Source organism: Mucilaginibacter sp. CAU 1740 (assembly GCF_039839285.1).
Taxonomy (GTDB): Bacteria; Bacteroidota; Bacteroidia; order Sphingobacteriales; family Sphingobacteriaceae; genus Mucilaginibacter.
In genome coordinates, this window is record NZ_JBDOQS010000005.1 from 346,029 (window position 1) to 402,704 (window position 56,676).

The 56,676-nt window shown below is 46.7% G+C and carries 64 protein-coding genes (2 of these 64 running past the window's edge); 34 read left to right on the plus strand and 30 right to left on the minus strand.

Going from position 1 to position 56,676, the window contains the following annotated elements; translation table 11 throughout:
- A protein-coding gene (locus AAFN85_RS13815; protein WP_347527984.1) for a hypothetical protein crosses the window boundary here: on the minus strand, positions 1-2,648 show its 5' portion. It extends 292 nt beyond the left edge of the window; only the first 2,648 of its 2,940 coding nucleotides appear in the window; the start codon lies at positions 2,646-2,648; the stop codon falls past the left edge of the window.
- A 401-nt stretch (positions 2,649-3,049) separates the two neighbouring features.
- Between AAFN85_RS13815 and AAFN85_RS13820 the strand changes: the two genes are divergently transcribed.
- The 23 genes from AAFN85_RS13820 to AAFN85_RS13930 all read left to right on the plus strand — a co-directional run bounded on the left by AAFN85_RS13820 (position 3,050) and on the right by AAFN85_RS13930 (position 27,226).
- Positions 3,050-6,610: a PKD domain-containing protein gene (locus AAFN85_RS13820; protein WP_347527986.1), complete on the plus strand. Its 3,561-nt coding sequence runs from the start codon at positions 3,050-3,052 to the stop codon at positions 6,608-6,610.
- Between the two features lie 324 nt (positions 6,611-6,934).
- Positions 6,935-7,501 carry a GNAT family N-acetyltransferase gene (locus AAFN85_RS13825; protein WP_347527987.1) on the plus strand — a complete coding sequence of 189 codons (567 nt, stop codon included), beginning with the start codon at positions 6,935-6,937 and terminating at the stop codon, positions 7,499-7,501.
- 37 nt (positions 7,502-7,538) lie between these two features.
- Positions 7,539-8,462, plus strand: coding sequence for a helix-turn-helix transcriptional regulator (locus AAFN85_RS13830; RefSeq protein WP_347527988.1), 924 nt, complete (start codon positions 7,539-7,541; stop codon positions 8,460-8,462).
- A gap of 364 nt (positions 8,463-8,826) precedes the next feature.
- Positions 8,827-9,486, plus strand: coding sequence for a hypothetical protein (locus AAFN85_RS13835; RefSeq protein ID WP_347527989.1), 660 nt, complete (start codon positions 8,827-8,829; stop codon positions 9,484-9,486).
- A 513-nt stretch (positions 9,487-9,999) separates the two neighbouring features.
- Positions 10,000-10,494 carry a hypothetical protein gene (locus AAFN85_RS13840; protein ID WP_347527990.1) on the plus strand — a complete coding sequence of 165 codons (495 nt, stop codon included), beginning with the start codon at positions 10,000-10,002 and terminating at the stop codon, positions 10,492-10,494.
- A 211-nt stretch (positions 10,495-10,705) separates the two neighbouring features.
- A complete protein-coding gene (locus AAFN85_RS13845) occupies positions 10,706-11,035 on the plus strand; it encodes a DUF4134 domain-containing protein (RefSeq protein ID WP_347527991.1) in 330 nt (109 codons plus the stop codon).
- Between the two features lie 10 nt (positions 11,036-11,045).
- Complete coding sequence (locus AAFN85_RS13850) at positions 11,046-11,492, plus strand: hypothetical protein (protein ID WP_347527993.1); 447 nt, start codon at positions 11,046-11,048, stop codon at positions 11,490-11,492.
- 6 nt (positions 11,493-11,498) lie between these two features.
- Complete coding sequence (locus AAFN85_RS13855) at positions 11,499-11,630, plus strand: hypothetical protein (protein WP_347527994.1); 132 nt, start codon at positions 11,499-11,501, stop codon at positions 11,628-11,630.
- 7 nt (positions 11,631-11,637) lie between these two features.
- Complete coding sequence (locus tag AAFN85_RS13860; RefSeq protein ID WP_347527995.1) at positions 11,638-11,973, plus strand: DUF4133 domain-containing protein; 336 nt, start codon at positions 11,638-11,640, stop codon at positions 11,971-11,973.
- Entirely contained in the window at positions 11,970-12,764 is a 795-nt protein-coding gene (locus tag AAFN85_RS13865; RefSeq protein WP_347527996.1) for a hypothetical protein, read from the plus strand. The genes AAFN85_RS13860 and AAFN85_RS13865 overlap by 4 nt, the downstream gene beginning before the upstream one ends.
- Positions 12,765-12,798: 34 nt before the next feature.
- Entirely contained in the window at positions 12,799-15,255 is a 2,457-nt protein-coding gene (locus tag AAFN85_RS13870; RefSeq protein ID WP_347527997.1) for a TraG family conjugative transposon ATPase, read from the plus strand.
- Positions 15,252-15,929 carry a conjugal transfer protein TraI gene (locus tag AAFN85_RS13875; RefSeq protein WP_347527998.1) on the plus strand — a complete coding sequence of 226 codons (678 nt, stop codon included), beginning with the start codon at positions 15,252-15,254 and terminating at the stop codon, positions 15,927-15,929. The genes AAFN85_RS13870 and AAFN85_RS13875 overlap by 4 nt, the downstream gene beginning before the upstream one ends.
- Positions 15,930-15,952: 23 nt before the next feature.
- Complete coding sequence (locus AAFN85_RS13880; protein ID WP_347527999.1) at positions 15,953-16,615, plus strand: hypothetical protein; 663 nt, start codon at positions 15,953-15,955, stop codon at positions 16,613-16,615.
- Positions 16,612-17,259, plus strand: coding sequence for a TerB family tellurite resistance protein (locus AAFN85_RS13885; protein ID WP_347528001.1), 648 nt, complete (start codon positions 16,612-16,614; stop codon positions 17,257-17,259). Before AAFN85_RS13880 ends, AAFN85_RS13885 begins: the two co-directional genes overlap by 4 nt.
- A gap of 2 nt (positions 17,260-17,261) precedes the next feature.
- Complete coding sequence (gene traJ / locus AAFN85_RS13890; protein WP_347528003.1) at positions 17,262-18,392, plus strand: conjugative transposon protein TraJ; 1,131 nt, start codon at positions 17,262-17,264, stop codon at positions 18,390-18,392.
- Positions 18,393-18,394: 2 nt separating this feature from the next.
- Positions 18,395-19,012, plus strand: a complete 618-nt coding sequence (gene traK / locus AAFN85_RS13895; RefSeq protein ID WP_347528005.1) for a conjugative transposon protein TraK — start codon at positions 18,395-18,397, stop codon at positions 19,010-19,012.
- 105 nt (positions 19,013-19,117) lie between these two features.
- The gene (locus AAFN85_RS13900) at positions 19,118-20,194 is read left to right on the plus strand and encodes a conjugative transposon protein TraM (protein WP_347528006.1); all 1,077 of its coding nucleotides are present in this window, start codon (positions 19,118-19,120) and stop codon (positions 20,192-20,194) included.
- Between the two features lie 10 nt (positions 20,195-20,204).
- Positions 20,205-21,989, plus strand: a complete 1,785-nt coding sequence (locus AAFN85_RS13905) for a hypothetical protein (RefSeq protein WP_347528007.1) — start codon at positions 20,205-20,207, stop codon at positions 21,987-21,989.
- A 385-nt stretch (positions 21,990-22,374) separates the two neighbouring features.
- Positions 22,375-22,512, plus strand: a complete 138-nt coding sequence (locus tag AAFN85_RS13910) for a LamG-like jellyroll fold domain-containing protein (RefSeq protein ID WP_347528082.1) — start codon at positions 22,375-22,377, stop codon at positions 22,510-22,512.
- An 827-nt stretch (positions 22,513-23,339) separates the two neighbouring features.
- Positions 23,340-24,065, plus strand: coding sequence for a hypothetical protein (locus AAFN85_RS13915; RefSeq protein ID WP_347528008.1), 726 nt, complete (start codon positions 23,340-23,342; stop codon positions 24,063-24,065).
- 333 nt (positions 24,066-24,398) lie between these two features.
- Entirely contained in the window at positions 24,399-25,436 is a 1,038-nt protein-coding gene (locus AAFN85_RS13920; protein WP_347528010.1) for an aldehyde reductase, read from the plus strand.
- Positions 25,437-25,485: 49 nt separating this feature from the next.
- The gene (locus AAFN85_RS13925; RefSeq protein ID WP_347528012.1) at positions 25,486-26,388 is read left to right on the plus strand and encodes an alpha/beta hydrolase; all 903 of its coding nucleotides are present in this window, start codon (positions 25,486-25,488) and stop codon (positions 26,386-26,388) included.
- Positions 26,389-26,407: 19 nt separating this feature from the next.
- Positions 26,408-27,226: an AraC family transcriptional regulator gene (locus AAFN85_RS13930; protein ID WP_347528013.1), complete on the plus strand. Its 819-nt coding sequence runs from the start codon at positions 26,408-26,410 to the stop codon at positions 27,224-27,226.
- Positions 27,227-27,759: 533 nt separating this feature from the next.
- Here the strand turns inward: AAFN85_RS13930 and AAFN85_RS13935 are convergent.
- Positions 27,760-28,314, minus strand: coding sequence for a hypothetical protein (locus AAFN85_RS13935; protein WP_347528014.1), 555 nt, complete (start codon positions 28,312-28,314; stop codon positions 27,760-27,762).
- 342 nt (positions 28,315-28,656) lie between these two features.
- On the opposite strand from AAFN85_RS13935, the gene AAFN85_RS13940 reads away from it, so the two are divergent.
- Positions 28,657-28,881: a TraR/DksA C4-type zinc finger protein gene (locus AAFN85_RS13940; protein ID WP_347528016.1), complete on the plus strand. Its 225-nt coding sequence runs from the start codon at positions 28,657-28,659 to the stop codon at positions 28,879-28,881.
- 758 nt (positions 28,882-29,639) lie between these two features.
- On the opposite strand, the gene AAFN85_RS13945 is transcribed toward AAFN85_RS13940, so the two are convergent.
- From AAFN85_RS13945 to AAFN85_RS13955, 3 genes are read right to left on the minus strand one after another with little or no spacing between them, the layout of a single operon-like run.
- A complete protein-coding gene (locus tag AAFN85_RS13945) occupies positions 29,640-29,927 on the minus strand; it encodes a hypothetical protein (protein ID WP_347528017.1) in 288 nt (95 codons plus the stop codon).
- Positions 29,924-30,067, minus strand: coding sequence for a DUF2256 domain-containing protein (locus tag AAFN85_RS13950; protein WP_347528019.1), 144 nt, complete (start codon positions 30,065-30,067; stop codon positions 29,924-29,926). The genes AAFN85_RS13945 and AAFN85_RS13950 overlap by 4 nt, the downstream gene beginning before the upstream one ends.
- Positions 30,054-30,533, minus strand: coding sequence for a DUF4385 domain-containing protein (locus AAFN85_RS13955; RefSeq protein WP_347528020.1), 480 nt, complete (start codon positions 30,531-30,533; stop codon positions 30,054-30,056). The genes AAFN85_RS13950 and AAFN85_RS13955 overlap by 14 nt, the downstream gene beginning before the upstream one ends.
- Before the next feature lie 235 nt (positions 30,534-30,768).
- On the opposite strand from AAFN85_RS13955, the gene AAFN85_RS13960 reads away from it, so the two are divergent.
- On the plus strand, positions 30,769-31,107 hold the full coding sequence (locus tag AAFN85_RS13960; RefSeq protein WP_347528021.1) for a helix-turn-helix transcriptional regulator: 339 nt from the start codon (positions 30,769-30,771) through the stop codon (positions 31,105-31,107).
- Positions 31,108-31,274: 167 nt separating this feature from the next.
- On the opposite strand, the gene AAFN85_RS13965 is transcribed toward AAFN85_RS13960, so the two are convergent.
- The 4 genes from AAFN85_RS13965 to AAFN85_RS13980 form a co-directional block, all read right to left on the minus strand.
- A complete protein-coding gene (locus AAFN85_RS13965; RefSeq protein WP_347528022.1) occupies positions 31,275-31,883 on the minus strand; it encodes an SOS response-associated peptidase family protein in 609 nt (202 codons plus the stop codon).
- 141 nt (positions 31,884-32,024) lie between these two features.
- Positions 32,025-32,459, minus strand: a complete 435-nt coding sequence (locus AAFN85_RS13970) for a hypothetical protein (protein WP_347528023.1) — start codon at positions 32,457-32,459, stop codon at positions 32,025-32,027.
- A 7-nt stretch (positions 32,460-32,466) separates the two neighbouring features.
- Positions 32,467-33,720, minus strand: coding sequence for a Y-family DNA polymerase (locus AAFN85_RS13975; RefSeq protein WP_347528024.1), 1,254 nt, complete (start codon positions 33,718-33,720; stop codon positions 32,467-32,469).
- Positions 33,704-34,138 (minus strand): S24 family peptidase, encoded by a 435-nt coding sequence (locus tag AAFN85_RS13980; RefSeq protein WP_347528026.1) that lies wholly within the window; start codon positions 34,136-34,138, stop codon positions 33,704-33,706. The genes AAFN85_RS13975 and AAFN85_RS13980 overlap by 17 nt, the downstream gene beginning before the upstream one ends.
- A 97-nt stretch (positions 34,139-34,235) precedes the next feature.
- Between AAFN85_RS13980 and AAFN85_RS13985 the strand changes: the two genes are divergently transcribed.
- From AAFN85_RS13985 to AAFN85_RS13995, 3 genes are read left to right on the plus strand one after another with little or no spacing between them, the layout of a single operon-like run.
- Positions 34,236-34,610 (plus strand): hypothetical protein, encoded by a 375-nt coding sequence (locus AAFN85_RS13985; RefSeq protein ID WP_347528027.1) that lies wholly within the window; start codon positions 34,236-34,238, stop codon positions 34,608-34,610.
- Complete coding sequence (locus AAFN85_RS13990) at positions 34,570-35,178, plus strand: alpha-ketoglutarate-dependent dioxygenase AlkB (RefSeq protein ID WP_347528028.1); 609 nt, start codon at positions 34,570-34,572, stop codon at positions 35,176-35,178. The genes AAFN85_RS13985 and AAFN85_RS13990 overlap by 41 nt, the downstream gene beginning before the upstream one ends.
- 10 nt (positions 35,179-35,188) lie before the next feature.
- A complete protein-coding gene (locus AAFN85_RS13995) occupies positions 35,189-35,440 on the plus strand; it encodes a hypothetical protein (protein WP_347528029.1) in 252 nt (83 codons plus the stop codon).
- Here AAFN85_RS13995 and AAFN85_RS14000 read toward each other — a convergent pair.
- Positions 35,430-35,663, minus strand: coding sequence for a hypothetical protein (locus tag AAFN85_RS14000; RefSeq protein WP_347528030.1), 234 nt, complete (start codon positions 35,661-35,663; stop codon positions 35,430-35,432). The genes AAFN85_RS13995 and AAFN85_RS14000 overlap by 11 nt on opposite strands.
- Before the next feature lie 222 nt (positions 35,664-35,885).
- Between AAFN85_RS14000 and AAFN85_RS14005 the strand changes: the two genes are divergently transcribed.
- Genes AAFN85_RS14005 through xth form a run of 5 tightly spaced genes read left to right on the plus strand, consistent with a single transcriptional unit; the run spans position 35,886 to position 38,419 of the window.
- Entirely contained in the window at positions 35,886-36,152 is a 267-nt protein-coding gene (locus AAFN85_RS14005) for a hypothetical protein (protein ID WP_347528032.1), read from the plus strand.
- 14 nt (positions 36,153-36,166) lie between these two features.
- Complete coding sequence (locus AAFN85_RS14010; RefSeq protein ID WP_347528034.1) at positions 36,167-36,439, plus strand: hypothetical protein; 273 nt, start codon at positions 36,167-36,169, stop codon at positions 36,437-36,439.
- A complete protein-coding gene (locus AAFN85_RS14015; protein WP_347528035.1) occupies positions 36,436-37,206 on the plus strand; it encodes a Ku protein in 771 nt (256 codons plus the stop codon). Before AAFN85_RS14010 ends, AAFN85_RS14015 begins: the two co-directional genes overlap by 4 nt.
- A 6-nt stretch (positions 37,207-37,212) precedes the next feature.
- Complete coding sequence (locus AAFN85_RS14020; RefSeq protein WP_347528036.1) at positions 37,213-37,638, plus strand: hypothetical protein; 426 nt, start codon at positions 37,213-37,215, stop codon at positions 37,636-37,638.
- 4 nt (positions 37,639-37,642) lie between these two features.
- Positions 37,643-38,419, plus strand: coding sequence for an exodeoxyribonuclease III (gene xth, locus AAFN85_RS14025; RefSeq protein ID WP_347528037.1), 777 nt, complete (start codon positions 37,643-37,645; stop codon positions 38,417-38,419).
- A gap of 16 nt (positions 38,420-38,435) precedes the next feature.
- Here xth and AAFN85_RS14030 read toward each other — a convergent pair whose 3' ends face one another.
- Positions 38,436-38,756, minus strand: coding sequence for a DUF1810 domain-containing protein (locus tag AAFN85_RS14030; protein ID WP_347528038.1), 321 nt, complete (start codon positions 38,754-38,756; stop codon positions 38,436-38,438).
- Positions 38,757-39,392: 636 nt separating this feature from the next.
- Here AAFN85_RS14030 and AAFN85_RS14035 point away from each other — a divergent pair.
- A complete protein-coding gene (locus tag AAFN85_RS14035) occupies positions 39,393-39,536 on the plus strand; it encodes a helix-turn-helix domain-containing protein (RefSeq protein ID WP_347528083.1) in 144 nt (47 codons plus the stop codon).
- Between the two features lie 449 nt (positions 39,537-39,985).
- On the opposite strand, the gene AAFN85_RS14040 is transcribed toward AAFN85_RS14035, so the two are convergent.
- From AAFN85_RS14040 to AAFN85_RS14130, 19 genes are all read right to left on the minus strand, one after another.
- Complete coding sequence (locus tag AAFN85_RS14040; RefSeq protein ID WP_347528039.1) at positions 39,986-41,035, minus strand: aldo/keto reductase; 1,050 nt, start codon at positions 41,033-41,035, stop codon at positions 39,986-39,988.
- 156 nt (positions 41,036-41,191) lie between these two features.
- Complete coding sequence (gene mgrA / locus AAFN85_RS14045) at positions 41,192-42,226, minus strand: L-glyceraldehyde 3-phosphate reductase (protein WP_347528041.1); 1,035 nt, start codon at positions 42,224-42,226, stop codon at positions 41,192-41,194.
- 72 nt (positions 42,227-42,298) lie between these two features.
- A complete protein-coding gene (locus AAFN85_RS14050; RefSeq protein ID WP_347528042.1) occupies positions 42,299-42,493 on the minus strand; it encodes a hypothetical protein in 195 nt (64 codons plus the stop codon).
- 22 nt (positions 42,494-42,515) lie between these two features.
- A complete protein-coding gene (locus AAFN85_RS14055) occupies positions 42,516-43,391 on the minus strand; it encodes an NAD(P)-dependent oxidoreductase (protein WP_347528043.1) in 876 nt (291 codons plus the stop codon).
- An 80-nt stretch (positions 43,392-43,471) separates the two neighbouring features.
- A complete protein-coding gene (locus AAFN85_RS14060) occupies positions 43,472-44,377 on the minus strand; it encodes a helix-turn-helix domain-containing protein (protein ID WP_347528044.1) in 906 nt (301 codons plus the stop codon).
- 58 nt (positions 44,378-44,435) lie between these two features.
- Complete coding sequence (locus AAFN85_RS14065) at positions 44,436-45,107, minus strand: NAD-dependent epimerase/dehydratase family protein (protein ID WP_347528045.1); 672 nt, start codon at positions 45,105-45,107, stop codon at positions 44,436-44,438.
- A 135-nt stretch (positions 45,108-45,242) separates the two neighbouring features.
- Positions 45,243-45,650: a nuclear transport factor 2 family protein gene (locus tag AAFN85_RS14070; protein WP_347528046.1), complete on the minus strand. Its 408-nt coding sequence runs from the start codon at positions 45,648-45,650 to the stop codon at positions 45,243-45,245.
- A gap of 91 nt (positions 45,651-45,741) precedes the next feature.
- The gene (locus tag AAFN85_RS14075) at positions 45,742-46,917 is read right to left on the minus strand and encodes an SMP-30/gluconolactonase/LRE family protein (protein ID WP_347528047.1); all 1,176 of its coding nucleotides are present in this window, start codon (positions 46,915-46,917) and stop codon (positions 45,742-45,744) included.
- A gap of 124 nt (positions 46,918-47,041) precedes the next feature.
- Entirely contained in the window at positions 47,042-47,620 is a 579-nt protein-coding gene (locus AAFN85_RS14080) for a PPC domain-containing DNA-binding protein (RefSeq protein WP_347528049.1), read from the minus strand.
- A 4-nt stretch (positions 47,621-47,624) separates the two neighbouring features.
- Complete coding sequence (locus AAFN85_RS14085) at positions 47,625-49,265, minus strand: dihydroxyacetone kinase subunit DhaK (protein WP_347528050.1); 1,641 nt, start codon at positions 49,263-49,265, stop codon at positions 47,625-47,627.
- Between the two features lie 11 nt (positions 49,266-49,276).
- Positions 49,277-49,864, minus strand: a complete 588-nt coding sequence (locus tag AAFN85_RS14090; protein ID WP_347528051.1) for a cupin domain-containing protein — start codon at positions 49,862-49,864, stop codon at positions 49,277-49,279.
- A 211-nt stretch (positions 49,865-50,075) separates the two neighbouring features.
- Complete coding sequence (locus AAFN85_RS14095; protein ID WP_347528052.1) at positions 50,076-50,246, minus strand: helix-turn-helix domain-containing protein; 171 nt, start codon at positions 50,244-50,246, stop codon at positions 50,076-50,078.
- Complete coding sequence (locus AAFN85_RS14100) at positions 50,225-50,944, minus strand: hypothetical protein (RefSeq protein ID WP_347528053.1); 720 nt, start codon at positions 50,942-50,944, stop codon at positions 50,225-50,227. The genes AAFN85_RS14095 and AAFN85_RS14100 overlap by 22 nt, the downstream gene beginning before the upstream one ends.
- Positions 50,945-50,949: 5 nt before the next feature.
- Positions 50,950-52,101, minus strand: coding sequence for a hypothetical protein (locus AAFN85_RS14105; protein WP_347528054.1), 1,152 nt, complete (start codon positions 52,099-52,101; stop codon positions 50,950-50,952).
- Positions 52,102-52,229: 128 nt separating this feature from the next.
- Positions 52,230-53,378, minus strand: coding sequence for an aldo/keto reductase (locus tag AAFN85_RS14110; protein WP_347528055.1), 1,149 nt, complete (start codon positions 53,376-53,378; stop codon positions 52,230-52,232).
- An 88-nt stretch (positions 53,379-53,466) separates the two neighbouring features.
- Positions 53,467-54,276, minus strand: coding sequence for an AraC family transcriptional regulator (locus tag AAFN85_RS14115; RefSeq protein ID WP_347528056.1), 810 nt, complete (start codon positions 54,274-54,276; stop codon positions 53,467-53,469).
- Between the two features lie 22 nt (positions 54,277-54,298).
- Positions 54,299-55,381 (minus strand): aldo/keto reductase, encoded by a 1,083-nt coding sequence (locus AAFN85_RS14120; protein WP_347528057.1) that lies wholly within the window; start codon positions 55,379-55,381, stop codon positions 54,299-54,301.
- Positions 55,382-55,417: 36 nt separating this feature from the next.
- The gene (locus AAFN85_RS14125) at positions 55,418-56,440 is read right to left on the minus strand and encodes an SDR family NAD(P)-dependent oxidoreductase (RefSeq protein WP_347528058.1); all 1,023 of its coding nucleotides are present in this window, start codon (positions 56,438-56,440) and stop codon (positions 55,418-55,420) included.
- Positions 56,441-56,541: 101 nt separating this feature from the next.
- Positions 56,542-56,676, minus strand: partial view of a helix-turn-helix transcriptional regulator gene (locus AAFN85_RS14130; RefSeq protein WP_347528059.1) — the 3' end only. The gene runs 789 nt beyond the window's last position; 135 of the gene's 924 nt are visible here — the last part of the coding sequence; its start codon lies off the right edge, out of view — the gene reads right to left on this strand; its stop codon occupies positions 56,542-56,544.

The window sequence follows — 56,676 nt, forward strand, 5'->3', positions numbered from 1 at the left end:
TAAAAAGCGGATGCTGTCAGCGTGTTCTTATGGAGCAAAAGTGTTTGCGTATAATTCAGCATCAACAGGTTGCCTGCTCCCTGCATAGCATTCATATTCGAGAAATCCTGTTTACCTATAGTGAAATGACTGACACTAAAATATTTACCGATCTTAAAAGATGCGTTGCCATCGATCTGTATTTTTTGGAAACCGTATACCGGAGAAATTACATTATCAATTTTCTTATCCGTACCGTTGGTAATGTATTTAAAACTGAGCTGGAATTTACGGCTGACCTGGTATCTCGAGTCCAGCTGGAACTGACGTGTCTCCCAACGATCGCCTGAGGTATAGCTGATCGGCATATTACTGAGGTCTGTCCGAAAAATAAAGGTAAGCTTCTTATCATAGAATGATTTTTTCAAGCTTCCGCCGAACTTCATACGCGCGCCACCGAAGCCATTGTTCGCCGGGTTTTGGTAGCCCATTCCCGCATAATTGAAATAAAAGTTATCCGAAGCATCCAGCTCCTTTACTGTAAGCTGGTGCCTGAAACCGAAAGAAAGCGCTGAGAAAAGATTGTTGGATAAATTACTGCTTAAACCAGACTTTTTATCAAGCACGGCCTCGTTACTGTGGTGCAGCTGATTATCATACAACGTCGTTGTTTTTGAAACGTCCAGGCCTACGTTTCCGAGATTACCCAGTTTCAGGCCCTTCGAAATGGTCAGGGCCACATTGTTTGATGATATGGACGGCGTCGCATAAAGACTATTATGAAAATCTTTATTGAAGGAGCTCACCAGAGAGATCTTCAAGTTACCCGCCCCGGGTTTCATCAAATCAGCTCCGATATAGGTTATGCTTCTCGCCTGATTATAAATCGAGTTCTGAAAACCGGCATCCTTGAATGAGCTGACATCGTTCACCGTTCCATAACCAAAGGTAAGCGGGGTTCTCCCCGCCCTGTAAGTAAGGTGGGTACCGCTGGTGAACAACTCACGGCTTTGAACACTCCCGGGAACCTTATTTCCATAGGATCCAAGTTTAAAATCATCCACTCTTGAAAACAGCGACTGAATGCCGTTGGATGGCTTATTTTCCATAAAACTGCCACCCAGTTCGGACGTATTGAAATTGCGGTCCTGCATCAACTGTTCAACCTTCAGCATTTGCCTGACGTCAACGCCATGATTTTCCAGTTCGTCCCTGATCGATATGATCGTTGAGGCGAGGCTATCGGCCTGTTTCGGGGTTATTTCGGGAAGGACTTTTTTCGGGTCAAAAGTACTACCCGGGCTGTAGGCAAGGGTCGATTCATTTAATGCCATTGACCGCGCGGCGACAACAGGGCGACTGGCTTGCTTATTGATAATATCCGCAAGATCGATCTTGTCCGTTTGTCTCGATGATAACAAGATCTCGCGGGCGGTGTGGTTGATCACACTTTTACCGATGGAATCACGGACTGTAAGTGATCGTCTGACAATCCCGTTGATATCTATGCTATCCACAGGAAGCAGCGCTTTAATATAGGACAGATCAGGATAAGCGCTAACATTTTCGGCTTCCGTATAGGAATTTATTTTGGCTGCGAGCTGCGCCTCATTCATGTTCTTAATTTGTCCGATATTAAGGGGGTCGGCAAAATAGTCAGTGATCTGCTTGTTCTCTGAGATGTTTTTAAGTGACGCTGTTTTCCATCTTGAACGATCGTTTAAAGTATTGCTCAGCATCTCTTTCCCCGAATCATCAGCTGCCTGACCGCTGATATCGGCAAGCTTGCCACGGATGCTGTCGCGTCTTCTGGAAACGTCATCCAGTAATTGCCGTCTGATCTTTTCCTTGTCCATAAGGAGCAACCTGCTCACCACAACCGGATCATCAAGATAGCGGGCTAAAGACACCTTCGCAGGAAGATTCTCATAGACGTTTCGGTTTACTATTTTTTCGGTCAGCGTTTTCCGGGTATACCCGGTCAGGTCAAGGCCTCCGAAAACATCCCTGCGCAGCTCTTTATATTTGAGCAGGTCGCTTCTCAACAAGTTCTTTAACTGCCCCTGATTAAAATCAAATTTAAACAGGCTATTCTGTCCATACCGCGACCCCATGGAAGATGCCTGATCAGTGGAATAATTGATATTCAATGGCAATCCCCAGGCATTCAACTGACCTGTGACGCTAAAAACATTCGCGTATTTCCTGTTCCCTGTTATTGCGGCAAGAAAGGGATTATTGTAAGCGGGGATGACCGGATGGTACCTGGAGGAGTTCTCAAAAGTTAGGTCACCTGTTATGGGCTTGATTTTTAATGAAGATAACCCTTTTTCGATGACGCTCACGCGTTGAAACCGGCTATTAGCAGCGCCTTTCAGGCTATTGCCCGCAGATTCAACTGAACCGGATGCCTCCTTGACCTTAGCGGCGATGCCCCGGCCGGCATCTGAAAATTTAAGTTTGGCAGCCGAGTCGACCCGGCCGCGTATTTTTAACGCCAGTACCGAAGAATCTGGTTTTAGGGTTTTCTCATTCACCACAGCGACTTGTTGCGCCATGGTCAAAAGTGGGAAAAGGCCAAAAAAGATTGAGAACACGACTCCGCGTGGCGAAAAGCGGGATACAGTTTGTTTTATGATGCACCGCATGGCGGTCAATACTGAGATCATATTCGTGATAAGGTTAAATTTCAATATGCCCTATCAACGAAAAATGATATGATTGTCGGTTTAGGGCAACATTATTCCGGATTTTCGACGATCATCATATTCTACGGTCGCAGCAACAGCGGAATATATCGTTTTCGTTCCGATAACATGTATTACGCAAATGTAATACTTATTGTTACAAAAAAGTTAAAAAAATAACTCCATATTCGAATATTTTTTAACTTATGAGGATTTGAATAATATTACACTGGTTTTCATATATTTGCAATACGTTAAGACCTGTAACCTTGCCTTAAAAAATGACGGAGCACTTTCTCTACGAAACACCTGGTAACCCTGCGCTTAACTTTAATCCTTTTTGCCCGAGAATCGAATAGTTTAAGATTACGTTAGCCCTTTTAATGAAAGTATCCTGTTTCGCCTCAGCTTTTTTATGTGTGACGCTTTGCCTTATAATAAGGCAGCGTGTGCATGCGCAGATAACCTCGAGTTCCGGCCGGGAATTTTGGGTAGCATTCCCTACCCATGTTCCGGATTTCGACGGCCAATTCAATACACTACCGGCCCAGTTAAGCCTTTTTATTACCGGAGAAGAAGACTCGAAAGGCCATGTTGCCGCTGGTGGATTTTCCACCGACTTTAGCGTGACGGCGCACCAGGTGACAGAAATCAAAGTCCCGAGGGGCAGTGTGTACATCAATGAAGAGGAAGCAGGTCAGGTTCTTCACAACCGTGCCGTACGGGTAACTGTCGAAGCGGGGTTACCTGGTGTGACCGTTTATGGGCATATCTTTGCCGGGCAGCGTTCAGCGGCGACACTGGTACTGCCGGTGGATGCACTCGGTGGCACTTACTACAGTATGAACTACCCGCAGCATGATACAGAGGGCAAAAATTATATCACTGTTGTCGCCACTGCACCAAATACGATGGTATATTTTAAAAGGGGAAACACAACCCTCGCGACCGCCGACCTGAAAGAGATTAATGATGTATATGAATACCTTTCAGACGAAGACCTCAGCGGCGTAACCGTATCCACAGACCAGGGCGACGGTGGTTGCCAGCGCTTTGCCGCCTTCAGCGGCAGCACCGGGGTTTACATCTCACCTCAGGGATGCACACCTCGCTCGCTTGATCCCCTTTACCAGCAATGCCTTCCGCCAGAAAGCTGGGGCAGAGAATATGGCTATGTTCCCTTCAGCACTTCAAGCCCGGACTTTACAGGCCCCGTACGCACCGCCGGGCAGTTGCTACGCATTATGGCAGGATCCTACTACACGGAAGTCAGCATTGACGGTCAAAAGGTTGCCTCGCTTAACCCGGGAGAGTACTATACCACACCACAACCGCTTACCAAGCCGGCGCATATCAGTTCGAATTACCCGGTGATGGTCGCGCAGTTCGCCCTGTCTCAATCCTGCAGCAATAGCAACGGCAGCAATAAGGGATATAGCGACCCGGATATGGTGCTGCTCAATCCGGTTTCCTTAAGTATTAAAGACATCGCGATCTATTCCTCCGCCAGGGAAAAGATCAGCGAACAATACGTCAATATATTGCTTCCAACTTCTGCAACAGGCAGCTTCAGGATCAACGGACAATCCCCTGCGGAACAATTCCAACCAATGTCCACGATGCCGGGATTTTCCTATCTGCAGCTATTATTGCCAAAGAATGCCGGCGGGACTTTCCGGCTGACCGCCGCAGCGGGCTTTAACGCAATCGCCTACGGATTCGGGAACGTCGAATCTTACGCTTACTCCGCCGGCACAAACCTGGGCGCACGCTACCAGCTACAGGCCTACCGCATATCTACCGGGGAAAAAATAGATACAGCCTGCGCAGATGATAATGATTACGAGTTTTGGCTCACTTTGCCATACGACTCCCCTGATATTTTATTTGAAACTGACGGATACACCCTGAGGTATCAGGGACACCCACCAATTTTAGGTGAGCGGGATGGGGTCACCACCTATTCTTATATTATGTGGAAACTCTTACCCTTTAACAACCCGGGCGAACACAAAATAACGGTAACCGCGGATTACCCCAATGGCCATCATAACTGCGGACTTGACAAGGATATTATAAATGGAACCTTCCAGGTGCTTGACGGACCGGCAGTTGCTTTCCGGTCGGAAAAAGATGACTGTGGTTTAAACGTCGGGTTCACCGATAAGACCCCGGGCTTAACGGCCGGAGCAAAATGGGAATGGGATTTCGGTGATCCGCAAAGTAAGGAAAAAAATCGTTCTTCTCTGCAAAACCCATTTCATCAATATCCTTCGCCCGGAAAGTTTGAAGTAACGCTTTCGGTGGTGAATGCTTTTGGCTGCCAGGCAATCAAAAAACAGATCGTAGAGATCGGACCGTCCGTGGAACCGGTATTCGCCTGGGCCTCTCCAGCCTGCGAAGGGAAACAGGTCACATTTTCAGACAAAACGCCCGCAGATATCGCATTCGTCATTAAAAACCGGACCTGGGATTTTGGTGATGGCACGACCCTTGTGTCCGATCAACCTGAGATAAAGCATTTGTACAACCGTGCAGGCAATTACACGGCCAAAATGACCCTGACCGGGCAATCAGGCTGCGTCAGCTCTCCGGTATCAGCAAATATTGCCGTTCAAAGTCGTCCCACCGTAAGTTTCGAATTACCGGACGCCTGCGCAAGTGAAGTTCCCGTTACCTTTCACGCCTCGCCGGCAGCCACTAACGGGGATAACGATGTTATATCCTATGCCTGGAATTTCTCAGACCCCTTCGCTGATCCGGCTAATCCAAATTCAGCGTTCTCGCCGGACGCATCACATATTTTTACGCGGGCCGGTAAATATCAAATATCTTTGACCGTGTCCCGGGCATCCGGCTGTGATACCACGATCAGCAGAGAACTTAGCGTCAGCAGCGGAGATCCCAATGCGCTGTTGGAGGCCAATGGTAGCGATAAGATCTGTAGCGGTACCCCATTGGTTGTCCGTAATTTGTCGGGCGTGTCAGGCCCCGGAAAAATAAGTCGGCTGGTAATCTTTTTTGATCAGGATACATCTCCTGGCGATTCCGTGGTCATTTCCAGCCCTGAATATGGTCAGCTTATTGAGCACAGCTATCCGGCCAACAAAACAGGGGAAACCTTACAGTATAATATCCGATATCTGGCCTACTCCGGAAAATCATGTTTTTCGTTAAATAGCCTTGAAATAAGCATACTCCCGGAACCCGAATTATATTTTGATGCGGTTAGTCCGCTGTGTTCAACTGCTTCCGCGGTCAGGATAACCGATGCTGGTGAAAGACATCATATGCCGGCAGTGTCTGTTTTTTTTACAGGTAAAGGAGTCAGCACCGATGGCCTGTTCGACCCGTTTTTAGCAGGGGAAGGCAGCCATACGATCACCTATCACTTTGTCGGTGAGAACGGATGTACCCAAACTATTGACCGGGATATCCTGGTCGAAAAACCGCCACGTGTGTCCGCTGCAGATATTACGGTTTTAGAAGGTCAATCGGCAACACTCGTACCACAATACTCAGGCACCAACCTGAGCTATGAGTGGAGCCCGGCTGCTTACCTGAATAAACCTGACATTGCATATCCTAAAATATATCCGGCAGCAAGCACGGAATACCGGATCCGGGTTTGCAACGGAACCTGCAGCGCGGAAACAACAATCCATGTTAAAGTGCTTTATCGCCCAAAGCCGGCAAACACTTTTACACCGAATGGCGACGGTTACAATGACCTTTGGCAGATCAGCAATATAGAAGATTACCCGAATGCACAAATCTCTATTTTTAACCGATACGGGATGCTGCTTTACGAATCGAAAGGAATCTATCGTCCCTGGGATGGCAGGTTCAATGGGACTGTCGTTCCCGCAGGCACCTATTATTACGTGATAAAAACAGATCACAGGATTAAGGACATCAGCGGATATCTTGTGTTGATCAAATAAGTTGGTAAACAGCCAATCTTTACCATATCACACCTGCAACGATAGGATAGCTACGGCCTTCAAGCTGCGTTAGCCGGTCCGCCCGCCTATCCCACCTTCAGCTTGTTAAAGTAAATTGCCAAGGTGAAGGGAGGGAATTATAGCTAATCCGAAATATTACTTCGTGAAGCTTATAAAAAAATATCACCTCAAGCAACTTTTACATATATTATTCGTAATAATTAATAAATAACACAACGAAGGAAAACAAGTTTTTTTGAGACGAAAATACCAAGAATCAATTTCAATGCACTTTCCAATGTTTAAACGTCTTATTATATTATTATGACCAGGGCAATAAAAAATGATAAAGATCATATTATAAGCATATTAACAAAATCCTTCGATACCAATCAAAGTGTAAACTATATAGTTTTGCAGGGCCATAAAAGAGAAGAAAGGATTGCAGCATTGATGGACTATTCCTTCGAGCTCTGTTTTTTATTCGGTGACGTCTGGCTTTCCGATGACCGGTCCGCCTGCGCGCTCGTAATGTATCCGCATCGGAAAAGAATAACCCTCCGGAGCATTATACTTGACATCAGGCTTATCTGGCAGGCGATAGGGCTCCAAAACATCAAAAGAGCCATTGACCGTGAAAACAAAATAAAGGCGAAACAAACCAAAGATCCGATGGCATACTTATGGTTCATCGGCGTAGACCCGCAGTTCCAGCAGCAGGGCAGAGGAAGCCGGCTTATGGCGGATCTTATTGCCGACGCCCGGGAAAAAGGCACCTCCTTCTTTCTGGAAACATCCACACCGGAAAACATTCCCTGGTATGAACGATTCAATTTTAAAATTTATGAACAGCTTGACTTAAGCTACATCTTATACTTTTTAAAACAATAAGTTCGGCATTTCCACCACCTACCTTTCCTACAATACCATGCTGGTTTTTGGCACACAGATTCATATCGTAACCTTTGTTTTCATTCTGCTGGAAACAGGAATGTTAATATTCCAGTTTTCTTACTACCTGATCCGACCGGAGGATAAAAACAGGCTCCGGTACCTCATCCTGTTAATTTTACTACTGCTTTATAACGTGACCGGTGGTCTATTCCCCGACCCCAAGCTTAAACTGAACATCCCGATCCAGGAAATGATCGCCTACGGCAGCGGATTTTTAATGGCCTCTTACTTTCCTTTTTATTTTTACCGGACATTCGATCTCCAACGATTGCGATGGCATGCATTATTTGGCGTCCCGCTATTCCTGATGGCCCCCTATCTTATCTTTTTTATTGTAGTTTACGGGATTTACGGCAACCTCAATGTCAGTATAAAATATGGCATGATCATTCCTTTCCTCTACGCGCTGGTATTGCTTTGGGCGATGTTTCGGGCAATACGTCAAAAACATAAGCAAAACAGGGATGCCAGGCAGTATCTGGAAGAAATCATGATGTATCTGGCCATTAGCCCCTGGGCGTCCCTGACGGTTTTCGGGTTTGTGGAAGAAAGCCAGATTGTGGAAGTATTGTTCACCAATACGGGCATAATCGCCGTGAGCTTTTTGTTTATATGGCAATCGATAAAAAACACCCGTGACGAATACCGACGGCTATTAAACCTGTCGCAATCTACTACTCCACAATCGCTGGAGCAAAACGCCCGCATTTACGGACTGACTAAAACAGAACTCGAAATCATACAATATCTGAGGAGCGGAATGAGCAACAGGGAAATCGCCGAAACTTTATTCATATCAGAAGAAACCGTCAAGAAACATCTGTACAACACTTTTAAAAAAACAAATGTAAAAAACAGACAGGCGCTGATACACAAGCTGCAAATGTATCATACATAATTCAATAGTGAAAATTCACCGTCAAATTACCACTTTTTTAGTAGCGTAATTACACTTAATTGGTATTCCTACACACTTTCATCCATCCTATTTTTGCCTGTCTGCCAATCTGAAACAGCAGAGTAGCTTATGGGAAAAATCTACCTACCCTATTCAATGTGATAATTGTAGCCAGTTAACGGGCGTTGAAGGGGCATTAATCAAATATCAGAAATATGTTACAAAAGTTAAATCCCGGGTTATGGGAACCATCCAAAGTTCATCCCGGATTCCCTGATTTATTTCTTCATTTTTCGAAACTGACTTGCGAGTACCTGGGTAAAAAAAACATTTTGTTTAAGGGAGGGTCGCTATGCGCAATGGAATGAAATTTACCTATCCCTTTGGTTGGCTCGATGAACTGGCCGAAGTTATCATGAATCCCGAAAAAAATAAGGCTCTCGCGCTGACGCCGGATGACCTGTCGCATATCCGGGAACGGCTACCCGGAGAGTTTGGTAACATCAGGGAGACTCTTAAAAACCAGACGTTCGCCCTTTATTCCAATGAGAAGATCAAGGTGGTCGCCGGACACTATGACCAGGCTATCCGCCTGCTAATGCAGCAGATGCGCATTAACCTGGCGCTTTATCCTCCTGAAGACTTGTTAAGGGACACGGCTCAGCTGTTATTGGATCACCTGAACGAATTCAGCCAGAGCATGCATCAGCGTTACCAATCCACAGACGGTGAAACATCACTTGCAGACCAACCCGAACTACAGCCGATATACAAGGTTCTCTGCCGGCTCAGCGTCGACCAGATAGCGATCATTTTAAAGGCGGCTGACGATATCAAACTGGTAATCAGCCGGTCATTCAGCCAGGTACTCAAAAGTATCGTTCCATATCTCTCAACCCAGCGATTTGAGAACTTCTCCTGGAAAAGCGCACGCAGCAGCACTTATAAAATGGAAAATAATGATAAAGAAGCGGTCATTGGAATTCTCGAAGCTTTAATCAGAAAGGTCCGGGAGTACGGATAATGCGAGCCTGATAATTTCCGCCACTTTAGTTCGGATAAATTCAACAACATCAATAGAAGATCTGTAAAAAAGCCTCTCATGTAGAGGCTTTTTTGGTACCTGATAATTCCCGAAAATGACATCGTCGATTAAAAAGATAGCATTTGCGGGTAATGTTGGATGAGCAAATTGTACAAATAATTTCGATGACTTTATCATCCTGAAACTCATGTCCTATCAGGGCCCATAATATATCTACCGATCCACACATCAGCAGCCTGATATCCCCTGCTCGAGCCGGCCCACTCGGACGCGCACGCCACCCAATAACTACGCTACGTGAAAATGCCTAATCTGAGCGAATTATTGCGCAACAACAAGAACACAACAGACTCATTTTCAGAAGGCTTCAACAACTACAGAAAGGGTGCAATATTATATTGAAGTTTTTGCCTATCGTCCAATGCGGCAATTTTGTATCAACGAACGGCAGGCAATCTGCCCAATTACGATCAGATACAAATAGTCTAAGAAATGAATCATTTACTCCATCAAATTACCTGGCATCAATACTTGACTGCCACCTTCACAGCGGCCATCGTGTATTATGTTTTTATCGGCTGGAAATATTACCGCAGCGAGATCAGCTTAATTTTCAATCTCCTGACCGGCAAAAAAGATGACCGGAACGAGCTACCCGCCGCACTGCAATACCAGGGCGAAGAAAACCAGTCAGCCGAAATACCCTCCACGGCGATACCGGCATTTGAAAAACAGGAAGACGAACCTTTCCAGGGCGCTGCCCGCAGCCTCGCCAACCGCCTGACCGGATGTATCGATGAAGCTGCGGATGAACCTTTCGCCCCCGATAAACTCATCATCAAACTCAAAAAGATACTTAACGACCATCCCGATGTCGCGGCAACGCCCGAGCGGGAAGCGATCAACGCACTCATCGTCAGCGAATGCGAAAAAACAGGCACGGCACTGCTGAGCAGAATTGAAGTGGATATGTGGTGGAGCGTTTAGCACGCCGTGCCCTTTCCCTGGCCCCGCGACCTGCGGGGCCCTAATGGGAACTCAACTAAATCAAAATACTGCTGCCCCGGCCCCGTGCTGTAGAGCCATGACTGGATAAGAATGGGTTACGGGCGCAGCAAATTTCCCGCCCCTCCCGATCACCCTCGGGAGCGGGTAAGGGAAACCCATGCCCAAATTTTAACAACAAACGATACGTGAAATGGAAAAGTGCAAAAGAAAATCGTGGGGCAAAGCCCTGAAAAGAACCGCGCTGTGCGCAGTACTCATTACCAGCTGCCTCTTGGCCGATGCCCAGGATGGCAATGCCGGCATCCAGCAGGCCAACACCCAGGTAAGAAGTTATTTTGAAAGCGGCACCAACCTGATGTACGCCATCGGTGCCATACTCGGACTGATCGGTGCCGTCAAAGTTTACTCCAAATGGAACGCCGGTGACCAGGACACCTCTAAAGTAGCCGCCGCCTGGTTCGGCTCCTGCATCTTCCTGGTCGTGGTTGCTACCATCATCAAATCATTCTTCGGCTTATAAACCAACGACTATGAAAACGCTACTCATCGGCAAACTGCACAGCTATATGGTGCAGCACCATACCGACCTGCTCATCGCCTTACAGGAAGATCATCGCCTGAGCCACTATTTAGGCAGCAAAGTGGATTCCATCAGCGGACTGATCGAAGAACTGCAAAAAGAGAACCGCCCGGGTTATGTCATCGAAGCCTTATGCCTCGAAGAACTTACCCGTGACCTTCGCCCGTCCCGCTTCAGCTGGATGCGCGAACTGCTGGAGGATGAGTTCCCGGAAGCCTACCAGCAAATGAACCGCAGCGGCATCCTAACCTACGAACTGATCAACCTGACCGGTGCCTGCGAACCCATTTTCGACGTCTTCGGCTTTGGCGAAGAACACGAGGATCTGCCCGCCCTGCGCGATGCCGTCACCGGTATGATCGCTGAATACCTCGAAAACCAACAACCCGAAAACTAAGCAGGCATGGCATTCAATTCCCTCCATAAACTCCGAGACAATATCGAAGCCATCCGCATCGCACTGGCTTACCAACCCGGTGATATCTTATCGCCGGATGCTATTGCCACCTTGCGGCAAAACACCTGGAAAAATTAAAAAAAACATGAACAACAGCATTTACACCATTAACAAAGGCATCAATAAAAGTATCGAATTCCGGGGCCTAAGGGCACAATACATCTGGTATTTCGCCGGTTTGGTACTCGGGCTGATGATTGTCTTCGCCTGCTTATACATTTTCGGTGCGGGCTCGCTCATCTGCTTTACGGTATGTGGTTCTACCGCCGCCTTTGGCAGTATTAAAATCTTCGCGCTCAGCCGAAAATACGGAGAACATGGCCTCATGAAAGCCATGGCCCGCAAGCGCGTCCCCCGCGTCCTCAAATCCTACGGCCGCCGCTTTTTCCAGCAGTTAAACGATAAGGAGGTACAACGATGAATAAATTAAGAGAACCGGTTATCTATAGTTTCGATCAGATCAGTTACGTGGTGGATATTGAGAACCAAGTGCTACGACAAACAGATGCGCCCGAGAAAGAAATATCATTTATTAATCAAATGACCGATTTCGGTGACCACTACCTGCTGGCCTGGGATGAACAAAACAAAATTCCGGCAACCGATCCTGAGAAAGCAGAACCCTATATCATCCCCCCGCTGATTGAACTCGATCCCGAGGGTATGGCTGCCAGGTATGGGCTAAGCCCGGAGCAATTAGCAGGCAGGACGGATTTCGATGTCATGGTTGACCAGGAAGCGTTAAAGGCGCGTCAAAACGGAACCCTTCCACAGATCGATATCGCCGGCGAAAAATTCATTGTCGATCTCCGTTTGCAGGAACTGCGACACGCGGAATATTTCTTCCCGGTCATCAGCCTGAAATCATTGGAGATAACCGATGACGGCTGGCATTACGAGGCTTTTTATGAACCCATCATGAAGCAGGTAGTACAACTGGATCCGAAGCTGACTGAGTTTCCCAACGGTATCATCAAGATCAGGCTTCCCAATGAGATCGGGCTTGATCCGGTCGGAACGGCGCGCATCTATGGTATGGCAGAACGTGACCTGCTGCGCCGGTATCCGATACAAAAAGAACTGAAAGCAGAAGTTATCCCGCTCAGCGAAACCTATGTCCCACGCCTGATCCGGGAAAACCGGGAACAACTGCAACGCGAGCATGAGCAAATTACCCGGCGCATGCGGCCAGGCAAAAGGCCGGGATTTTAAAGGGGCAGACCAGTGAACGTGAAAGAGATTTGAGATGGAAAAACAACTGAAAGATATATTACCGATCCTGGGCATTGAAAACGATGCCATCCTGTCCAAGCAGGGCGAGTTTACGCTCGCTTTCCGCATCAGCCTGCCGGAAGTTTTTACGTTATCCGATGAGGATTACGAAAACCTGCACCAGGCCTGGGTAAAAGCCATCCGGGTTTTACCCAAAGACAGCGTACTGCACAAACAGGACTGGTTCCTGAAAAAGCAGATTAGGCCTGCCGCGGAAGCTAAACGCCCGACATTTTTAGGTGAAGCCAGCGACCGCTATTTTACCGGGCGGGAATACCTGGCGCATGACTGTATCGTTTACCTGACCCGCAAGCCGCAGGCGCGCAAACCATCCAGTTCCCTGTTTTCTAATCTGATCCGGCCGACATTAGTGCCTCGTGATATGCTTGGCGCACAGGCTGTGCGTGAATTCCGTGATACGGCCACCCAATTTAAACGGCTGCTGGAAGACACCCGATTGATCACCGTGATAGAAGTGGGTGCAGGCGACCTGCAAAGCCAGCTGAAATCGACCGGGCTGATCGAGCGTTATTGTTTCCTGGCGGAAAAGGAAGGCCGACAATTATATCAGGATATTGCTTTTGGCGATGCTTTAAAAATCGGGAACCGCGAAGTCGCTATTTATACCCTCGGCGATACCGAAAGCCTGCCCGCACACTGCGGGTCAAGGCTAACTTATGAAGCCTACTCCACCGACCAAACCAAGTTCCCGGTCAGCTTTGCCGCCAGGCTCGGCTTATTGTTAAATACCAGCCATGTATATAACCAGTATATTTTTGTAGGCGATGCGCAGGCAACATTAAAACAACTGGAAAAGAAAAGACTGCGGTTGCAATCTTTGTCCGCCTATTCGCGTGAAAATGCCATTGCGCTGGACGCGACCAATGATTTCTTGAACGAGGCCATCAGCCAGCAGCGCTTACCGGTTAAAGCGCATTTCAATGTGATGGTTTGGTCGGCTGACCGGGAAGAATTGTTGGTAAAAGGCAACCAGGTCTTATCCGCTTTAGCCGCGATGGATGCGTCAGCTAAACCGGAAACCGATGGCGCGGCGCAGATCTGGTGGTCGGGCGTCCCCGGCAACGCCGCAGACTTTCCTGTAAACGATACGTTTGATACTTTCGCCGAACAGGCAGCCTGCTTCCTGAACCTGGAGAGCAATTACAAAACGGCAAAATCCTCTGAGGGCATCCGCTTTTGCGACCGACTTTCGGGCCGGCCGGTTTACGCCGACCTCTTTGATGCTCCGCGCCACGAGGGTATTACCTCCAATATGGGTACGCTGGTTTGCGGCACGTCGGGCGGGGGCAAATCCATGACCGTTAACCATATCCTGCGTTCGCTTTATGATCAGGGCGCGCATTGCGTAACCGTAGACATCGGTGGCAGCTATCTCGGTTTATGCGATACTTTAAAAGGCTATTATTTTACCTATACCGAAAGCGCCCCCATCAAATTCAACCCTTTTTATTTATCCAAAGGCGAAGTGCTGGATACCGAAAAAAAAGAAAGTTTAAAAGCGTTGCTGGTGTCCCTATGGAAAGGAGAGAACGAAACATTTAACCGGGCGGAATATGTGGCTTTATCCAACGCTTTGCAGGGTTATTATGAATTTTTAGCACAAAACGCCCCGGTATTCCCCGGCTTTAACTCCTTCTACGAGTACCTTGAACGCGATTATCGTGGGGTACTCCAGTCGCACCGCGTGAAGGAAAGTGCATTTGATATGGATAATTTCCTGTATGTATTACGCCCGTACTACAAGGGCGGCGAGTTTGATTACCTGCTCAATGCGAGTGAAAACCTCGACCTGCTGAGCCAGCCTTTTATCGTGTTCGAACTGGACCAGATCAAGGACCATCCCATACTCTTCCCGGTGGTTACGCTCATCATCATGGAACTGTTCATCTCCAAAATGCGAAAGCTGGCGGGTGTACGTAAAGTGCTGACCATTGATGAAGCCTGGAAAGCCATCGCCAAATCCGGCATGGCCGAGTTCCTGCGCTATGCCTTTAAAACCATCCGGAAATTCAACGGCATACCCATCGTGATTACCCAGGAACTGGAGGATCTGGTTTCCTCACCGATCATCAAAGATGCCATCATCAATAACGCGGACATCAAGATCCTGATGGATATGCGCAAGTTCCAGGGCAAGTTCGACAAGCTGCAGGACACGCTGGGCCTGTCTGATAAAGGCAAAACCATCCTGCTGTCGGTCAATAAGGATAACCGCGAAATTTTTATTGATATCGGCGGGCAAATCATGAAAGTGTACAAAAATGAACTCTGCCCCGAGGAATACTATGCTTTTACCACTGAAGGCAAAGAACGTGTACAGGTGCAGGAATTTGCCCGCAAACATGGTAGCATCGAAGCCGGTATCGCCGCTTTGGTCGCCGAAAAAAAACTAACTAAAGCTACCTCATGAAAAAGAAAATTTCCATAATACTCTGCCTGGTGGTATTGCTCCTGGCAGCGCGACGGGCAAACGCGCAGATACCGGTGGTCAACGTGGTTTCCGGACTGATCAAAAAAGTGATCGTAGCCATTGACCTGGGTGTGCAGCGCCTGCAGAACAAAACCATCGCACTGCAAAACGCCGAACAGCAGATCGAGAATACGCTGCACTTGAACAGCCTCCGGGATATTAACGGCTGGCTTGATAAAGAGCGGAACCTGTACGCCGGTTATTATCAAGAATTGGCGCAGGTCAAAAAATTGCTGGCGGATTACCAAATGGTGAAAGATGTGATCACCCGCCAAAAGCAATTACTCTCTGAATGCCAGCGGGCCAGCGTGCTGTTCAATAAAGACGCTCATTTTTCAGCCGGGGAACTCCGCTATATGGCCACGGTCTACGACGGTATTTTGCAGGAGAGCCTGCGTAACCTGGAAGCCGTAACCACGGCAGTCACGGCATTAACGACCCAAATGGATGATGCCGACCGCTGGCTGCGGATCGACCAGGCGGCAAAAGCCATCCAGCTGAACCTGGATCATTTGCGCCAGTTCAACCGGCAGAATGTATTGCTCAGCCTAGCCCGTTCCAGGGATGCGCTCGACCGTTCCGCCGTACAGCAGCTTTACGGGCTCAGCCATTAATTGACACTTTAAACAGATACCATATGAAAACCAAACTTTGCTTAGTACTTATCTTTTTCAGCGCCGGGATGACGGCAGGCCGTGCAAACGCGCAATCCTATTCCTTAGGTGACCTTTTCGGGCAGCAGGGCAAAAAAGAAAAACTGATGGCGGCCCAGGTGGGCGGAATCTACACCTACGTCAGCGCCCTGAAAAGTGGCTACAACATCATGCACAATGGGCTTAACCTGGCCGATGAACTGAAAGGCGCGACTTTTGGCCTGCATACGGGTTATTTTAATTCCCTGCAACAGGTCACTGTAGTTCAGCAAAACCCAAAGGGCAAAGCTGTTACCGATCTGTATAAGGAACTCAGCAACCGTTTAAACTCGGAGATCAGCTGGCAAAAAAAGAACGAGTTACTCAAACCTGCCGAACTGGCCTACCTGGAAAAGGTTGCAAAGAACCTGATCAAGCTGGCAGGCCAGGATATGGCTGAATTAAATGACGTCCTAACCCAGGGCAAATTACAGTTGACCGACCAGCAGCGGTTGGACCGGCTGGATAAGATCTATGCGGGCATGAAGGATAAAGCTGCGTTTGCCGCTTCTTTTGCGGCAAAAACCCATTCGCTGTCACAGAACCGCCAGCGCGCCAAAGCGGAAAACGAACAAATCCGGAAACTTTACGGCAATCCCCAACCATGAAAAAGCAGCTTAAATTTATCGTGCTGGGCCTGGCGTTCGCCTGCTCCGCACCGCTCCAAAGCCGGGCACAATCCGTAGCTGATTGTATCGAGCAACTGGTACTGGATTACCAAAAACTGGCCGGGTTGAAAAGCGTCCTTTCGCAAATGCACTCCGGTTATGAGGTGTTGAGCAAGGGTTACGGCGCGGTCAAAAATGTGTCACAGGGTAATTTCTCTCTGCACCAGGCTTTTTTGGACGGCCTTTTACTGGTCAGCCCGGCTGTCCGTAAATACCCGCGGGTGGCAGATATTATCAGCGACCAGGCCACACTTTTCAGCGAGTACAAAAACGCGGCAAAACGCTTCAACAGCTCAGGCAGGTTCTCGCCCGAAGAATTGCAGTACCTCTCCGCTGTTTATAGCCAGCTCGTCGATGCCAGCCTGAAAAGCCTGGATCAACTCGGAATGGTCATGAGCGACAGCCAGCTACGGATGAGCGATGCGGAAAGACTGGCGGCAATCGACCGTATCTTCCTCGACAGCCGAAACCAGCTGAGTTACCTGCGAAAGTTCAATGACCAGGCCGGGCAAACGGTTCGCCTGCGCGAAAAGTCGGCCGGAGATAAGCAAACCATCAACAGCCTTTACGGCATCAACCCTTAACGATGAAAAAACATATTTTGATTATTGCAATGCTGGCCGTTTGCGCCAGCTTGTTGCCGCAGCCTGCCCATGCCGAAGGGGTTGCAGATGACCTGCACAGCCTGCAGGGCGTACTTTCTCAACTCTACCAGCAAATGCTGCCGCTCTGCCAGGGTATGATCGGCGTGGCACGTGCCATCGGTGGCTTTGCCGCACTTTGGTACATTGCCGCAAGGATCTGGAAACATATCGCGGCAGCTGAACCCGTAGAGGTCTATCCGCTGTTACGTCCTTTTGCCCTGGGCGTTTGTATCGCTGCCTTTCCTGCGGTGCTGGCTTTAATGAATGGCGTGCTGCAACCCGTGGTGACCGCCACGGAAAACATGGTTTCCCGTTCCAATGCAGCCATCGCCTACCTGACTTCCCGGCCGGATGATGATAACGATCCTTTGCCGGCAGGGCAGCAAAATGCCGACCCTGACAAATGGTACCAGTACAGCCATCCCGACAATTCCAGCCCCGACGGCTCATCAGGAAATCCGATCTCCGATGCCTTTTCCGGCTGGAGTATCAAGAACATGGCGCGTAAATGGATCGCCGAGGTGCTGAACGTATTGTTCCAGGCGGCGGCGCTCTGCCTCGATACCATCCGGACGTTCAAGCTGATCGTACTGGCCATATTAGGCCCTCTTTGCTTCGGGCTGAGCATATTCGATGGCTTCCAGCATACGCTGAAGCAATGGCTGGCGCGGTATGTCAATGTTTTTATGTGGCTCCCGGTCGCCAATATTTTCGGGGCGATCATCGCCAGGATCCAGGTGAATATGATCACGCTCGCCCAGAGCGGGCAGTTGCAGGGCAATGAGTTCGGCAATACCAATACCGCTTACCTGATCTTTTTGGTCATCGGTATCCTGGGATATTTCACCGTACCCGGCATAGCCAATTACATCATGAACGTCGGCGGCCATGCTTTGTTCAATAAAACCTCGGCCATGGCCTCCATGGCGGTTTCATACATCAGCGGCTCGGTAATGAAAAACGCCTTTGCTTCCAGTTCGCAAACCAACCATCAGCAAAGCAGCGCCAAACAAACACAGCAGAATACTTACAACACGGAAAAGCTGAAAGGCTCGCCCGGTAAATCTCAATAACCATGTTCAAAAAACTCAAAAATATCGAAACGGCTTTTCAGCACATCCGCGCATTTACCATCGCGGTGATTGCCTGCGCCTTCCTGGGTATCGGCTTCACCGTTTACCAAAGCCACCGGCTGATCGCGACTATCCAAAGCCGTGTGTATATCCTGTTCAACGGCAAAGTGCTGGACGCCGTAGCCGCCGACCGGAAAGATAACGTCGCCGTAGAAGCCCGCGACCATATCAAAACGTTCCATGAGCTTTTCTTTACCCTGTCACCGGATGAAAAGGCGAACAAAGCGAACCTCGGTAAAGCGCTTTACCTTGCAGATGAAACCGCTAAACGTGCCTATGATAACCTGAGCGAAAGCGGTTACTATGCCAACATCATTTCCGGCAATATCAGCCAGCAACTGCAGATCGACAGCATCAACATCGACCTGCGCAATTACCCTTACGCCTTTAAATGTTACGCGACGCAAAGTATCATCCGCACCAGCAGCACGGTAACCCGCAGCCTGGTCACCTCCGGTGAGTTGCGTAACGTTGGCAGGAGCGATAATAACCCGCACGGGTTCCTCATCCAGCGCTGGTCAACATTGGAGAATACGGATATCAAGGTCGTCAACCGCTAACGGTTAGGCGTTCCCGAACGCATTAAAAAAATAAAAACTCAAAAAATAAAGATCATGAAAACAACAACCCTACAGCAGGAACATAAGCGAAAAGCCTTACTCGTCTTGCCCTTAGTCGTATTTGCTTTTACCACTCTGCTATTTCGCACCCTGGGCGGTGGCCAGGCACAGGCAGAAACCCAAGCAAGTAGTCGTGCCCGCGGCTTCAACACCCATCTGCCGGATGCGAAACTTAAAGACGAACACGGTATGGATAAAATGAGCTTTTACGACCGTGCCGCCGCAGACTCTGCCAAACTGAAGCAGGCGCAGCAAACCGACCCTTACGCTAAACGGCTGGCTGATTCTGCATCAGGACAGGCCCTTAACCCCAATGGTGTTTTTTCCCCTCACCAGCCCGATATTTTTGGCGGGGCTGGCATCGGTGAAGACCATGGGGCCGCATCTAAAGAAATTTTACTGAATAAACGCCTGGCTGAATTACAGGCGACCATCAATAAACCTGCGGAAACTCCAAGGACAAACAGCGCCGCTTATATGCCATCAAAGAACAATTTTGAGAACCCCGCAAATTTCCCCGCAACTACAGAGGATCCCGAACTCAAACAAATGAATGGCTTGCTGGAAAAGTTGCTGGACATCCAGCAACCGGAGCGTGTCCGCGAAAAAAACAACGCTACTGCTTCAAGACAGGCGGTTGAACAATTTAGAGCGATACCTGCCGTAATAGACGGCAATCAGAAAATCGTGCAGGGTACGGTGATCAGGATGCGCTTACTGGATAGCGTACGCCTGAACGGCCAGTTATTTACCAAAGGGCAATTGATCTATGGAAGTGGCGATATCTACAACCAGCGGGTGAAGATCAATATCAAACTCCTGCACATCGGGCTGAACATTATCCCGGTAGACTTAACGGTGTATGACCGGACGGATGGCATGGAAGGGATCAGTGTGCCGGAAGCGGTGACCGGCGATGCCTTAAAAGAGGGTATGGTTAACGGTGTGCAGACAGTGGATATGATGACGATGGACCCGTCCATGACGGCACAACTGGCGACTGCGGGCATTAACACCGCCAAAGGCCTATTCTCTAAAAAAGTAAAGCGGGTTAAAGGCAGGTTGAAAAAAGGGCATGAACTGCTGTTGCGTGATAACAGCCTGAGCAAAGCGGGACACTAAATACCAGTCTATGGAATTAAACAATCGCGGGCAAGTTGCTGAATTTCTGCTAAAAGCTGCAGAGCAAAAATGGAATTGGGTGGCTTTTGACCGGAGTAAGGACGACCCCGCCTTTTATGGGTACGCATCCGTTGGTGAAGCTGAAGGATTTTGTACAGCGGCTAATAATGTGTTCGACTATCTCGAGCAAGAATTTGTCGTTGCCGACCATGTATTGGTTCCGGTGGCTAATCTCGCCGCAAGCTTTGATCAACAGCATTTACCGCTTCGTGATGACTTACCAGAGATCGGGCAGCAATTAAAAGATTTGAACCTTAGCCTCCAGCCCGGCTGGCAAATGAACGACTTGCAGGCATATTTACAACGAGAAATGTTTTTCCCGGTGCAATGGCAGCAAGTGATCGAGCCGGAGAAAGAGGTTAAGCGCTTCCTGGTGATCGAGCACACCCATCCGGGTCATCAGATATATGAGATAGGACACGAGGTAGGAATACTAAAATATTTTGAGCGCCAGGAAGATGGGCAAAACTTCCTTTTCGACATGGGCCAAAAACTATCGGCCAATAAAAGGCCTGCAGACCTCATCCTTGCCGGTGAGTACCGTGGGCGCATTTTGAAATTGGATTTGGAAGGCTGGCCGGAAGAACATTGCGGCATTACCCTACTCACACTTCATTGCGATAGAGATGGAAGTATTCGGACATCAACTGCCAACAAACTGGATCGTCCCGTAACTATTGGACAAACACTCTACGCAAGGTTTGACGCTGACCGCGGAGCGGTCAGATTACATGACGGCCTGTTGAAACAGACGGACCCAAAACTACTGGCGGCTTCAACCCATTCCAGCCATTTTACGAAAGAAGTATTAACCTTAAAAAAAGTAAATATTATGAATCAGGAAAGTTTTAATTATAACGCCGATACACTCAAGAACCTGGGTTTTGGCGAAGGGCTTAAAGAAGAATTGCAAACCAAAATGGATCAGAACTTGTCGGAGTTCACGCTGAACCATAGCAGGCAATTCGGGAAAGATGTGGTGGATTCGGTACTCCATTTTTCAAAGGGCGATGACCTTGCCAAAGACATTACTTTTTTCAACCGTTTTGAATCAACGCTTAAAAAAGATGGGATGCAAGATCTCACACAAACCTTCTTTGTGGGGTCGAAGCATAATTATACGCTTCAGGAACGCTACAATATGATGGATGGCAGAGCTGTTTACCGGGAACAACCGAAAATGGAACCCCAAGAAGAAAATGGCATGACGAGGATGAGGCCAACCGGCGAGACTTACTTCGCCTGGCGGAGCCTGAATTTTAAGGAGGCGGATAAATATGGCAACTTCCACCCGAAAGTTATTTTTTGGGACCATGAAAAGGAGTTGCAAAAATACCCGATCAAAAACGTCCAGGAAAAATATGACCGCAACATCATTATGCGGCCTTTGCAAAAAGGGAACCGGGTAGAAATTACGCTGGTACGTAACGGTAATGAAACGCAGGCCTACGTCGTTGCCAACCCGCGCATGATGCGTTTGGATTTTTACGATGCCAACGGGCAAAACCTAAACGTCCGTAAAGTAGAAAAACAAAAAGTGAGCCAAACACAGGCTGTGGAGATGACACCGCAGGAAGTACAAAAGGCGGCTGTAGCCCGTGCTGCTGAACAGGCGCAAACAAATACGCCATCTCAAAACCAGACGCCAACCGCTAAGGATGTAGTTAAGTCGCAAAGTAATGAGGAACAGAAACGGAACCAGGGACAGCGCCGCAGGCAGGGGGTGCATATTTAGGCATGGAAGCTTGCAAACCCTTATCGGTATTTTTCGGGTCGGTCAAAAACGACCCGAGGATATGCAGTACCCATATTGGTTTATTTGCGACGCTGGTAGAGTTTTGGCAGTCTGCGGGTTTTCCAGGCATAGTGCGGGCCTATGCGCATGAGATTATGCCATTGGCCAAAATTTCAGCCAGCACGACCTATCATCGATGTATCCGGGACCTTCATGATTTCGGGTACATTATTTACCAACCGTCCTATAAGCGCAATGAGCGCAGCCGGATAATCTTGAAATGTGGGGATAGGAATGATGGGTAGTGTTCAGGTTATTTGTATAAAAAGCGAGTCGTTCTTCAGACTTTTAGAGTAGGGGCGGCAACCTGCCTTTCCTCACCGTGATGACCACAACCGGCGATCATGACCAGGATGATGTTGGAGCTTCGGTTCAGCTTGATAAATGGTCGCATCTGGTTGTAAGTTTTACTAATGGTACGGCGAAGTATTACATCAACGGCGCAATGGTAAAAAACAGCTGACGTTACCGGCGACCCAACCGCTTTGGTCAACCCGCCACCGGTATCTATCGGGAACGAAATGGCTAAAACAGCTTATAACTTTACGGATCCCAACAGTCCGAATGCATATTTATTGGCGCTATAGATGATCTGCACCTCAATAATAAGTTTTTAAGCGACAACGAGGTTAAGTTCCTTGACACGATGGAACGGCCATAAAGTTATTTTACCCTTGTACAAATCAACGCTCATTTTTAAGTGGCGGAGAAAAAGGTTGCCTGTTCCCAGGCAGCCTTTTATGATTTAAAAGGAAATCTATGGTCATCAATTGCAGAATGGCATATGCTCATTGCCGCCTGCCTTTCCTGTCAAGATCTGAATGCGGTGTCAGTGAAAAAAGATCGGTTGACTGAACTTAGCTCGCCGGCAGGATCGCCTGCCATATAATGACTGAAAATACCAGCCCTTGGTAAGTAAGCATTCGGTGTAATCATACCTACCGCAACCGTAACATACAAGTCTACAGGACTCACGGGCAAAGCTCTCTTCCGTAACAGCTTCATCAGCTCACATGGGCGGCTCAGCATTCCGTTCTTCTTCCCCCACCCGGACTGCAAGGATACGCCGGCCATGAAAACACCAGCCCTGCTGATCAGATCATTATTTCAGCCGTCGAACACAGCCCTGTCACCTTAGAGGTTTTTGTGTTCTGCGCGCCTGGAATAAACTCCCAGGGATTGACCTTTTCGTTTTTCATGACAATCCCGGCATTGCATAAGCGGATTCATATAATTTAGCTTAATTTTACAGAGCATCAGCACCTTATGCTTTTATCTACCTGAAGTTATATGAGAATATCCCGCGCTATCATGATATTTTTTTTACTGGCATTCCCGGTAGCCGGGATGTGCCAAACCGGGCTGGATACAGCCGCCATACTACCCGGTAACGCAACACCCACAGATACTGCGAAACGTTCCATACCTGCAGCTGCTCCTGTCAAACCGGCTGCACCTCAGAATTTCAAGACGGCCTCCGTTCCAAAGTCTGCCCGCGGTAAGCAGACCGATGCAAGGAAAGACCGGCAGGAAAGTTCCGCGGCTAATGATACGCCCCCCCGTGACCGATCCGATTCCGCAGTATTTCAGGCATATCAAGGTTCGCAGATCGCCTATTACATTGCCATCGAAAAAAGAAACCTGAATAGCAAGGCCACAAACGACTCCGTAAGTTCCTATTATATGTGGGCGCTTCAAAACCGCCGGCAAGTCATCAGTCGCCAGCAATTTACAGGGAATATTATTTTTATAATGGTGGTCGTTCTGGTATTGAGCGGCTTATTATTTTCTGCCATACAATTCTATATCGCCGTAAAAAGCGTAAAAAAGCGGTCACCACCGGCCAATGCGGGCACTTCCTTCAAGGCCTCTTTATCTGGTATTGAAGTATCATCTTCTGTGCTGGGCGTAATCGTCCTGACAATCTCAATAGTCTTCTTTTATCTGTACCTGTCAAAAGTTTACCCACTCGTATCCCTGGATCAATTACCGGTTAGCTTGCCCGAAGTTAAATAAATTTTTGAGGCGGCTCTGCGGCGGTCATTGCAGCCATGTGGTCTTTTGAATAAGAAACGGGGCCACCAATCAACGATGATTACAATGCAGCCCCTGATGCGAAAAACGAAGTGAACAGGAACATTGCAGCTATTGAAGCAACGGCAGACCCGGGCATTATTTTATCTGGAGGGCAATGCCCGCTTTCCAGCAACCGGAGGCTACCTGATACCCGGTTCAACGATCAGGTATACAAAGGTCAAAAAAGGACCTCACAACAAACAAAAATTGAACACCACAACAAAACAAATATTCCTTTGAACCCTGACTTTTGCCTTATAAGTCAAACACAAGATGAAAAAGCAAGAAGAGACCGTCCTGGTAACGGGCGGAAGCGGCTTTCTGGCAGGTTATTGCATCCTGCAACTGCTTGAAGCCGGGTATCTCGTCAGAACAACGATCCGCTCTTTGGACAGGCAAAAAGATGTTCTGATGCGATTAGGGGCCGTCAACACCTGTCACATGGAAAGACTGAGTTTTACAGAAGCGGACCTGCTAACAGATGATCACTGGAACGAAGCCGCGGCAGGCTGTTCCTATGTGCTCCATGTGGCCTCCCCTTTTCCGGACAGCGAACCGAAAGACGAAAATGACCTGATCGTTCCGGCACGCGAAGGGACTTTACGGGTACTGAATGCTGCTCACCGGGCAGGGGTAAAAAGAGTCGTTCTTACCTCTTCCTTCGCCGCTATCGGCTACAGCACCGATCCCGAAAGCCACCTCTTCACAGAATCGGACTGGACCGACAACAAAGTCAAGCTTCCCGCTTATATTAGGTCGAAGACAGTAGCGGAGCAAGCCGCTTGGGATTTTATCCGAAGAACCGGAGGGGATACAGAACTGGCGGTGATCAACCCGGTGGGGATTTTCGGACCCGTGCTGGCTGAAAATTTCCCGGGTTCTGTCAGGATCATCGAACGCATGATGTCCGGAGCTATGCCTGCCCTGCCGGACCTCTATACAAACCTCGTGGATGTCCGGGATGTTGCGGATCTGCATATCCGTGCCATGCTGGCTCCTGAAGCGAATGGTGAACGTTTTATAGCATTAAGTGGCGGTAACATGAGTTTTAAGGAAATCGCGCAAACCATTAAAAGCCACATTCCCGAGATCGCCGAACGGATACCTGTTAAAGTCTCCCCCAGCTGGATCCTCCGAATTCTATCCCTTTTCAAACCGGAACTCAGGCCACTGTTGCCAAATTTAGGTATTATCAGGAATGCGTCTAACGAAAAAGCCAGGATCATGCTGGACTGGAGCCCTCGCCCGAATCAGGAGCTGATCGTGGATACCGCGAAAAGCTTGCTTGAAAAAAACATCATTAAAATCTGAGGTGATGATAACGGACAAATTTATATTTACCCTAAATTGCCTGATGATCATGAGTATCGCCGCCATCCTTGAAAGCTGTAATCCGGTCTTTAACGCGATCAGGCGCCAGGATACGGCAGCACGCAAAACAGATCACAAAAATCCGGTCAGCGCTATGATCAGCGAGGACCTCCTGTATGGTCAGCAATGGCTCAGCCAGCCAGGAATAGATACCCTAAGATTAAGGGCCAACGACGGCGCAAGCCTGCAGGGCTATTATCGCCCGGCTTTGCTCAAATCGGATAAGCTCGCCATACTTATTCACGGTTACCGTGCCGACGCACGGATGATGGCTAAATACGCTGATCTGTACAGGGCATGGGGCTACAATGTCTTTATGGCTGATAACCGTGGACATGGTCATAGTGGCGGAGCCTACGTTGGAATGGGCTGGCTGGACCGGCTCGATTACCAGCAGTGGTTACAGCTTTTGCTTACCCGCTATGGCAATGCGCAGCAGGTCGTTATCCACGGGATCTCCATGGGCGCTTCCGCCGCCCTGATGATGAGCGGGGAAAACACTTTGCCCCCGCAGGTTAAAGCGATCGTAGCAGATTGTGGGTTTACCAATGCTTACGCTCAGTTCCGCTACCTGATGGGACATCAATATCACATACCTGCTTTTCCTTTACTTAACCTGGCGGACAAAACAGCCCGAAAAAAAGCGGGTTACAGCCTGAAGGAAGCCGACGCTCTCGGACAGGTCCGAAAAACGCAGGTCCCCATCCTGTTTATTCATGGAGCTGCGGATGACAATAACCCGGTGTCCATGGTATATGAACTGTACGGGGCCTCGGCAGGGCCTAAAAAATTATTGATCATACCTCAGGCGCGCCATGCGATGTCCTTTCACGATGCGCCTGATTTGTACCGGAACACCGTAAAAGATTTCCTGTCCGCCTATATCCATTAAATTTACAGATCTTTAAGTCATGGAAGCGCACTCAGCAAAGACCGGCATACTGATTTCCTGCTATTATAAAAAAAGCGTTAAAGGCGAAAATATCATCCGGCAGCATGCTTTCGCCTGTCAGCTTTCCGGCAGCCTGCTTGTCCGTGACGGCAAAGACACTGCCCTGTTTAATCCCGGCGACTTCCGCTTTAACGTACGCAACAAACTGGCCAGGTTCATCAAACAGCCCGCGGGAGAACAACCATTCCGTTCCATATCCCTCCAGTTTGACGAAGATGTACTCAGGGAATTCGCCAAAGAGCAAGAGCTTCGCGCAGATGCAAAAATGCAACCCGCTCCCTCCATCCGGTTAAAAAAGCACCCCTTATTACAGAACTTCATGGATTCATTGCAGCACTCCATGGCCTATTTTGAATCAGGTAACCGGGAATTGGTGAAGCTAAAACTTAAAGAAGCGCTGCTCGTGCTTTTACAGGTACATCCCGAACTCAAAAACATTTTGTTTGATTTCGACCCTCCGGGAAAAATTAACCTGAAAGCTTTTATGGAACAAAATTTCCGGTACAACCTGAGCGTGGAAAGGCTTGCCTATCTTACCGGGCGCAGTATATCCGGGTTCAAACGTGATTTTTTCAAAGAATACGGCTCCACACCCGCAAAATGGCTGCAGGAAAAAAGGTTAACAGAGGCCCATTACCTGTTAACTGATAAGCGAATGCGGGTAACGGAGGTTTACGCAGACCTGGGTTTTGAAGACCTGTCCCACTTCTCTTTTGTATTCAAAAAGCGGTTTGGCTTAAGCCCTGCAGCGCTAAAAAAACATCGCAATACCAAATAAACTGATCAGAACGATACGTGTCCTCTTCCAAACCAAAAGCACCCTTTAGCTTGAAAACTGAGCGCTCAAGCAACTTTGCAGTTGGTGTAAAGTTACACTAATAGCCGCTTCAGGAAATTAAAGGAATAAAATCCGAGGAAAAATTTCGGTTACAAAGACCAGGGATCATTTCTTTTAAAAATGATCCCTGGTCTTTAAATTTGAAATACTGGTTAAACCGGATGATGAGCGGATAGTAAAACCTCAGATCATCGTTGTTAGTTTATCTCCCACGCCCGCTAAGGACACCGCAAGTTGCCCTTACGGAAAAATCGTCCGTTGCTCATTTCAGCAAGTAAGACGGCCCCGGCTCATGAAGACACTATTATTCCCGCTTACCCCTGAAACGTTACCATTGTTCATCCTGCATGAGGAGGAAATAGGAGTTAAATTAGGCTGAAGGCAGCGAACTCAAGTTTTTTTAATACCCCCAATTCACCTTTGATCTCTAATATCCCACCTGCGATCCGGGCTGTTTAAAAGTTTCATCAGTCCTATTCACCTACTTTTTGTTGATCAGGTACTTCATTGGGGCCGGGAATGTTTACCTGCTCCTTTTTGCTGTTATCACCGTCTTCATCGGCAGTACCTTCCTGGTACGGACTGTCAGGATTATTCTTTCCATCTTCCGTTTTGCCTGCCGCATCACTTTCGCCCGGGTTTTCCTCTTCCCCACCGTGCATAGCTTTACCGTAGTCAGCTTCTCCTTCCTGAGCAGGCGCTTTGAAATTGTTATTTTCCGGGTGCTCTTCAGCTGGTTGCGTCCGATTGAAATAGGCATTGTTATTTCCCGCCATTTGTGAAGGGTTAGCTTCATCATTCCCCGCCTGGGTTATATTGTTACGCCCGAAATTATGGCCACCCATCCCCTTGCCTTCCATACCCTCTTCATCGGGGCTTTTCATAGATGAATTTCCGAAAATAGAAGTTCTTTTCAAGTCTTTTTCTTCTTCATTACCTTCAGCATTGATCTTGTAGCCTTTAGACTGATCATCGTTTTGTTGGTCAGTTATCTGATCAATTGCAGAGATTTTTTGTTTAAGTTCCATAATCTTGATAATTGGTGTTAAATAAAGATCGATTTCGTTAGACTCCGGCCGTTCTAAATAAAGTGCCCCTGATTCACCAGCTGTTCGTAAGGTTGCGTTCAGCTTTTAGCCGTTCTATCGAAATAACCTTTAATTAAAATATTCAAAACCTAAGAAATGTTTTAATGTTAAGTTATTACTATGAAAAACAACCAACTACACTATTCAGAACAAGATCTTGTTGAGTTTAGGACATTGATCCTTTACAAGTAAAACATAGCCCGTGAAGAGCTTGAAAGCATCAGGGCTTCGCTCAACTTTAAGAACCCAAATGGCACAGATGATACAGCCGGGGCCAATAATATGCTGGAAGATGGTCCGGCGGCCTTAGACAGGGAGTACCTGCACGGGTTGGCCGCCAAGCAACAGAAGCTTTTAGATCAGTTGGATGCTGCCCTCGTTAGGATCAAAAACGGGACTTATGGCATTTGCAGGGTTACCGGTAACCTAATCCAGAAAGAACGGTTGCTGGCAGTTCCTCATACAACCCTAAGTATCCAGGCAAAGCAAAACCTACAGGCAGCATAGTTTAATTATTGGGGATCCTTAAGTCGCAAGTACGGAAACATTGCATCAAATGAACATGGAAAACTTGAACTTAAACGACGGTTATGAAAAAGAGCATCAAAAAACACGAAAGTAAACAGAAAAGGATATCGGACGAAATCCTTGACGCGTTAAAGGTTGTCCATGTAATAACTTTTTCGTTAAAGGGTAAGGAAGGAACAGCGGCAGGTCGCAATTTTATCTTCTGATATTTATCATTTTGAAAAAACAACGGTTAGTATTTAACTTTGAATACCTGATTAAACCAAATGATGAGCGGAAATAATATCCCCTATCATGATCGTTGACTTATACCCTACACCACCCAAAGTAAGCCCACGTTGTCCATGTGGGAAAAATACCCGTTCATCACTTAAGCGCGTGCGCCGAACTCTGCTCATGAAAACCTTACTATTCTGGCTTCCCCTGAAGCGTTATCGTTGCATGTCTTGTAAGAAGACGAAATGGGAATTAAATTAGCAATAGGATTACTGTGTTCTTTTACGTTTCGTTTCACTGTTTGAAATCAGGAGATTCACTAATGATTCACTTTAAAAAGGCATAACTTAAACTGTGACGCCACGGATCTGCCAGATACTCCCATAAGTCAAGTCCGGTGGCCATAACGGTAAATGGTTTGAAACTCCCCGTTAGCTCAGTCAGCAAATCTTTGGATGCCGCCGGGGTCACTTTATTTTGTATGCTGATGTGGGGTTTGAATGGTTGCCGATCCTGTGGGATTAACACCTTGTGAAATATTGGCTTAATTTCCGATGAAACTCCTGCAATTCTCCCGAATCAATTTCGTAAGCCACACCTGCGCCGAGGTGACGCAAGCCGGTAACCTTCATTGCAAAGGTACGATATTGCAAACTCCTGAAATATTCCCTGGTCTCTACTTCACTGGGTAATTGGTGGAATAAAGTCAAATGTGCTTTAAGAAAATTCCGCCCCGGTGGAAAATGCCTTTTCCGCATTTCATTAAAGAGTGCCTGGCTTTTCTCATCCAGCCTAAGGGTCAATATCATTGGGTTTTGTTCCGTCTGCATTTCTCCGAACAGTATTTAACTTCTTCCCAAACTTTTTCCCACTTTTTGCGCCAAACAAAAGGTTTCCCGCATGTAGTACATATCTTTTGTGGTAAATTTTCCTTTTTAACCCCTCGCATGCTTCCAATCCTTTTTCATGGCAGCATAAACTTCTTTCGCCTCCGCTGCTTTCCATCTGGCATAAAATACTTTAGCCGCATCTGCTTTTTCCGGATTACCTGTGCCCCGTTCCAACAAGGTGTGATCATGCGCCGCATCATACTTCCTTCCTCCTCTGTAATTCGCGTAGCGACGTGCGCGCGTGTACCCCATCTGCAAGTATTTTCGCGCCATGTCTGCACCCACAAAATCGCCGGCCGCTAAATATTCATTGAATAAACTATAGATTTTCTGGCTGCTTTCCTCCGCTATAGATTTTGTTTTAAAGCGCCAATATTTCCCGATCTCACTTTTGTAAGGTTCACAGATCAGGACTCCCTGTTCACCTTTACCCACCCTATATCGTTCAGGATATTTCTTATAGTCAATATCGGATTTCCAGGCGTATTTGGGCGCATCGAAATTCAGGTAGCTGGGTTGTTGCATTAATTAACCAACAAAAGAACAGGTCTAATGTTGCACATCCTTTTAAAAGGGTAAAACCTTGGGACATCGCTTGCATAAAACTCAAAGCCAATATGATTAGATTACGGGTACAAGGAAATTAAAGTTGAAAGTGATGACCTGGAGTTATTTGTCAAGTTTTCTAAATGCTTTTATTGTTATTAATATATCCATCTAAACACAAATTGTTATGTTTGAATAATATAACGTTTATTTAATGAAAAATCCCGGGAAAAACATTCGCCTGCTACGACACCAAAAAGGCTGGAGTCAGGAAGAAGCTGCGAGGCAGTTAGCTATATCTATTCCCGCATTCTCCAAAATCGAAACTGGTGTTACGGATATCAATTTATCCAGGCTGGAACAAATCGCAAAGCTATTTGACCTGCCGGTTACCGAATTATTGAGCATAGGCACAGCACGATCTGATACTGATTCAGAAATACTCGGGAAACTAAATGCCAAAGTTCGGAACCGTGAACTGGAATTGGCGGACCTTCAGAAAAAAGTGATCGAATTATATGAGGAGTTACGCCAGGTAAAAGTCAGCATCTGATCATAGCTATAAACACTGGACTTGCAAAGTGATAAAACAAGGCATTTATTTACCGTCAATCTGAACTAATAATCCATTGCACATACATCGGATTTGACCGGCCGCGTGAAAACTACGGCCTGGAATTAATGTTGTCACATGTAGCATTTAGATATATCAGATTTTGGCTATTTATGATCTTTATGGACAGTAATGAGCATGTTTTGCGGCAGGCAGGGCTTCATGCGTAGTTCCTTAACTCGCTCCTGGCCGCTTAGACTGCCATTAATCCAGTCTTTAACATCTGCTCGTTCCATGATCGCGGGCATCCGGTCGTGTATGCCGGCTATAGCCGAATTCGGAGGAACGGTGATCATGACAAATGTAGGGATCAGGATATTGGTTTTGATATCGATCCAGATATCCCAGAGCCCGGCTATATAAAATGGTTGCTTATCCACTCGTTCAACTTTATAGGTAATGTGTTGCGCAGGATTATATTCGAAATAGGCCTGGACACGAACAACGCAATGCTTTTTACCAACGAGTTCGCTCCAGAGCGGTACCAGGAAAAGCGACTCGATGCGCGCGTGTTTATTTTTACTGTGAATACGGTCGTCGTCCAATGAGAGCAGCCCCCAGCGGAATTGCTGCACTTTGCCTGGCATAGCGTCGGTAACCACCGGTAGCATCGAACCCGGGTTACCTGCGGTATTGCTTTTGGCTGTATAAGAGTTGCCGTCGCGTGTGATGATCTTCAGATCTTTTTGTTCCCCTATTTCTACATGCCCACACATATTGCTAAAAATATTAGAAATGCAAAACTAATAAATTTAGTAAATAAGAAAAAAATTAATTTATAAATTAAATGTCATGTCACACTGACTTTCAGACTGACCTTATGTTATCTAAAGACTGTTACTAAACGGGACGGGCTGTTAATCGTGATCGAACCTGTAATGCCAGTCCGTTTCCTTTTTTTTCAGTTCAGCCGTTTTTTTCCCGTTATAACGTTCATCAATGAAAAACCTATGCCAATGGCTGACCTCTGAGATCATATGCCGAACGGTGATCGTAATCGTCAGGTCTGTTTTACCGGCACGGGCCAGGTGCTGGCTAATGACCAGGCAGCATTTGCGAACGAATTCATCAATATGTTGTTTCTTTTCCTCAGGCGGATAAAAAACTGTTTTGTAGTATTCATGATCAAAGCGCCGCAGGTCGATGGACAAACCGCGTTGCGGGTCGAACTCAAAAAGAAATTCCAGGTTAAAGCGGGTGATCTTATGAAGCAGCCGGGGATTATTCCATACCCATGCCATAAGTTCTTTCTTCAGTATTTCATACAACCTGCTGTTTGAATAGGGCGTCATAACGGGTTTATTGGGTCACGATGATATCCTTCCAGTCCGTGGTATACTGATGGCTTAGAAATTCCTGTTTCATGATCCATTTACGCTCAAAGCTATCCGCTCCAAGGCGAATGGTTCCGCGTCCATAACGGTTATTCAGGCCATCCATCAGTTCGGATAGCTTTTGCTCTTTGCTGTGCTCATAGTCGGAAAACATATGGTATTGTACTTCCCCGGCGGGAATAATGCCCGTCGCCCTTACACCTGTTTTCAGGTAATTGTAACCGGGCTGGTAAATAGCACGGATCGCCTGTACCGCTACACGCGTAAGCTGATGAGTGCTGTTTGCCGCAAAAGGTACTTTAACCGTGATGCTGGGGTAGTGCTGGTCATGTTTAACATTATGCTTGTTGGTCCGGAGATAGATAGTCAGCGTGAGTGCCATGCTTTGCTGCTGCCGGAGTTTCAGGGAAACTGTCGCGGCATGCATGGCCACGGCCTCCTCTAAAGGTTCCAATTCAGTCTGGTAACTATTGAAACTCTGGCTGCTTTCAATTCCCTTGGAACGTTCCGCGACATCTTTAATGATATTACAGGGCTTACCCCACAATTCCTGATGTAGCCTCCAGCCCTGCACGGTCATATGCTGACGCACGAAATCGGCTTTCAATTCACGGAAATCATGGGCAGTCTTTACGCCGAATTCCGTGAGCTTATGATAGTATTGATGGCCGACTCCCCAAACATCTTCAATCGGAAAATCACGAACTGTAGCATCTGCCTTTTCATCCGTGTCCAGCACAAGAAAGTTTCGCTTTTGTTTTTTGGCGGCTTTATTGGCCAGCTTGGCCAGCGCCATCGTTGGCCCGACACCAACCGTGATCGGTAAACCGGTATGTCGCATCACATGCTCGCTGATCGCGGCGGTATGTTTTTCAAGGTCCAGATCACTGATATTACCCAGTGCCATAAATGCCTCATCGATGCTATACACCATCAATGTATAGGTATAACGCGCCAGGTTATTCATCAACCGGGCGCTCATGTCGGCATACAGCGCGTAGTTGCTGCTGAAAATGGCGGCATTGTTTTCCTTCAGGTTTTGCCTGACCATGAATTCCGCGTCAGCCATTTTAATGCCGATGGCCTTGGCCTCGTTGCTGCGGGCGATCACGCAGCCGTCATTGTTCGACAGGACGACCACTACCCTGCCTTCGAGCGCCGGGTTAAATAACCGCTCGCAGCTCACATAGCAGTTATTGATATCAACATGTGCAAACACGTGCGTACCTCCCTGTTCTGTGTTGCGGCTGCAAGACCGGATTAAGCGTTAGTGTAACCACTCCCCAGCAAACCCAGGTTTCACTGTTTTCAATAGAGATCGAGTCTTTTGGTTCGTCGGCTTTCAGGATCAGTTTTGTTCCCTGCGGCTGGTATTCCCGTGTGTAAAAGCCGTCCTCATGGAAAAAAACGACGATGCTGCCAGGTACGGGCTGCAATGTACGGTCGATGACCAGCACATGATCTTTGAGGATGCAGTGGCCCCGCATCGAGTCGCTGCCCATGCGCATAAAAAATGTATTATCGGGATCCATGACAATGATCTCCGATATGTCCAGTTCCGGTTCCTCATGCGTCAGCATCGGAAGCCGGAACCCCAGTACATCTCTTTTCTCCCGATGTTGCTTCAATCTCAGCATTTGCGCTCCTCCCCTTTTTGAGACATCAAAATTATCATCTTGTTTTTGTATTTGCTAATATTTTTAGCATAAATTTGTAAACGAAAAAAGGATAGCTATGGGATACGAGGTAATTAACGAGGGAACGGAAACCCTGATTAAGGGAACGGAACTGGTAGTCCGTGTACATACAGGCCCTGCAAATGACGGCTTAGCCTACGGTTTAGGGCATCTTTATATGGTGAAAGGCGGTTTCGTCCCGGTCAGGACTTATGTATTCGAGGTGACAGATCTGGCGGAAGTTACCGTTGAAGCTGTAAAGAAAATCATGGATTTCTTTTTTTCGGTTTTGCTGGATACGGAGTGGTACGTTAAGGAAATTCCGCCTGGTTCACGGCTGTTTCAACAGGAAGCGAGGCGTTTATACGGTGAGGAGGTTATGGAGGAGCAATATGGAGCAATTGACATTATTCGCAGCGGCTGGTCAAAGTAAAGGCCTGCCTACTCATTTGCTGGATTACCGGCCGGGACTTTTCTGCATAGCGAAAAGCGACGAATATTTAAAAAAATTCATAGCAGAAGCACCGTGGAAACAAACGGCGCTTAAGATTAAAGATAAAGAAATCGCCACACCTCGGCTGACGGCCTGGTACGGCGACCTGGGAACTGATTATTCACACCCGGGCAGGATCTCCAACCCTTCCCCCTGGACGCCCGAATTGTTAGAGATCAAAGCGATAGTCGAACCTTTGTCCGGTGTAAAGTTCAACAGCGTGCTGCTGAACTATTACCGGGACGGCAATGACTCCGTAGCATGGCACAGTGATAAGGAAAGTATTTTGGGCAAACATCCCGTTATAGCCTCCGTTAGCTTTGGCGAGGTACGCAGTTTTGATATCCGCAACAAAGCCGACCATTTGAAAAAGTATTCCGTCCGCCTGGAACATGGCTCTTTTCTTTTAATGAAATCCGGTTTGCAGGAACATTGGGAACACCGGATAGCCAAATCGGTTCAACCGATGAAGGCAAGGGTCAACCTGACTTTCCGGGTAGTTATTTGATTTCGACCTGATGAATACAGATTATTTAAACAGGGTGACGCTTTTTTTGAAGCGGGAAATGCCGGATACCGGCGAACTCATCATAGTTAAAGACGATAAAGTGTTTTTCATGGTGCCGGAAGGGCAGGTTTTCCAGCCTTTTTACGAAGCCGTTTTCAAAAGTGTGACCCAACACACCAAAAAAAGAAAGCGGGAGGCCGATATCCATTGCTGCGTGTGGTCGCCTACGCAGGAAAGAGATTTTATAATCCCTAAGAAATGACAATTTCTTCTATATAGGGAGCAAGCTGCCTGGTCCCGCTGAACGCTTTCATATGTTTTATGATATCGGTCCCCGCATCGTAAAAAACTTCAACATAAAACTCACATACATTATACAGGTAGATATAATACCGACCGGCGTCCCGCTTCGCGAGCCGTGTTCCTTTCAGCACCATTTCCATTTGCTGAAAAAAGCATAAACCATTAAAATCTATTGCTTTCATTACCGCTAAGCACTTATTGATCAAACCATAGCGTCACAACAATTGCCATGCCCTTAAATTAACAGAAGCTCTTTTAGATATCGAATCGCTGCTGATGTAGGCAAATGTGGGCGGCCTGACCAATTATGATGTCATTAAATTCCGAATATTAAAGCCATACCCCCAAGCTGATAACTGTGGCACATTATTGGTATGTTTTTGATTCCACCAATCATCATCACTATGTTATTACAAGCCACATTCCAGCACCAAAAGCATGAGTTCGAGGTAACCACGCTTGTCGATCATAATGAGTTATATTTTCTGATCCGGGAAGGCTCCGAAATTATTCTTGCTCGGCGGGAGAACAGCCATACCTGGTCTTACACAGGATCCTCTAACATCACCGACCCTATTGTCCGGGCTGTTTTAGAAAAGATCGAACATACCAGTGCCTATATGCTTTTAGACCAGGTAACCGATATTGAACAGCTGAAAACAGCCGCTTAAGAACATAATCCTTTATGGAAAACTATCAGATCACCATCCGTAAGGATAAAGAAATCCGGCATTTCGAAGTCGGCGAATACCTTCACCATGACGGGGAGAACTGCAAGTTCAAGGTTTTTGAAGCCGGTAAATTTGTCGCCAGCTTCGAGGCGGACGACCACCAGTTCCTGCATATCTGCCAGAACCCGAACGGCCTGGATGAGGCGATGCTCCACCTGCTGGCTGACCAGATCGAATTGCACCATCCATACGGTATTAATGATAACATCAAAAAACTAAAGTCATGAGATCAATCTGGACAGGCTCGATAGGTTTCGGGCTCGTGAGCATTCCTATTAAATTGTTTTCGGCGGTACAAACCTCTTCACTTGACCTGGACATGTTGGACAGCCGCGATCATGCCAACATCAAGTTCATGCGGGTGAACGAGCATACTAAAAAAGAAGTCCCTTACGATAAGATCGTGAAAGGCTATAAATATGACGATGATTATGTGATCGTTGAAGACGCCGACTTCCAGGCGGCCGCGCCCGAAAAAAGCAAGGTGATCGAGATCGAAAGTTTTGTCGATATTGATTCCGTTAACCCCATGTATTACGAGTCGTCCTATTACACGGAGCCGGCCACCAAAAAGAACAAGGCCTACGCGCTGCTGTTGGAAGCGCTGAAAAAATCCAAAAAGGCTGGATTAGCGCGCTTTGTACTGCGGAGTACCGAAAGCCTGTGCATTGTGCACCCGGTAGAAAAAGATATCGTGGTCACACGTATCCGCTTCCAGCAGCAGATCCGCGACCAAAGCGAATTAAACCTGGACGATAAGATCGAAGTAACGAAGAAAGAGCTGGACATGGGGCTGGCGCTGATCAACCAATACGCTGAAAAGCTGGACCTTTCCAAATATAAAGATGAGTACCATACCGAGTTATTAAAGATCATCGAAGCCAAGGCGAAAGGCAAGCGTCCTACGATCAAGAAACTGAAACCGAAAGCTTCGAAGAATGACGATCTTTACGAACAACTGATGAACAGTCTGCAAAATAAAAAACAAGCATAACCATATATGATTAACCCAGTACAATCGCATATCCCGCTGCCAGACGGGACTGACCGTTACGTGATTATTGAGCCTGCACTGCATAAAGACGCTGCAGGAAAACTCCATCCTACCGGGCTTTTTAAAATTTACAAAGACGCGTTCGGGGACGAAACGCATTTATTTACTGAGCCTGCGGAAAGCGAAGGGCAGCCCGATGACCTTCCGGATGACCGGAACCCGGATTATCTCGGGAAGATCAATCTTTCGGCGACTAAATGGAAGTATGAAGGCAGCCTCCTGTCCTATCACGAACAGATAGCTTTAGTAGAATTTATTTCGAATTACCGGTCGCCGGAAGAACAACAAAAGCAACAGGCTTTACAGGATGATTTCCCTGAAAATGCCAATCCACCCGAAGACCTGCCCTTAAACCCAGGAAGCTTAAGCTGAACCTTTGAAGATCGCCACGTATAATATCAACGGCATCAACGGACGTTTACCGAACCTGTTGCATTGGCTTTCGGAGGCAAAGCCCGACGTGGTCTGCTTGCAGGAGTTGAAGGCTGCGGACGACCGTTTCCCGGAGCAAACCTTACTGGATGCCGGTTACTATTCGATCTGGCAGGGGCAGCAAAGCTGGAACGGCGTTGCGATCCTTTCGAGGTATGGTGAAATCAAGGAAACGAGGCGCGGGCTTGACGATGACCCGGATGATACGCATAGCAGGTATATCGAGGCATTTATCAATGGCATCGTCATAGGCTGCCTGTACCTTCCGAATGGCAACCCGTATCCGGGACCTAAATTTGACTATAAGCTGCAATGGATCAAACGGCTCACCATACATGCCAAACGGCTGATGGGCTTTGGCCTTCCGGTAGCATTGATCGGAGATTTCAATATTATCCCGACAGATATGGATACCTATAAACCCGAAAAATACAGGAACAACGCACTGTTCCGGCCCGAAGCGCGCAAATTCTTCCAGTCCCTGTTGAAACAGGGTTGGACGGATGTTATCCGTAAGCTTTACCCGGAAGAACGGGTATATACTTTCTGGGAATATCTCCGACATGCCTACAAGCGGGATGCGGGGCTACGGCTGGATCATTTCCTGCTGAATGAGCAGTTACTTGGCAAGGTGTCGGGCGGAGGAGTTGATCGCCGTATTCGCGGGTTGGCGCATAGCAGCGACCACACTCCTGTTTGGATTGAGATACAGACCGATTAAAAAGTTTGACTATTTCCTATGTAACGAGTTCCAGGGTCGCCTTATCTTTTTGTCCATGAAAATATTTGTGAAGAACGGCCTCAAAGACCTGGTTAGCGCCTGGGACCAGCGCAAATAGGGTCATACTTGATCTTAGTTTTAAATCGTCGGGGCTTCCCATCACTGCGGTGGCATCATAACCCGGTATGTCCAGCAAGGCGTTGCAAATATCGATCAGCCTGCGCCAGAGCACCGGATGGGCCAGGTAGGCTGCGGCCTCCTTTAAATCCCTGATCGCATAGCGCTTCGACATGCTGCTAAAACCCAGGCCTTCGATCTGCGGAAATATATACCACATCCAATGGCTGCGTTTACGGCCGGTTTGAATTTCGGCGAACGCATTATTATAGTCCCCTGGTCTGGGCTTGCAGGAATTTCTCCAAGTCAATCTAAGTGATCATCGTGTTTGGTTAGCTTTTCCTTCGCGAAATGTTTACGTGCCTGCTTCAGTCCCGTGGCGATAACTTCACCTTCGTCGCCTAAAGAAATTTGCCAAATTTCCTTTTTTGATAGTAAAATACTCCGATTGGTTCCGACTCGGAGTAGAAAATTTTGTCACTACATTTGCTTCTTGAAAAAGAAAATGCGCTGATTGGGTTTAAAAAAGGAGGGCCACAGCAAACAAAATTTTATAAAAGTTTAAAAGTCAAAAAAATTAAACTGTGTTTTTATGCAAATTTTGTGCAAATAAAAAATCCCCACTCGTCCGAGTGGGGATAAATCATTGATTTTCAAGCTCCCCTTACTGGGCGGAATTCGAACCAATTTTTAGAGCAAATGCGCCTTTTGAGCGAAATAGAGCAATTTTAGCGAACCCTTACTGGGCGATTTTCGAACCACGAATATTTCGATAAAGCGAAAGCAAGAACTAAACTTATCTATCACACAATGAGCATGAAATTTGTACTTGTAATTGATAACTTGACGTTTGGAGTTGGCCCGTTATCAGCTGACCGAAAAACATAAAAAACCGATGGAGATTTATTTAGAGACAGGTTTTGAAAATTTATCTCATTTTTCCTACGCTTTCAAAAAACAATTTGGTTATACTCCAACAGATTTAGCTAAACGGAGGTAAGAAAAGCAAAATTAGCTGACTTGCGAGTTAGTGCAGATAACTCAAAGTTTATTTGTTTGCCTATTGAAGAGCATCCTAAGCCCCGTTAATCTGATACTTATCGTATGTACAAATACCACCAAATTTGGCTGGAAGGTTTAAAAGGAAGTCTGAAACTATGGTTGATTTGTAGCTTGCCATGGAAATTACAACTGGATAGATAATACCATTCTATTTTTGCATCCAAAAAGTGCTTTTACTTAATTATCAGTAACTATTGTAATTAAACCCGCAAATCAGCAACAATTTCTGGCCTCTCTAGGTCAATTTATATTACCATGGTGTTTATGAAGTGTCGAAAACTCGACGATAAAAGTATATTTCAATTTCTAGAAGAAACTGAAATATACTTTTATCATAATTGATTTTATAATAAAAACAGGATGCTCATATTGCAGGTCAGCAGGCAATCAATTATTTTCCAATAAAACTTTATCAGCCTCAGCCAGCCTGCTTTTCGCAAAGAAATTCTGATGCCAGTAAGGATATAACAGTGGCAATTTACTGACCTCATTCAAACGCTGTATTTCCTCTGCAGTGAGCTGTACAAATGAAGCAGAGATATTGTCCTCAATTTGTTTTAGCGTGCGGCCGCCAATTACAACAGAACTTACAGAAGGGCGGGTTAACAACCATGCTATCGCGATCTGAGCAGCTGAAACTTGTTTTTCTTTGCCAATTTCGCTAAGGACATCAACGATATTCCAAAGCCTGTTCCAATCTCTTATTGGGGGTTCATTCCAGCCCTCTGAAAAACGAGTACCTTGTTGCTGCTGCATTTCCCTTGTATATTTACCGGATAATAAACCACCGGCCAGAGGACTCCAGATCAAAGCTCCAAGACCCTGGTCAACCCCGATAGGTAACAGCTCGTATTCAGCTTCGCGCGCTTCCAGCGTGTAATGGATCTGTTGCGTAACAAAGCGCTGGTACCCATGATCTTTACTTGCGGCGAGAGATTTCATCGTGTGCCAGCCTGAAAAATTTGAACTACCGGCATACCTTATTTTACCTTGTCTGATCAAAGTATCCAACGCTTCCAGCATTTCTTCCAGGGGGGTAAGACCATCCCATTCGTGCATGTAGTAGATATCGATAACGTCAGTACGCAATCTTCTCAGGCTCTTTTCACACTCTCTGATCAAATGGTACCGGGAGAAGCCTTCATCATTCGGCCCATTGCCAATTGGCATTCTGGCTTTTGATGATAAAAGTACGTCCCCCGGCCTCGTACCATTTAATATTCCCCCCACGATCTCTTCTGACAAACCAGCTGAATACATATTAGCCGTATCGATCAGGTTTACACCCATTTCAATTGACCGGTTAATAATACTTCTGGCGAGTTCTCTGTCGTTACTGCCAACTTTGGCAAAGGCACCTGAACCGCCAAAAGTCATGGTTCCAAGTGTAATGTTTGAAACTTTGAGGCCTGACCGGCCTAATAATCTGTATTCCATTTCTGTTTCTGAATTTTCTAAATCATCAATTAATTATTGATTCAAAATTATTCAGAAACAGTAACGCGGACTTTGCTTTTAGCATCAACTTTATTGACAATTAAATTCAATTATCGATTGAGCCCCGTCAGAATGAATTTACAAGATCATATTTTTTCAGTTTGATTCCGAGGACTGACTCCAAAGATTAATGTCGCCGTCCTTTGCATGCTCATCAATTTCAGCAAGTTCCTTTTCCGTAAAATCGATGTTTTTCAAAGCACCTACGCAGTCAATAACCTGTTGCGGCTTACTTGCACCGATCAAGGCAGATGTCACCCGTCCTTTTCTTAAAACCCAGGCTATGGCTAACTGTGCCAGTGTCTGACCACGGGAAAGTGCAATTTCATTTAAAGCTTTTATGTGCTGCAAATTTTCATCGCTCAGGAATTTGGTTTGAAGCGACTTTCCCTGACTGGCCCGGCTATCTTCCGGAATGTTGCCTTTGATATATTTATCCGTCAGCATACCCTGGGCCAATGGCGAAAATACAATGGAACCTAATCCTGAATCATCGAGGGTATCCAGTAAGCCGTCTGTTTCGACCCATCTGTTAAGCATGGAATAGCTGGGCTGGTGAATGACAAATGGCGTTCCGAGCGATTTGAGAATGCTGTGCGCCTCTTTTGTTCTTTGAGAATTATAGGATGATATTCCGACGTAAAGTGCCTTGCCGGAACGGACGAGCTGGTCTAAAGCTAACATCGTTTCCTCCAGCGGGGTATTGGGATCATAGCGATGGGAATAAAATATATCTACATAATCCAATCCCATTCTTTTCAGGGATTGTTCACAACTTGCCGTGATATATTTCCGGCTTCCCCATTCCCCATATGGCCCGGGCCACATCAGGTAACCGGCTTTTGAAGAAATGATCAGTTCGTCTCTTAACCCGGCAAATTCTTCGCGAAGAATTTGTCCGAATGCAATTTCAGCACTGCCCGGGGGCGGCCCGTAATTGTTGGCCAGGTCAAAATGTGTTATGCCAAGGTCAAAAGCCGTTGTACAGATATTCACTTTAGTAGCGTGGTCAGTATCGTTACCGAAATTATGCCATAGACCAAGTGATATTGCCGGTAGCAATAGACCACTGGCACCGCAGCGGTTATAGATCATCTGATCATAGCGGTTTGGATTTGGTGTCCATTTCATGTTATAGGTTTTATTTACTGTTGTAAGTTTACGGATTAGCCAGGAAAATCAATTCCAGTTTCATTAAATAATTCAACTGCATTCTGCCAGGCAATTTCCCCAAAAAAACCAACAGAATTTTAATTTCTTACGGTTTAGAGCGGGATTTGTATTGCTGATTTTAACAGGATCTTCTTTCGCCTGATCTGGAAGTAAAGATCTTTCTTTTTCTTCTTTTAAGGCTTTCAACGCTTCCTGTGTCGCCTTATACGCCATTGATATATACATGATATTGTTTTTAAGTAAATGATTAACCGAGCTTTGTCCGGTCTTTAAAAGTTGATAAGGTTTGATCTGGCCGATATGCTGATTTTACCGGCCGATAGCCAAGTACTTTTTTAGCTTTCCGGGTATCCATAAAATCGATGTCATCTACAATGGTAAAACCTTCATACCAAAACTGCTTGTTACTGTCTATGGCCAGTTTGGTTGCCTGAGTGACATTGGCGCTGCTAACGCTTACACCCATCACCACCTTATCAATGGGCCCATAACGCAAGGCAATCGTTTCCATCTTTTTATTCAGTCCGTGCCAGGCCATTATTTGCTCGGCCATCACTTTACTGGTATGATAGGAAAGATCAATATCGCGGCAATGCAGTTCCTCTGCTTTCAGGTATTGGGAAACCACCTGCTGATTCTCTGTTACCGGGTAATGAAATGGTATACCACCTTCAATTCCGTAATAGGTGGTTGAACTTGCGTAAACCAGGCGGCGTACACCGGTTTTTAACGCTGCCTGTGCTACATTAAAACTGCCCTCTACATTTGTGCGGAAATAATCCTGATAAGTTTTACCTTCGGTCGGCTTTGGTATGGCTGCGAGATGGACAACGATTTCGCAGCCTTTCATACTGGCTTCTAATTGTTGCGGATTAAGAATATCATTTCCCTCCAATATATCGTAGCCAACGATATCATATTCATTACCAAAAGCTTTGATCAGCCTGCTGCCGACATAGCCCAGGTGACCTGTGATCATAATTTTCTTTCGATCCCCTTTTCCTAAAGTGTTATTCGCTCCAGCGCCTTTTACAAACCCTGGTGCTAATGCTAATGCACCTGCGAAAACGGCAGATTTTCCGGATAAATACAGAAAATCGCGACGTGATGTTTTTTGATCCATAATACTTTGTTTTACAGATACAAAATTGCACTACCTATGGTTATGGGCGCATATTCAGTTCAAACGAAAAGCTATGAAATTCAAACCGTGTTTCTCCGGAGCATGCCGGGTGTTTCGCCAGTGTGTTTCTTAAAAAATGATGTAAAGTTATTAGGTTCTTCAAAACCCAGTGCGTAAGCAATTTCCGCAATATTCCAGTCCGTATCCCGGAGCATGGTGACAGACTCTTTGGCTATTCTTTCGGCAATCAGCTGTGTAGTTGTTTTACCTGTTATTTGTTTGACAGCGCGGTTCAAGGAATTGACATGCACAGAAAGCTGGTTTGCATAATCTCCGGCTGATTTAAGTTTGAGCGGAGCTTGCGCAAAATGAACAGGAAACTGGCGTTCCATAAGTTCCAGGAAAAGAGAGGCGACTCTTGTTGCAGCATTTAAATGTGGCTCATATTGTTGCCTGGGCTGCAGTTTTATGGCTTCGTGCATCAATAAATGAAGATAATTGCGCAACACGTCAAATTTGGCCGCATAACTGCTTTGCATTTCAGCGATCATTTTCCTGAAAATATCGGAAATGACCTGTTCCTGGACAGCATCAAGGAAAAACACGGGAGTGCCCCCGGTTTTGAAAAAGGGCGAATCGGCTAAACTACCTGTCCTTTCTCCGTTTTGAAGAAAATATTCGGTAAACAGGCAAAACCAGCCTGACTGTTCAGGAGATTCTGATTCCCAGGCGTAAGGCACCATCGGGTTTGAAAACTGCAAGGCCGGTCGGCCAACATCGATCCAGCGATTAGCATAAAAAAGCTTTCCCGGATCGAGTACGAGGGCGACTTTATAAAATGACCTCTTGCTGAAAGGAGAAGTTAACGGGCAGAAATTGCGCGGAAATGCAGCGAAATCACCAAGCTGGGCATCTTGTTTAAAAGCTGCTGACGCATACGGCGAACGCTGGTAAAATTCCTCGACAGTTTCTGTTATGTCACTCATAATCCCTTTAAATCCCGGTTTTACTCAAAGTTAAATAATCACCGGAATTAATTCACGTTTAAGAAGCGGCGTTTTTTTTCCGTGCCTGGCGTTTAATATCGGCCACTTCCAGAATAGTTTTAGGATATCCTTTTCTTACACATTCGATCATGGCATCACCCACCTCCTGCATCTTGCAGATCCAATCCGGCAGAACCAGATACCAGAAAGGTGACAGCACATCAAAAGCACGGTAGATCCATCTCACATGATGCTGGCCTTTAACGGGCCGCATAAATCCGGGGCGGAAATTATAAACTGCCTTAAAAGGCAGGCGTGCAATCGCGTTTTCAGTCCTGCCTTTTACTCTAGCCCACATGACCTTCCCATGTTCCGTGCCGTCTGTACGGTTTCCCGATACATAGATAAAGGTCATTTTCGGCGTAATTTTGACCAGTGTTTCCGCGAAGGGCACTACGAAATCATAGGTCTTACGGGTGAAACTTTCTTCATTTTCACCTAATGAACTAACGCCGGCACAAAAGAAACAGCCTTCATAACCTTCAAGCAAATCACTTTGATCCTTCAATGCCGTAAAGTCAGTCAAAATAAGTTCACTAAGTTTAGTGTGCTGAACCTGTAATGGTTTTCTCGAAATACTCAGCACTTTCGTCACCATGGGGTCGTTTAAACAAATCCTCAATACACCTTCACCAACCAGTCCGGTTGCCCCTGTTATGATCACCTTCATTACCTAAATATTAACATCATTAAAGCTTTTCAACTTGCGGTGCTTTTTTCCTCAAACACCAGGCTGACAAAAATATCATACAACGAATCCACTTAGTTTGTTTAAAAGGTTAAATATGGTTTGTTTAAACGTCAATTATTGAATAGTACCAACCGGTCCGCAAAAAAGTTCATTCACCATGATCGTGTCCAGGAACTCCTTTTCCTCAACGATGAGACCATTTTCTACACGCATCAGAAATACGATCTGGTTATCGTATATACGGCCGTCAATTCGTTTGGCATAATTTCTAAGCTGTATAGCAGCCTGGTCACCCTCCGTAAAAATGGAGTTGATGGTGATCTGCAGGCCGTTTGGAAAACGGTCCCGGATGTTTGCGAATATCCGGGACATGCTTTCTGGTGTCTGCCAACCTCCGAAGGGCCAGGAATTTTCACCGCTGATCCAATATCTGTTGTCCGGAGATTTATATTGAACAGCTTTTTCAAACTGTCCGTTAATTATGGCATCGAAATAACTTCTGATAACTTCTTCTGTTTTCATAAAATTGTAGCCGACTAAACGTCATTTAAATTGTTGTTATAAAATCTTAACAGGAAATTCACTGAGAGCAATGCCTGAACACAAGCTTAGCTTAAAGGTTTATTTTGCTCAGGTTGTAAGCAGTATCAACTTTGGTGTTTACAGATAATTTGGGCGTGGCCCAGGCCATATCCATATTGACTATCAGCAATTCATGGCCGCGCAGTAAGATTTCAGCCGGCTGATCAAGTTTACCGTCAGTACCGTCGGTATCTCCATTCATTTGCAGCGTTGTCACTTTGCCGTCCCGGCTGATCGCATGTACGGCATTATTCAGGAAATCCGCAACATAAAAGGTATTTCTTTCCGGGCTAAAGATCAGTCCGTCGGGTCCTTTCATATGCTTATCCTGCGCAAACAGGGTTGTTTCTACTGCCTTGTTCCGGCTATCGAGTTTAGAACGGAAGATCTGACCTTTTTCAATTACCGTGGTGTACATATAACCCTTGTCATCGAAAGTAATGCCGTCGGCTCCAAATCCCATATGATTATCTGATTGGAAAGTAACGACCAGGTGATCATCACCTCTGCCGTTTTGGTAAGGCTTAAGATGGACGGGTGATTTATCCTGCATCTCTTTTAAGGCAATAGCATACACCCCGCTTACCAGCGATTTATTGCCGGCCTGCAAAACAGACTCGGTTACAAAGAGGTGATCGCCCTGCCAGTATACGCCGTTTGAAGCAATAAAACCTTCAACAACAACGTCGGCACTTACTGCTTTTCCATTAACGATGTTGATCCGTAAAATACGTGATTTGTGGTCTTTATTAAAGAACACCTGCATGTCTGCTACGTACAAATTGCCATCAGGGCCGATAGCGCTGTCCATCGGGCCGACATGCCCGGTTTCCGGATGCATATCCTGAGGTTTAAAATCATACCAATGCGCAATTTTATTATCTGTGCCGATGATGGCCATAAACGGGGCATCCGGCGATTTGATCAAACCCTGTTTTAATAAGTATTCATTGTTAAAGTTTGGTACGGATAATATCACGCTGTTGTCGCCGGTGATAGCCAGACCGTCAGGGGTATTGTAGCCTTTGGGAAGTTTGATAAAAGGCTGTGATACATTCGCCGGGCCGGCATTGGTATCTATATTTGCCTGCAGCTTGTTTTGCTGCGTTGCGGTGTCTGCCTGTGCATCGTTTTGAGTAGTACCTGAGTTGCAGGCCACCAGTAAAACTGAGGCAACCGCCGCCGAAAGGTGAAATAATCTTTTCATTGTAAATCTTTTCATTGTGCCTGAGCACGGTTAATATTCACAACAAAATTGCCCATTCCGCGGTGGATGTATTTTGCTAAGCGCTTCAAATTATTTGCGCTTTTATTCCAAATTTCGCCAAATACTATTGCTGAAGTTTGGTGTCGATCACCATAATGCCGAACTCCGGCTCCAGTCGTTTATATAAACTTTCCGGTTCAACGGTTACGATCACTTCAAGGGTTGGTGAAACAAACGCTTCCAGCAAATGTCCGCCATGGACGATGCCGTCAGCAGTAGCCAGGTTAATATGCGCGTGTACCACAGGTGTTCCCGCTTTCAGGGCGATATCGCCGATCAGTGAAGTTATTTCTGCAAATTCATCGATCCTGGATACTTTAAACATTTTTCTTGATTGGTCATACCAGCCATATCTTGAAGTTTTAGCGTCCCCTATACCCGTGAAATGTGCGCTTTTTACCTTGTATTTCACTGCAAATTCCTTCAATCCGGACAACACTTCATCACCGGCAGCAAAAATGAGCGCATAGGTTTTCGTTGTGCCGCCCTTGCTGATCAGCTTGACCTGCACGCCTGGTGAACGTCCGGTTTGCGGCGGCTGTACCGGAGACGCATATTCCTGCGCCTGTGCTTTGAAGCCGGTGAGCAGGCATATAATGGCAATGGGTAATATAGCAGTTATAGATGATTTTGTATTTTTCATGATTTTAAATATTGAATTGATTTAAAAGTGCGATGGACTCGAAAACGCGGGCAACAACTTCGGCACCAGGATCTGGAACACCGGCGAGCGAATGTTCCCCAAGATAAGAGGAACGCCCGAATTTGGTATGCAGGATAGTTTTGGTACTTTCGGCACCAGCGCGGGCAGCTTCTGCTGCCTGCCGGACCGTTGATCCTCCGGCCAGCGCCATTAATGCGGGTTCGAGCGCATCGATCATCGTTCTGTCGCCAGTCTGTGCGCCGCCATAATCTTTTATTTTCTGTAAACCTGCCGTCAGTGCCTGCACCAGGTTCTCCTGATTCGTCCAGTCATTTCCTGCGGCTGTAAAAAATATGGAAAGCAAAACACCACTTGAACCGCCTGTGTCGCGGGCAAGAACGCGTCCTAAGGTGAGCAGTAAATGTCCGGGATGGTCCAGCGGCAAATCTTGGACTACGGCGAGTACCTGTTTACCCATCAGGGCAAATGTTGAACCGGCATCGCCGTCGCCAACTCTGGCATCCAGGGCGTTGATCTCTTTTTCTGCTGAGATCAACAGTTCAGCCGCCTGACCAATGATTTGCTCGACATTCAGGTTAGCCGATGGCGCAAATTGAATTACCTCCGGGAGTTGCGGGCTGCTGACAGCTGCGGGTGCAGCAAAAGGATAAATACCCCAGATGGCAGGCTGTATGGGTTCCAGTAGCGCCTTTTCTGTATCATCATTTAATTCCAGTAAAGAAATAGTAAAACCGATCATATTGATGGACGTCATGAACGGAGCGGGACCGATCAGATAATCAACCTTTTCAGCCAAAGCGGTTTTCCGGAGCGCATTAACCAATATACCCATTTCCAGCGGACTGACACCACCCATATTATTCATAATCAGCGCGTATCGTGCATCGGGATCCGGGAGAAATCCTTCTAACTTTTTTACGGCAAGGCTAACCAGCTGGTCTGCCTGCGCATAATCAATGATCTCAATGCCCGGCTCGCCGTGTATACCCAGCCCCAACTCCGCCTGGTTTTCACTTAACCGTGGCTCGAAATCCTGACCCGGTCGGTGGCACTCTGTAAGTGAAAGACTGATCGAATAAGTTTTACGGATCACCGCCTCAACAGCTGATGTAATTTCCTCCAGTGAATTCCCTGCCTCCGCCATGTAACCGGCCACCTTTTGTGCAAACAGGGTGCCCACCAAACCACGCCGGTTAACATCCATGCCTAACGCAACGTCATCATTAACAATAATGGTATTCACCTTATAGCCTAATGCGCGTGCCTGTTCGGCCGCCAGTCCGAAATTAATCCGGTCGCCGGTGTAATTTTTAATAATGACCAGGCTGCCGGCGTCTCCTGTTACCGCCAATATAGCTGAGAGCACGGCATCAACCGAAGGCGAGGCAAATATATCACCACATACCGCAGCGGTCAGCATGCCTTTGCCTACCAGCCCGGCATGTGCAGGTTCATGTCCTGAACCTCCGCCGGATATTACCGCGACTTTGGATTTATCCCAGTCTTTCCGGACTACCACACGCACTTCCGGGAACCGGTCGAGTTTGGCTAACAACGGGTTTGTCAGTAGGCCGTCGATGGCCTCCGTTACCACCTCATCCGGATTATTAATGAAAAATTTCATATACTTTAGCTTTATTTAGGTGAATAGCTTTTCCATATCCCGGGTAATCCGTTTTGCCCGTTTAAGGGATCTGTTGATGGCACAGGCAGGGCAGCGATAGTTTTATCCGTGCCCGGCCGTTCACCTGGTTTACCGGTATTCACGTCCCAGTTACGACCGTCAGGGTATGCACCAACTACGCCAAGACCACTGCCTCCAAGATTTTTATGTCCTACGCCCGCCGGAATGATAATAATGTCACCGGCTTCAATATTGATCTTTTTCCCGTTTTCACCTCCAAGGTGCACTAAGGCGTTGCCGGAATAAATACCCAGCACTTCATGAGATGTGCTGTGGTAATGATGAAAAGGATAGATACCATTGCGCCAGGAATTGGTCCAGTTGTTATCACCGAAAGTTTTTTCCAGCCAGGCCGCACCGGCGGTACCCCGGGCATTAAAGGCATTTTTATAAATCAATAAGGGCAAATGACTATTGGGGATCACCCCGTCATCCTTAAAAATAAATTCTTCAGGTTTCATGATTTTACTCCGTGAAAATAATTTCAGGCCCGGTAACAGCAACAGGCTGAAACCGGCAATAAATTTCTTTCTGTCCATAAATACTATTAGGTTTAAAATGTTCGGTAATGATTATTGTTTGCCGGTTTAATGACGGCACCAACTAAAAATCCTGAACAAATATGCAATTACAGAAGACGGTTGATTTTGCTGTAGCTGCCAAAATAATTGCGTTTTACAGTCAAAATAAAAACAGTTGAATGATTGAAGATCGTTCAACTGTTTTAGCATCATTTAAATTCAGTTCCCGTTAGTTAACAGTTACGCGCGATGTGCTGGGGTTAAAGCCCCAATAAGCTTTGAACAGCCGGGAAAAGTGAGATATGTTTTCGTAACCCACCGTATAGCAAACGTCGGCCACCGTCATTTGCGTGACCGAAAGCAGTTCCTTTGCTTTTTTCAAGCGTTTTCCTGTATCCATTTGCCTGGTGACATCTGGTAGATACTTTCAAAATCACGCCTGAAACTTGAAAGGCTTCTGCCCGAAAGATAAGCCAGTTCATCCAGGTCAACGGGATTCAGGTAATTCTCTTCCATGACTTTCGGAATATCGGTCTGATGCTGGCTTTTTAGCTGGATCAGCTGCAGCAGCAGGCTTTTATCCGTATGCGCCAGGTCATAAAGCAATTCCAGCATTTTGATCCGGAACAGATTGGTATTAACTTCCTCCTGGTCCCTGAAAAAAGGCTTAAGCGATTCTAAAAAACGCAGCAGCCTTTCATTATAAGGCCTTACATAGATCGGCGCTGTTTCCTGGTCCCTGAACAACCTGATATTTTCCGATTTTAAGAACTCCAGCAGGAAACTGTCCTTCAGGAAGAACATCATACTTTCAAAGGCGTAGTTATGATCAGGATTACCCAGTTTCCAGGTTTCGATCCCGCTGAATTTTTTGAGCAGGATCATTTCGTTCTTTTTCACCTCGAATTCCTGTGTACCCAGTTTTATCCGGAATGTACCTTCCATCACAAATAACAGCAGGTGATCCTGCAGGAACATCACTTTCCGGGTTTCATGTGCCTGTGTACATGATTCCACCAGGGATACGTCTTCCAATTCCAGCACATTTTGATAATGCGGTGCATTCGGCAGATCGCCGGGAACCTTTACTACTTTCATGTTCGTTATTTTAGTCGTGCCTTCAAATCTATCTTACAGATATTAAACTTCATATCCACGTCACTGTTTACCGCATATCCTTTACTGGCCCAGGCCATATCCATGTTCACAATGATCAGTTCATTGCCGCGGAGCACCAGCTCTGCGGGCTGATCCAGTGACCCGTCGCTGCCATCACTATCGCCGTTTTTATGCAGCGTATGCACTTTCCCGTTCATATCAATGGCATGCACTGCATTTCCAAGGAAGTCGGCCAGGAAAAACGTTTGATACTGCGCGCTGAAGATCAGTCCATCCGGACCGATCACCCGCTTATCCTGAACAAAAAGCTTAGTTTCCACGGCTTTGTTTGCAGCATCAAGTTTTGAACGGTAAATTTTGCCTTCCTCAATAACAGTAGTGTAAAGATAACCCTTATCATCAAAAGTTATCCCATCGGCTCCCGAACCCAAATGGTTGAACGATTTAAACCAGGTGACCAGGTGACTGTCACCCCTGCCATAATTAAAGGTATCTACCTTTACAGGCTGTTCTTTTTTGAGCTGGCCAATTGGAAAAGCGTAAACTCCGCTGTACAGCGCAGAATCTGTTTTTTGCAGAACTGACTCGGTAACGAAAAGTGTGCTGTCTTTCCAATACATTCCATTGCAGCTCATCATGCCGGTTACCACGACATCTGCGTCAACCGGTTTGCCGTTTTTGACGTTTATACGCAAAATTCTGGATTGGTGATCTTTATTGTAAAACCACTGCCGGTCATTGACATATAAATTTCCGTCAGGTCCGAATGCACAATCCATCGGGCCAACTTTTCCGGTAAGCGGATGAAGATCTTCCGGTTTAAAATCATACCAGTGCTCTACCCGGTTGTCTTTGTGAATAACAGCCATAAATGCCGGTGACGGCGTTTTTATCCTGCCTTTCTCCAGCAGGTACTGATTGTTAAAGTTAGGTACGGATAGTATAATACTGCTGTCGGGGCCAATTTCCATACCATCGATGGTATTGTAGGTTTCCGGCAGTTCTGCGACCAGCTTTGTTTGATATGTCCCGGTATTTATCAAACTTTTAGTTGAACTGCAGCCTGCCAGTCCGGCAAGCGGCAGCAAGGCAGCCACTACAATGCCGGGCTTCCATCTTTTCAAAAGAAAGTACATGGTGTAATTTTTATAGTTCGGTGTCGCTGTAACTGAAACGCGAAGGTCAGCTACAGGCAAAAAAAAATGCGGGCCAAGTGACAACCCCGCAGTTATGTGCCTGCAGGGTTGTAAGTAGAAACTGCTGTTTAAGACCGGCCCATAACCGTAGGCGCGTCATTCTCTATCAGCTTTTTAGTTTTCAGTTCGTCCCAAAAAGCGGCAGGGATATTGACCTGCAACGAGGCCGCATCATCACTGATCTGTTTGGCAGTACGCGCGCCAACCACCATTGAAGCCACTACATCAGGATAAGACGAGAATTGCAAAGCTGCCGTACGCAGGTCAATATTATATTTTTCTGCGATCCTGGTCATTTGATCACGCTTGTCAAAATATTCCTGTGGCGTTGGTTTTTTAGGATTGTAGTTGTAACGGTTGCTGCCCGAGATAAAGCCGGCATTCAGACTTGAACCGATCACTACTTTGATCTTGCGTTTCCTGAATTCAGGGAACAGCTGGTGCAGTGCGTTCGAATGATCGATAAGTGAATATTGGGATGCTACTAGGAATGTATCCGGTTCAGCGTCCTGCATGGCCATCATGATCGGTTCCGGGGTATTAACACCCAGACCCCATGCTTTAATGAGGCCTTCCTGCCGCATTTTGTCCAATTCGGGGAAGGCTCCTTTTTTGGCAATATTATAATATTCTTTCCATGGACGGTCAAACCAGGGAAAATCAGCGGAGAGGTCATGCACAAACACCATATCGATACTGTCTACGCCGAGCCGCTGTAAGCTGTCTTCGATAGATCTTCTGACACCCGGACCGGTATAATCAAATACAGGTGTATTAGGCGATCCTGAATGCGGGAATATTTCGTTACCACGGCTGTTCTTCGACGCTTTCAGAAGTTTGCCGACTTTGGTAGAGATCACAAAGTCTTCGCGCCTTTGATTATGTAAAAATGCGCCGAACCGTCTTTCTGCTAATCCCAGGCCATACCAGGGAGCCATATCGAAATATCTTACACCGGCATTCCAGGCAGCTTCGATCGTTTCATGTGCCTGTTCATCCGTTACGGCTTCAAATTCGTTGCCGATTGTTACCCCGCCTAAACCAAAGTGCGGGAGTTTATTGATCCAGTCATTTGCAGCTGCTTTCATAGGTTTTTGTTTATTGTCCTGATCACGTTCATTAATCGCGCCAAATATTTGTCCCGGGAGTGCGGTGGTTAAACCAGCAATCAGCGCGCCCTTGCCGGCAGTACTTAAAAAATCGCGTCGTGTTGTCATTTTTTTTTATTTAAGAGTTTATACAAAATTAGCCTGCAAACAGGCCGCATTGTTTTGCTCAAAAAGTCATAATTATTGACTTTAAATATCAAACTACATCGATTGCTGCCGGACTATAACCGAACCGTTTTTTAAATGCAAAGGAAAAATGTGAAAGGTTCTCAAATCCGGCATCAACAAAAACTTCGGTAGGCCTTCGTTTTTTTACGGCGATCTGGTAATGCGCAAACTCCAGCCTTTTTTGTGTCAGCCAGCGGCCGGGTGTCATATGAAATATTTTTTGAAAGTCCTTTTTAAAAGTGCTGAGACTGCGGCCGGTAAGGTATCCGAATTTTTCAAGAGCGAGGTTGAACTTATAATGTTGTTCCATGAAATCTGCAAGGTCGACCTTGCCTGGCTCGTTGAATGAATTCAGCAGACGGCGAACCTGATTGTCGCGCGAATCCAGTACAGTAATGCATTCAGCAATTTTAATAGCAGCAAGATCAGGCGGCAGTTCGTCCCGCATTTCGAAATAAGGAACCAAGGAACTGAACAAACTTTCCAGCAGAGGGTGCTGCGGCAATTCGAGATGACCTTTCCATTTACCTTCTGCCGGATTTTCCGGACGGGAAGAATAGAACTTCCTTAATAATTCCTCCGGAAACAAAACCGAGACCGACCTGAACGGCTCGCCGTCAGCAGGAATTTTCGCCAGCCGGCCTAACTGGTTCCGGGGAATAAGTACTGTTGAGCCGCGCCCAAAACGGTGTGTTTGATCACCATAGGTTAACTCAAGGATACCATGATAGATGTATACCATGGCATGCTGATCTAAGATCAGCTCACTGTTGTAATGTTTCTCCCGTTTACAGGAAACAAATATGCGTCCTCTTACGGCTGTTCCTGAATTTTCCATGCGGATATTAAAATGATACGATTCAATATTTACCTGCCTGCATATTGGCAACAAGCGGTAAAGCTGCAGGTTTGCGGCCGTTGATCTCAATTCCGCCATGCTGAAACATACGTGCTGTTTCCAGGTGATTCGTTACGAATGTTGGCGGTGGCGGGGAAAGCTCATCCAGCGTGGAAATATCACCGGCCTGCAAAGTTAACCGGGTGGCCGCTATATTGGCGTCAAGCTGATCGGGGTTACGGATGCCGATGATCGTGGATGCTACTCCCGGCTTATGCATAACCCAGGCCAGTGCTACTGCTGCTATGGACGTATGATACGATTCGGCTATCCGCCCCAACGCTGCTAAGATTTTTGCAGTCCTGTCATCTATGTTCAAATCACGGCCGGTATCGCCAAGGCGCGTACCACTGGTTTTTTCTTTGCCGGCAATGTATTTACCAGATAACATGCCGCCCTTTAATGGAGACCAGGGGGTAATTCCCAATCCTAACTCCTGCGCCATGGGCACCAGTTCACTTTCTATAGTGCGCTCCAGTAAAGAATATTCTATTTGCAAACCAATAAACGGAGTCCAGTTTTTCCAGTCAGCAAGTACCTGTGCCTGTGCTATTTTCCAGGATGGCGCATAGCTTACCCCAAGGTACCGAACCTTGCCGCTTTCTACCAGCCGGTTGAGTGTGCGCATGGTTTCTTCAAGCGGTGTGTCCCAATCCCATTGATGTATGGACAGCAGATCAATGTAATCCGTTTTTAACCTGCGCAGGGATTGCTCACAACTCGCCATTATTGCGTTGGTACCCGCACCGCCGCCGTTAGGGTTGCCCGGAAAAATATTTCCCGAAAACTTGGTACCTATTACAGTTTTTGAACGCAGTGACGAGGAGTTTCCTATTACGTCTCCAATGATCTTTTCAGAGTGACCGTTTGTGTAAACACTGGCCGTGTCTATGAAATTGCCCCCGGCATCCATAAAATTCCGAATGATCTGCGCGGAGGTTTTCTCGTCGGCACCCCAGCCCCAGTCATTCCCGAAAGTCATGCCACCGAGGCAAAGCGGGCTTACCCGCAGGCCTGAACGGCCTAATGTTCTGTAGTTTTCCACTTTTTTATCGTTTAAGAGGTCTGTAATAAGCTAAGGTCAGATGTTAAATTGTAAATCAGTCAGGTTCTCACTCATCAACCATAGCTGTTTGGCATTTTGTTCATCGACAGCGTAAGGCATCACACCCGCTATTTTGGTTTTGCCATGTACACGCATAGCTGGGTCAGCTTCCCCAGGATCGAGTTCTGCCACATCGGTATTTTCACAGTAAACACCGCCGATGTTATCTAGCTGCGGACTTGTCGCGCACCAAACGGTCGTCGAAGCACCTTGTGCTATATTTTTACGTCCGGTTGCAGGATCGTGGATCACTTTGCCTTCCGCATCATAAACCCCCAGGCTTTGGAGTTTTTCTACGCTCAGATCTCTTCCCAGGTCTGTTTCCACGATTGCCCCCGGATGAAGAGAATAGGCACGTACGCCATAATGCTTACCACGTTCATCCAGTTCCAGTGAAAATAAAATATTGGCTGTTTTTGACTGGCCATACCCCAGGAGCGTGTCATATTCCCGGCGTTCAAAATTAGGATCTTCAAAATCTATAGATGCGAAATGATGCCCCCAGGAGGATACGTTGATCACTCTGGCGTTACCTGCCCGTTTTAAAGCCGGCCATAACCGTGCAGTTAACTGAAAATGCCCCAGGTGATTAGTGGAAAACTGAGATTCATATCCCCGCGCATCACGCTTTAACGGCGGCCACATAATGCCGGCATTATTGATCAGCAGGTGTAATGCCTGGCCGGTATTCAGGAAAGCCTCTGCGAAGGCGTCGATTGATGTTGGGTCCATCAGGTTCATTTCAGCCAGGCTCACATTCGCAATTCCCTCCAGGTTTTTCTTTGCTTTTTGCACGTCACGTGCAGGCACGACAACGGTTGCGCCTGCCATGGCAAGTATCCTTGTTGTTTCCAGGCCTATCCCGGCATAGCCACCCGTTACAACGGCGACCTTGCCGTTCAGGTCGATCCCTTTGATGACATCAAATGAATTGGATGCCGCTCCAAAACCGGAGTTAATGGGATGTTGCAACATTCCCTGATAATTGTTTTTGCTCATGGGTAAAATAATTTATACAGAACAAATGTAGATCAGTGCGAACGAATGGAGTTTGTTTAAAAGTTGTTTTTACTTTGTTTAAAAGGTTATGATGCGGGTCTTTAATTTTTCGAAAACGACTGGCGGTATTCGAGCGGGGAAATTTGAGTCCGTTTTTTGAACAATTTATGAAAGGACTGCGGATGCTCAAACCCCAGCTGATAAGCGATTTCTGCTACTGAAAAGGCAGTACCCGC

Coding starts and splice junctions, on each gene's coding strand:
- AAFN85_RS13980 (WP_347528026.1), bottom strand. CDS start 34,138: ATGCTGAGATTGAAGCAACATCGGGAGAAAAGAGATGTACTGGGGTTC.
- AAFN85_RS14070 (WP_347528046.1), bottom strand. CDS start 45,650: ATGAAAACAGAAGAAGTTATCAGAAGTTATTTCGATGCCATAATTAAC.
- AAFN85_RS13955 (WP_347528020.1), bottom strand. CDS start 30,533: ATGCAACAACCCAGCTACCTGAATTTCGATGCGCCCAAATACGCCTGG.
- AAFN85_RS14020 (WP_347528036.1), top strand. CDS start 37,213: ATGATTAACCCAGTACAATCGCATATCCCGCTGCCAGACGGGACTGAC.
- AAFN85_RS13865 (WP_347527996.1), top strand. CDS start 11,970: ATGAATAAATTAAGAGAACCGGTTATCTATAGTTTCGATCAGATCAGT.
- traK (WP_347528005.1), top strand. CDS start 18,395: ATGTTCAAAAAACTCAAAAATATCGAAACGGCTTTTCAGCACATCCGC.
- AAFN85_RS13945 (WP_347528017.1), bottom strand. CDS start 29,927: ATGATATTGACCCTTAGGCTGGATGAGAAAAGCCAGGCACTCTTTAAT.
- AAFN85_RS13985 (WP_347528027.1), top strand. CDS start 34,236: ATGGGATACGAGGTAATTAACGAGGGAACGGAAACCCTGATTAAGGGA.
- AAFN85_RS13965 (WP_347528022.1), bottom strand. CDS start 31,883: ATGTGTGGGCATGTAGAAATAGGGGAACAAAAAGATCTGAAGATCATC.
- AAFN85_RS14075 (WP_347528047.1), bottom strand. CDS start 46,917: ATGAAAAGATTATTTCACCTTTCGGCGGCGGTTGCCTCAGTTTTACTG.
- AAFN85_RS14100 (WP_347528053.1), bottom strand. CDS start 50,944: ATGAAAGTAGTAAAGGTTCCCGGCGATCTGCCGAATGCACCGCATTAT.
- AAFN85_RS13875 (WP_347527998.1), top strand. CDS start 15,252: ATGAAAAAGAAAATTTCCATAATACTCTGCCTGGTGGTATTGCTCCTG.
- AAFN85_RS14005 (WP_347528032.1), top strand. CDS start 35,886: ATGTTATTACAAGCCACATTCCAGCACCAAAAGCATGAGTTCGAGGTA.
- AAFN85_RS14090 (WP_347528051.1), bottom strand. CDS start 49,864: ATGGACAGAAAGAAATTTATTGCCGGTTTCAGCCTGTTGCTGTTACCG.
- AAFN85_RS13925 (WP_347528012.1), top strand. CDS start 25,486: ATGAGTATCGCCGCCATCCTTGAAAGCTGTAATCCGGTCTTTAACGCG.
- AAFN85_RS13870 (WP_347527997.1), top strand. CDS start 12,799: ATGGAAAAACAACTGAAAGATATATTACCGATCCTGGGCATTGAAAAC.
- AAFN85_RS13995 (WP_347528029.1), top strand. CDS start 35,189: ATGAATACAGATTATTTAAACAGGGTGACGCTTTTTTTGAAGCGGGAA.
- AAFN85_RS14110 (WP_347528055.1), bottom strand. CDS start 53,378: ATGACAACACGACGCGATTTTTTAAGTACTGCCGGCAAGGGCGCGCTG.
- AAFN85_RS13830 (WP_347527988.1), top strand. CDS start 7,539: ATGCTGGTTTTTGGCACACAGATTCATATCGTAACCTTTGTTTTCATT.
- AAFN85_RS13920 (WP_347528010.1), top strand. CDS start 24,399: ATGAAAAAGCAAGAAGAGACCGTCCTGGTAACGGGCGGAAGCGGCTTT.
- AAFN85_RS14030 (WP_347528038.1), bottom strand. CDS start 38,756: ATGTGGTATATATTTCCGCAGATCGAAGGCCTGGGTTTTAGCAGCATG.
- AAFN85_RS14060 (WP_347528044.1), bottom strand. CDS start 44,377: ATGAGTGACATAACAGAAACTGTCGAGGAATTTTACCAGCGTTCGCCG.
- mgrA (WP_347528041.1), bottom strand. CDS start 42,226: ATGAAATGGACACCAAATCCAAACCGCTATGATCAGATGATCTATAAC.
- AAFN85_RS13960 (WP_347528021.1), top strand. CDS start 30,769: ATGAAAAATCCCGGGAAAAACATTCGCCTGCTACGACACCAAAAAGGC.
- traJ (WP_347528003.1), top strand. CDS start 17,262: ATGAAAAAACATATTTTGATTATTGCAATGCTGGCCGTTTGCGCCAGC.
- AAFN85_RS13840 (WP_347527990.1), top strand. CDS start 10,000: ATGAATCATTTACTCCATCAAATTACCTGGCATCAATACTTGACTGCC.
- AAFN85_RS13880 (WP_347527999.1), top strand. CDS start 15,953: ATGAAAACCAAACTTTGCTTAGTACTTATCTTTTTCAGCGCCGGGATG.
- AAFN85_RS13910 (WP_347528082.1), top strand. CDS start 22,375: ATGACCACAACCGGCGATCATGACCAGGATGATGTTGGAGCTTCGGTT.
- AAFN85_RS13905 (WP_347528007.1), top strand. CDS start 20,205: ATGGAATTAAACAATCGCGGGCAAGTTGCTGAATTTCTGCTAAAAGCT.
- AAFN85_RS14125 (WP_347528058.1), bottom strand. CDS start 56,440: ATGAGCAAAAACAATTATCAGGGAATGTTGCAACATCCCATTAACTCC.
- AAFN85_RS14050 (WP_347528042.1), bottom strand. CDS start 42,493: ATGTATATATCAATGGCGTATAAGGCGACACAGGAAGCGTTGAAAGCC.
- AAFN85_RS13935 (WP_347528014.1), bottom strand. CDS start 28,314: ATGGAACTTAAACAAAAAATCTCTGCAATTGATCAGATAACTGACCAA.
- AAFN85_RS14015 (WP_347528035.1), top strand. CDS start 36,436: ATGAGATCAATCTGGACAGGCTCGATAGGTTTCGGGCTCGTGAGCATT.
- AAFN85_RS13820 (WP_347527986.1), top strand. CDS start 3,050: ATGAAAGTATCCTGTTTCGCCTCAGCTTTTTTATGTGTGACGCTTTGC.
- AAFN85_RS13855 (WP_347527994.1), top strand. CDS start 11,499: ATGGCATTCAATTCCCTCCATAAACTCCGAGACAATATCGAAGCCATC.
- AAFN85_RS13915 (WP_347528008.1), top strand. CDS start 23,340: ATGAGAATATCCCGCGCTATCATGATATTTTTTTTACTGGCATTCCCG.
- AAFN85_RS13940 (WP_347528016.1), top strand. CDS start 28,657: ATGCTGGAAGATGGTCCGGCGGCCTTAGACAGGGAGTACCTGCACGGG.
- AAFN85_RS14095 (WP_347528052.1), bottom strand. CDS start 50,246: ATGGATACAGGAAAACGCTTGAAAAAAGCAAAGGAACTGCTTTCGGTC.
- AAFN85_RS14000 (WP_347528030.1), bottom strand. CDS start 35,663: ATGAAAGCAATAGATTTTAATGGTTTATGCTTTTTTCAGCAAATGGAA.
- AAFN85_RS13835 (WP_347527989.1), top strand. CDS start 8,827: ATGAAATTTACCTATCCCTTTGGTTGGCTCGATGAACTGGCCGAAGTT.
- AAFN85_RS14105 (WP_347528054.1), bottom strand. CDS start 52,101: ATGTACTTTCTTTTGAAAAGATGGAAGCCCGGCATTGTAGTGGCTGCC.
- AAFN85_RS13850 (WP_347527993.1), top strand. CDS start 11,046: ATGAAAACGCTACTCATCGGCAAACTGCACAGCTATATGGTGCAGCAC.
- AAFN85_RS14055 (WP_347528043.1), bottom strand. CDS start 43,391: ATGGATCAAAAAACATCACGTCGCGATTTTCTGTATTTATCCGGAAAA.
- AAFN85_RS13990 (WP_347528028.1), top strand. CDS start 34,570: ATGGAGCAATTGACATTATTCGCAGCGGCTGGTCAAAGTAAAGGCCTG.
- AAFN85_RS13885 (WP_347528001.1), top strand. CDS start 16,612: ATGAAAAAGCAGCTTAAATTTATCGTGCTGGGCCTGGCGTTCGCCTGC.
- AAFN85_RS13970 (WP_347528023.1), bottom strand. CDS start 32,459: ATGACGCCCTATTCAAACAGCAGGTTGTATGAAATACTGAAGAAAGAA.
- AAFN85_RS13825 (WP_347527987.1), top strand. CDS start 6,935: ATGACCAGGGCAATAAAAAATGATAAAGATCATATTATAAGCATATTA.
- AAFN85_RS13930 (WP_347528013.1), top strand. CDS start 26,408: ATGGAAGCGCACTCAGCAAAGACCGGCATACTGATTTCCTGCTATTAT.
- AAFN85_RS14080 (WP_347528049.1), bottom strand. CDS start 47,620: ATGAAAAATACAAAATCATCTATAACTGCTATATTACCCATTGCCATT.
- AAFN85_RS14010 (WP_347528034.1), top strand. CDS start 36,167: ATGGAAAACTATCAGATCACCATCCGTAAGGATAAAGAAATCCGGCAT.
- AAFN85_RS13950 (WP_347528019.1), bottom strand. CDS start 30,067: ATGCGAGGGGTTAAAAAGGAAAATTTACCACAAAAGATATGTACTACA.
- AAFN85_RS14065 (WP_347528045.1), bottom strand. CDS start 45,107: ATGAAGGTGATCATAACAGGGGCAACCGGACTGGTTGGTGAAGGTGTA.
- AAFN85_RS14115 (WP_347528056.1), bottom strand. CDS start 54,276: ATGGAAAATTCAGGAACAGCCGTAAGAGGACGCATATTTGTTTCCTGT.
- AAFN85_RS14085 (WP_347528050.1), bottom strand. CDS start 49,265: ATGAAATTTTTCATTAATAATCCGGATGAGGTGGTAACGGAGGCCATC.
- AAFN85_RS13845 (WP_347527991.1), top strand. CDS start 10,706: ATGGAAAAGTGCAAAAGAAAATCGTGGGGCAAAGCCCTGAAAAGAACC.
- AAFN85_RS13860 (WP_347527995.1), top strand. CDS start 11,638: ATGAACAACAGCATTTACACCATTAACAAAGGCATCAATAAAAGTATC.
- AAFN85_RS14040 (WP_347528039.1), bottom strand. CDS start 41,035: ATGGAATACAGATTATTAGGCCGGTCAGGCCTCAAAGTTTCAAACATT.